General features: G+C 52.1%; 52 protein-coding genes and 2 pseudogenes (1 of these 54 cut by a window edge). 27 read left to right on the top strand and 27 right to left on the bottom strand.

The genetic code is table 11. The features are described from left to right. The 5 genes from ACR8BF_RS18730 to ACR8BF_RS18710 all read left to right on the top strand — a co-directional run. On the top strand, positions 1 to 576 hold the 3' portion of the coding sequence (locus ACR8BF_RS18730; RefSeq protein ID WP_192377950.1) for a DUF1868 domain-containing protein. Its footprint begins 129 nt before the window's first position; the window shows 576 of its 705 coding nt (coding positions 130–705); its start codon lies off the left edge, out of view; its stop codon occupies positions 574 to 576. A 127-nt stretch (positions 577 to 703) separates the two neighbouring features. Beyond that, entirely contained in the window at positions 704 to 1,075 is a 372-nt protein-coding gene (locus ACR8BF_RS18725; protein WP_434746104.1) for a hypothetical protein, read from the top strand. Between the two features lie 892 nt (positions 1,076 to 1,967). Further along, entirely contained in the window at positions 1,968 to 2,387 is a 420-nt protein-coding gene (locus ACR8BF_RS18720) for a hypothetical protein (protein WP_192377952.1), read from the top strand. A gap of 534 nt (positions 2,388 to 2,921) precedes the next feature. Continuing rightward, complete coding sequence (locus ACR8BF_RS18715; RefSeq protein ID WP_434746103.1) at positions 2,922 to 3,230, top strand: KTSC domain-containing protein; 309 nt, start codon at positions 2,922 to 2,924, stop codon at positions 3,228 to 3,230. Between the two features lie 249 nt (positions 3,231 to 3,479). Next, entirely contained in the window at positions 3,480 to 3,803 is a 324-nt protein-coding gene (locus ACR8BF_RS18710) for a hypothetical protein (RefSeq protein WP_192377954.1), read from the top strand. 466 nt (positions 3,804 to 4,269) lie between these two features. Here ACR8BF_RS18710 and ACR8BF_RS18705 read toward each other — a convergent pair whose 3' ends face one another. Continuing rightward, positions 4,270 to 5,064 carry an AraC family transcriptional regulator gene (locus ACR8BF_RS18705; RefSeq protein WP_434746102.1) on the bottom strand — a complete coding sequence of 265 codons (795 nt, stop codon included), beginning with the start codon at positions 5,062 to 5,064 and terminating at the stop codon, positions 4,270 to 4,272. An 87-nt stretch (positions 5,065 to 5,151) separates the two neighbouring features. Between ACR8BF_RS18705 and ACR8BF_RS18700 the strand changes: the two genes are divergently transcribed. Next, on the top strand, positions 5,152 to 6,342 hold the full coding sequence (locus tag ACR8BF_RS18700) for an MFS transporter (protein WP_434746101.1): 1,191 nt from the start codon (positions 5,152 to 5,154) through the stop codon (positions 6,340 to 6,342). A 95-nt stretch (positions 6,343 to 6,437) separates the two neighbouring features. Here ACR8BF_RS18700 and ACR8BF_RS18695 read toward each other — a convergent pair whose 3' ends face one another. Then, positions 6,438 to 7,355 (bottom strand): LysR substrate-binding domain-containing protein, encoded by a 918-nt coding sequence (locus ACR8BF_RS18695; protein ID WP_434746100.1) that lies wholly within the window; start codon positions 7,353 to 7,355, stop codon positions 6,438 to 6,440. Positions 7,356 to 7,485: 130 nt separating this feature from the next. Between ACR8BF_RS18695 and ACR8BF_RS18690 the strand changes: the two genes are divergently transcribed. Together ACR8BF_RS18690 and ACR8BF_RS18685 are read left to right on the top strand one after the other, a co-directional pair. Next, complete coding sequence (locus ACR8BF_RS18690; protein ID WP_434746099.1) at positions 7,486 to 8,883, top strand: amidohydrolase family protein; 1,398 nt, start codon at positions 7,486 to 7,488, stop codon at positions 8,881 to 8,883. 247 nt (positions 8,884 to 9,130) lie between these two features. Further along, on the top strand, positions 9,131 to 9,733 hold the full coding sequence (locus tag ACR8BF_RS18685; protein ID WP_434746098.1) for a LysE family translocator: 603 nt from the start codon (positions 9,131 to 9,133) through the stop codon (positions 9,731 to 9,733). A 183-nt stretch (positions 9,734 to 9,916) separates the two neighbouring features. Here the strand turns inward: ACR8BF_RS18685 and ACR8BF_RS18680 are convergent, their stop codons facing one another. Next, complete coding sequence (locus ACR8BF_RS18680) at positions 9,917 to 11,407, bottom strand: diguanylate cyclase (protein ID WP_434746097.1); 1,491 nt, start codon at positions 11,405 to 11,407, stop codon at positions 9,917 to 9,919. Between the two features lie 383 nt (positions 11,408 to 11,790). Continuing rightward, positions 11,791 to 13,335, bottom strand: coding sequence for a methyl-accepting chemotaxis protein (locus tag ACR8BF_RS18675; RefSeq protein ID WP_434746096.1), 1,545 nt, complete (start codon positions 13,333 to 13,335; stop codon positions 11,791 to 11,793). Between the two features lie 533 nt (positions 13,336 to 13,868). On the opposite strand from ACR8BF_RS18675, the gene ACR8BF_RS18670 reads away from it, so the two are divergent. After that, complete coding sequence (locus ACR8BF_RS18670; protein ID WP_434746095.1) at positions 13,869 to 15,554, top strand: GmrSD restriction endonuclease domain-containing protein; 1,686 nt, start codon at positions 13,869 to 13,871, stop codon at positions 15,552 to 15,554. 273 nt (positions 15,555 to 15,827) lie between these two features. Here the strand turns inward: ACR8BF_RS18670 and ACR8BF_RS18665 are convergent, their stop codons facing one another. Further along, positions 15,828 to 16,718 carry a hypothetical protein gene (locus tag ACR8BF_RS18665; protein WP_434746094.1) on the bottom strand — a complete coding sequence of 297 codons (891 nt, stop codon included), beginning with the start codon at positions 16,716 to 16,718 and terminating at the stop codon, positions 15,828 to 15,830. A 257-nt stretch (positions 16,719 to 16,975) separates the two neighbouring features. Then, on the bottom strand, positions 16,976 to 18,616 hold the full coding sequence (locus ACR8BF_RS18660) for a methyl-accepting chemotaxis protein (protein WP_434746093.1): 1,641 nt from the start codon (positions 18,614 to 18,616) through the stop codon (positions 16,976 to 16,978). Between the two features lie 637 nt (positions 18,617 to 19,253). Here ACR8BF_RS18660 and ACR8BF_RS18655 point away from each other — a divergent pair. After that, positions 19,254 to 19,550, top strand: a complete 297-nt coding sequence (locus ACR8BF_RS18655; RefSeq protein ID WP_179898175.1) for a chorismate mutase — start codon at positions 19,254 to 19,256, stop codon at positions 19,548 to 19,550. A gap of 204 nt (positions 19,551 to 19,754) precedes the next feature. On the opposite strand, the gene ACR8BF_RS18650 is transcribed toward ACR8BF_RS18655, so the two are convergent. From ACR8BF_RS18650 to ACR8BF_RS18635, 4 genes are read right to left on the bottom strand one after another with little or no spacing between them, the layout of a single operon-like run. After that, on the bottom strand, positions 19,755 to 20,606 hold the full coding sequence (locus tag ACR8BF_RS18650) for a metal ABC transporter permease (protein ID WP_434746092.1): 852 nt from the start codon (positions 20,604 to 20,606) through the stop codon (positions 19,755 to 19,757). Beyond that, positions 20,606 to 21,466, bottom strand: a complete 861-nt coding sequence (gene sitC / locus ACR8BF_RS18645; RefSeq protein WP_434746091.1) for an iron/manganese ABC transporter permease subunit SitC — start codon at positions 21,464 to 21,466, stop codon at positions 20,606 to 20,608. Before sitC ends, ACR8BF_RS18650 begins: the two co-directional genes overlap by 1 nt. A gap of 2 nt (positions 21,467 to 21,468) precedes the next feature. Next, the gene (locus ACR8BF_RS18640; protein WP_434746090.1) at positions 21,469 to 22,284 is read right to left on the bottom strand and encodes a manganese/iron ABC transporter ATP-binding protein; all 816 of its coding nucleotides are present in this window, start codon (positions 22,282 to 22,284) and stop codon (positions 21,469 to 21,471) included. Further along, positions 22,281 to 23,195, bottom strand: a complete 915-nt coding sequence (locus ACR8BF_RS18635) for a metal ABC transporter substrate-binding protein (protein ID WP_434746089.1) — start codon at positions 23,193 to 23,195, stop codon at positions 22,281 to 22,283. Before ACR8BF_RS18635 ends, ACR8BF_RS18640 begins: the two co-directional genes overlap by 4 nt. A gap of 457 nt (positions 23,196 to 23,652) precedes the next feature. Here ACR8BF_RS18635 and ACR8BF_RS18630 point away from each other — a divergent pair, with 457 nt between their 5' ends. From ACR8BF_RS18630 to ACR8BF_RS18615, 4 genes are all read left to right on the top strand, one after another. Further along, positions 23,653 to 23,946, top strand: a complete 294-nt coding sequence (locus tag ACR8BF_RS18630) for a hypothetical protein (RefSeq protein WP_179898171.1) — start codon at positions 23,653 to 23,655, stop codon at positions 23,944 to 23,946. A 270-nt stretch (positions 23,947 to 24,216) separates the two neighbouring features. Continuing rightward, a complete protein-coding gene (gene ycgZ, locus ACR8BF_RS18625) occupies positions 24,217 to 24,462 on the top strand; it encodes a regulatory protein YcgZ (protein ID WP_179898170.1) in 246 nt (81 codons plus the stop codon). Positions 24,463 to 24,633: 171 nt separating this feature from the next. Beyond that, positions 24,634 to 24,927 (top strand): hypothetical protein, encoded by a 294-nt coding sequence (locus tag ACR8BF_RS18620; protein ID WP_434746088.1) that lies wholly within the window; start codon positions 24,634 to 24,636, stop codon positions 24,925 to 24,927. A 161-nt stretch (positions 24,928 to 25,088) separates the two neighbouring features. Next, positions 25,089 to 25,343: a biofilm/acid-resistance regulator YmgB/AriR gene (locus tag ACR8BF_RS18615; RefSeq protein WP_179898168.1), complete on the top strand. Its 255-nt coding sequence runs from the start codon at positions 25,089 to 25,091 to the stop codon at positions 25,341 to 25,343. A 454-nt stretch (positions 25,344 to 25,797) separates the two neighbouring features. Here ACR8BF_RS18615 and ACR8BF_RS18610 read toward each other — a convergent pair whose 3' ends face one another. Beyond that, positions 25,798 to 25,992 carry a hypothetical protein gene (locus tag ACR8BF_RS18610; RefSeq protein ID WP_010246886.1) on the bottom strand — a complete coding sequence of 65 codons (195 nt, stop codon included), beginning with the start codon at positions 25,990 to 25,992 and terminating at the stop codon, positions 25,798 to 25,800. Positions 25,993 to 26,411: 419 nt separating this feature from the next. Here ACR8BF_RS18610 and ACR8BF_RS18605 point away from each other — a divergent pair, with 419 nt between their 5' ends. The 3 genes from ACR8BF_RS18605 (at position 26,412) to ACR8BF_RS18595 (ending at position 28,506) form a co-directional block, all read left to right on the top strand. After that, positions 26,412 to 27,428 carry a substrate-binding domain-containing protein gene (locus ACR8BF_RS18605; RefSeq protein ID WP_434746087.1) on the top strand — a complete coding sequence of 339 codons (1,017 nt, stop codon included), beginning with the start codon at positions 26,412 to 26,414 and terminating at the stop codon, positions 27,426 to 27,428. Between the two features lie 112 nt (positions 27,429 to 27,540). Next, entirely contained in the window at positions 27,541 to 27,936 is a 396-nt protein-coding gene (locus ACR8BF_RS18600) for a (R)-mandelonitrile lyase (protein ID WP_434746086.1), read from the top strand. A gap of 213 nt (positions 27,937 to 28,149) precedes the next feature. After that, positions 28,150 to 28,506 (top strand): hypothetical protein, encoded by a 357-nt coding sequence (locus ACR8BF_RS18595; RefSeq protein WP_434746085.1) that lies wholly within the window; start codon positions 28,150 to 28,152, stop codon positions 28,504 to 28,506. A 72-nt stretch (positions 28,507 to 28,578) separates the two neighbouring features. Here the strand turns inward: ACR8BF_RS18595 and ACR8BF_RS18590 are convergent, their stop codons facing one another. The 4 genes from ACR8BF_RS18590 to ACR8BF_RS18575 all read right to left on the bottom strand — a co-directional run bounded on the left by ACR8BF_RS18590 (position 28,579) and on the right by ACR8BF_RS18575 (position 31,803). Next, a complete protein-coding gene (locus tag ACR8BF_RS18590; RefSeq protein WP_434746084.1) occupies positions 28,579 to 29,319 on the bottom strand; it encodes a YoaK family protein in 741 nt (246 codons plus the stop codon). Positions 29,320 to 29,530: 211 nt separating this feature from the next. Next, on the bottom strand, positions 29,531 to 29,860 hold the full coding sequence (locus ACR8BF_RS18585; RefSeq protein WP_434746083.1) for a DHCW motif cupin fold protein: 330 nt from the start codon (positions 29,858 to 29,860) through the stop codon (positions 29,531 to 29,533). Between the two features lie 25 nt (positions 29,861 to 29,885). Beyond that, entirely contained in the window at positions 29,886 to 30,578 is a 693-nt protein-coding gene (locus ACR8BF_RS18580) for an aspartate/glutamate racemase family protein (protein WP_434746082.1), read from the bottom strand. A 67-nt stretch (positions 30,579 to 30,645) separates the two neighbouring features. Continuing rightward, entirely contained in the window at positions 30,646 to 31,803 is a 1,158-nt protein-coding gene (locus tag ACR8BF_RS18575; protein WP_434746219.1) for an MFS transporter, read from the bottom strand. A gap of 137 nt (positions 31,804 to 31,940) precedes the next feature. Here ACR8BF_RS18575 and ACR8BF_RS18570 point away from each other — a divergent pair, with 137 nt between their 5' ends. Next, positions 31,941 to 32,438 carry a MarR family winged helix-turn-helix transcriptional regulator gene (locus ACR8BF_RS18570; protein ID WP_179898161.1) on the top strand — a complete coding sequence of 166 codons (498 nt, stop codon included), beginning with the start codon at positions 31,941 to 31,943 and terminating at the stop codon, positions 32,436 to 32,438. A 5-nt stretch (positions 32,439 to 32,443) separates the two neighbouring features. Here the strand turns inward: ACR8BF_RS18570 and ACR8BF_RS18565 are convergent, their stop codons facing one another. Then, complete coding sequence (locus ACR8BF_RS18565) at positions 32,444 to 33,046, bottom strand: XRE family transcriptional regulator (protein WP_434746081.1); 603 nt, start codon at positions 33,044 to 33,046, stop codon at positions 32,444 to 32,446. 43 nt (positions 33,047 to 33,089) lie between these two features. On the opposite strand from ACR8BF_RS18565, the gene ACR8BF_RS18560 reads away from it, so the two are divergent. From ACR8BF_RS18560 to ACR8BF_RS18550, 3 genes are all read left to right on the top strand, one after another. Further along, complete coding sequence (locus ACR8BF_RS18560; protein ID WP_434746080.1) at positions 33,090 to 33,785, top strand: B3/B4 domain-containing protein; 696 nt, start codon at positions 33,090 to 33,092, stop codon at positions 33,783 to 33,785. 115 nt (positions 33,786 to 33,900) lie between these two features. Next, on the top strand, positions 33,901 to 34,221 hold the full coding sequence (locus ACR8BF_RS18555) for a hypothetical protein (protein WP_434746079.1): 321 nt from the start codon (positions 33,901 to 33,903) through the stop codon (positions 34,219 to 34,221). Between the two features lie 49 nt (positions 34,222 to 34,270). Continuing rightward, complete coding sequence (locus ACR8BF_RS18550) at positions 34,271 to 34,648, top strand: RidA family protein (protein ID WP_434746078.1); 378 nt, start codon at positions 34,271 to 34,273, stop codon at positions 34,646 to 34,648. A gap of 25 nt (positions 34,649 to 34,673) precedes the next feature. On the opposite strand, the gene ACR8BF_RS18545 is transcribed toward ACR8BF_RS18550, so the two are convergent. Genes ACR8BF_RS18545 through ACR8BF_RS18535 form a run of 3 tightly spaced genes read right to left on the bottom strand, consistent with a single transcriptional unit; the run spans position 34,674 to position 35,892 of the window. Continuing rightward, positions 34,674 to 35,201, bottom strand: coding sequence for a DUF4865 family protein (locus ACR8BF_RS18545; RefSeq protein ID WP_313698493.1), 528 nt, complete (start codon positions 35,199 to 35,201; stop codon positions 34,674 to 34,676). Beyond that, positions 35,198 to 35,587: a tautomerase family protein gene (locus ACR8BF_RS18540; RefSeq protein WP_313698491.1), complete on the bottom strand. Its 390-nt coding sequence runs from the start codon at positions 35,585 to 35,587 to the stop codon at positions 35,198 to 35,200. The genes ACR8BF_RS18545 and ACR8BF_RS18540 overlap by 4 nt, the downstream gene beginning before the upstream one ends. Continuing rightward, positions 35,587 to 35,892: a carboxymuconolactone decarboxylase family protein gene (locus ACR8BF_RS18535; protein ID WP_313698489.1), complete on the bottom strand. Its 306-nt coding sequence runs from the start codon at positions 35,890 to 35,892 to the stop codon at positions 35,587 to 35,589. The genes ACR8BF_RS18540 and ACR8BF_RS18535 overlap by 1 nt, the downstream gene beginning before the upstream one ends. A gap of 96 nt (positions 35,893 to 35,988) precedes the next feature. Between ACR8BF_RS18535 and ACR8BF_RS18530 the strand changes: the two genes are divergently transcribed. After that, positions 35,989 to 36,870 (top strand): LysR substrate-binding domain-containing protein, encoded by an 882-nt coding sequence (locus ACR8BF_RS18530; RefSeq protein WP_313698487.1) that lies wholly within the window; start codon positions 35,989 to 35,991, stop codon positions 36,868 to 36,870. A 328-nt stretch (positions 36,871 to 37,198) separates the two neighbouring features. Here ACR8BF_RS18530 and ACR8BF_RS18525 read toward each other — a convergent pair whose 3' ends face one another. Together ACR8BF_RS18525 and ACR8BF_RS18520 are read right to left on the bottom strand one after the other, a co-directional pair. Beyond that, positions 37,199 to 37,753, bottom strand: coding sequence for a GNAT family N-acetyltransferase (locus ACR8BF_RS18525; protein WP_313698485.1), 555 nt, complete (start codon positions 37,751 to 37,753; stop codon positions 37,199 to 37,201). A gap of 202 nt (positions 37,754 to 37,955) precedes the next feature. Further along, entirely contained in the window at positions 37,956 to 39,509 is a 1,554-nt protein-coding gene (locus ACR8BF_RS18520; RefSeq protein WP_434746077.1) for a methyl-accepting chemotaxis protein, read from the bottom strand. A 259-nt stretch (positions 39,510 to 39,768) separates the two neighbouring features. Here ACR8BF_RS18520 and ACR8BF_RS18515 point away from each other — a divergent pair, with 259 nt between their 5' ends. Continuing rightward, complete coding sequence (locus tag ACR8BF_RS18515; RefSeq protein WP_434746076.1) at positions 39,769 to 40,386, top strand: pyridoxamine 5'-phosphate oxidase family protein; 618 nt, start codon at positions 39,769 to 39,771, stop codon at positions 40,384 to 40,386. 316 nt (positions 40,387 to 40,702) lie between these two features. After that, positions 40,703 to 45,229: an ATP-dependent helicase gene (locus ACR8BF_RS18510; protein WP_434746218.1), complete on the top strand. Its 4,527-nt coding sequence runs from the start codon at positions 40,703 to 40,705 to the stop codon at positions 45,227 to 45,229. Here ACR8BF_RS18510 and ACR8BF_RS18505 read toward each other — a convergent pair. Next, a complete protein-coding gene (locus tag ACR8BF_RS18505; protein ID WP_434746075.1) occupies positions 45,194 to 46,141 on the bottom strand; it encodes a LysR family transcriptional regulator in 948 nt (315 codons plus the stop codon). The genes ACR8BF_RS18510 and ACR8BF_RS18505 overlap by 36 nt on opposite strands. 95 nt (positions 46,142 to 46,236) lie before the next feature. Between ACR8BF_RS18505 and ACR8BF_RS18500 the strand changes: the two genes are divergently transcribed. Beyond that, on the top strand, positions 46,237 to 47,091 hold the full coding sequence (locus ACR8BF_RS18500; protein ID WP_292986082.1) for an aldo/keto reductase family oxidoreductase: 855 nt from the start codon (positions 46,237 to 46,239) through the stop codon (positions 47,089 to 47,091). Between the two features lie 32 nt (positions 47,092 to 47,123). On the opposite strand, the gene ACR8BF_RS18495 is transcribed toward ACR8BF_RS18500, so the two are convergent. Further along, the gene (locus ACR8BF_RS18495; RefSeq protein WP_434746217.1) at positions 47,124 to 48,581 is read right to left on the bottom strand and encodes an alpha/beta fold hydrolase; all 1,458 of its coding nucleotides are present in this window, start codon (positions 48,579 to 48,581) and stop codon (positions 47,124 to 47,126) included. A gap of 497 nt (positions 48,582 to 49,078) precedes the next feature. Further along, on the bottom strand, positions 49,079 to 50,527 hold the full coding sequence (locus ACR8BF_RS18490; RefSeq protein WP_434746074.1) for a sugar porter family MFS transporter: 1,449 nt from the start codon (positions 50,525 to 50,527) through the stop codon (positions 49,079 to 49,081). Between the two features lie 523 nt (positions 50,528 to 51,050). On the opposite strand from ACR8BF_RS18490, the pseudogene ACR8BF_RS18485 reads away from it, so the two are divergent. Beyond that, positions 51,051 to 51,245 (top strand): annotated as a pseudogene (locus ACR8BF_RS18485) (MFS transporter); the annotation flags it as partial. A gap of 24 nt (positions 51,246 to 51,269) precedes the next feature. After that, a pseudogene (locus ACR8BF_RS18480) lies at positions 51,270 to 51,586 on the top strand (transketolase family protein); the annotation flags it as partial. Between the two features lie 1,142 nt (positions 51,587 to 52,728). Here ACR8BF_RS18480 and ACR8BF_RS18475 read toward each other — a convergent pair. From ACR8BF_RS18475 to ACR8BF_RS18465, 3 genes are all read right to left on the bottom strand, one after another. Next, a complete protein-coding gene (locus tag ACR8BF_RS18475; protein ID WP_434746073.1) occupies positions 52,729 to 53,700 on the bottom strand; it encodes a ParB family protein in 972 nt (323 codons plus the stop codon). Between the two features lie 7 nt (positions 53,701 to 53,707). Continuing rightward, positions 53,708 to 54,907, bottom strand: a complete 1,200-nt coding sequence (locus ACR8BF_RS18470; RefSeq protein ID WP_090965539.1) for an AAA family ATPase — start codon at positions 54,905 to 54,907, stop codon at positions 53,708 to 53,710. Positions 54,908 to 56,491: 1,584 nt separating this feature from the next. Then, positions 56,492 to 57,421, bottom strand: coding sequence for a RepB family plasmid replication initiator protein (locus ACR8BF_RS18465; RefSeq protein WP_003855845.1), 930 nt, complete (start codon positions 57,419 to 57,421; stop codon positions 56,492 to 56,494).

The raw sequence follows: 57,421 nt of genomic DNA, 5'->3' as shown, positions 1-57,421 counted from the left end.
TTTGATACAATACTTAATGTATACAGAGCACTGCCGGAAACCAGTTTTTTCAGAAAAATGACGGCCCTTCCATCCAGCAGTTACCACATTACGCTTTTTACCGGTGTAAACGAGTGCGATCGTCACTCAGGCCCATGGCCAGCCGGTATATCTCGTGAGCTGGCGCTGGAGGAGCTTAACAGATGTTTCCTGGATAAACTTAGTTTACGTCAGCCAGGCCTGTCTGAATCCTTTGATTTCATTGTGGACTCAGACGCACCATTGCCAGGAAAAAATGATAATTTTTTCATTCCACTACAACCGGCCGATCAGACCACATACAACCGTCTTCAGAAAATAAGAAGTGAGTTGTCAGAAATAACGGGTATTCATCGCGACGATCATTACTCCTATCAGTACCATATTACGCTGGGGTATCTTCTGGAGACGCTTGATGGAGCGGAAACACTGGAATACAGGTACAGAAGTATGGAGTGGAGAGAAATGATTGCGAAAGCTGGTAATATTACCATTCGGGAATTTGAGTTCTGTACATTACGGGACATGTATTCATTCCGCAGAATTTGCACAATCTAGTGCTTTTATGAATTCTCACAGGACAGCTTTAGGATGATCTGAAAAAGAGATACCCTATTGAAAAAATGAAGAAGTATCTTTCAATGTCGCTTTTACAAAATTAAGCTTTTCTGCGAAGGAGAAGTAAATGAGGTGGCTTTATTTAATCAGACCTGTCTTGATTTTGTCCGGCAGCGCAGGTTCTCCATCCTGTAATCTTATGCTTAATAAATCTGATCAGATTGCTTCAGATATTGCTGCATCATGGGTAGGGATATCGCAGGATGAACTGCTGATTGCATGGGGCACGCCGCGATATAGCCTGAATCGGATTGCCGGATGTAGCACACTGACTTACCTGTTTAACAGGCCTGTAAATAAATATGGTTTAACAGCGCGCAATCCTGTGCCGGATTTTGAAACCTGTGCTCATGTTTTTTTTGTCGAGCAGGGCATACTAACAAAATGGCTTTCGACAGGTGGCCTTTCTAACAAAAAGCAGAAAATTGAACTGCAGTAACACTGCCAGCATATGAATCAGCGATTCAGTTTTTACTTTGCCTATCTGTCGCTGTATTCCTGAAAAAAATTGGTCTTTAATTAAGGGGGTGCTCAACAATTTTTACATTGTACCGGCACAAAGCCACGCAGTTCCATAGAAAAATGCATGTAGAGATGTGGAGTAATAACGATACTCGGAAATTTTTTATTTTATTAGATTCAACCTGAGCAGCATTAAACCCTCTGGTTAAAGGGGTATCATGTTGAAAAGGAACTGAGGCTATTGAAATAAAATATATAAATTTATAAGTAATGCTTTTAGGGAAAACATATGCGGTGCATTTATTTAATAATTTCTGTATTAATACTGACTGGATGTGCAGGATCTCCACTCGGCAACCTGATTTTTAATAAACGTTATCAGACTAGTTCAGATATCGCTGCATCATGGGTCGGGTCGTCGGCAGATGAACTGGTAATGGCGTGGGGACCACCTCAAAACAGCCAGACTCTGAGTAACGGAAGCAGCATACTGGATTATCAGTATAACTGGATCGTAAATGGATACGATTCAAGTATGTGGAACTATATTCCTGAATATGCAAACTGTGATAAGCGATTTCTGGTTGAGCAAGGGGTAATAACAAGATGGTATTCATCAGGTGGCTGTCCAAAAAGACCTGAAGGGGCAAAATTGATTGATGGAAGTATACCGGTACCAAAACCAACTCTTTAGTAAGTCTTGTGCTTACCTGTATTTAGCATGGGGAAAGCTTACATAATCCGGCATTTACTGGGAGTAATATCAGTTAAAAACAGATTTTTCAGTATAAAAAAACCTTGACAAAAACTTCGGTGGGAATTTGTCATAAAAATCCAATAAACTCAGGAAATATCATAAGGTCAATATTATGAAGATTTATGTGGTAGCAATTGCATTTATGCTAATCGTTTCAGGATGCAGCTCCTTCAGCGGTGAGGATAAGTTTACCCGGAGTTATGTTTCAGCTCACATCACGCCTAATAAAACAACGGAATCTGAAGTTAAGGCTCTCTATGGCACACCTGACAGACAGACATCACATTCAGACGGTAGTTACGTATGGTCGTTTAATAAGGATGGTAATATGAGCTCGCTTTCAACAGCGCTTTCTTACATTCCCGGAACCTCAGCACTAAGCGGCGCAATGACTAGTGCGACTATAGCACAGAACACCAAGGATGATATAAGTTCTGTTTCTGATAAAGTAACCGGAAATTCAGAGCATCGTAGCGACTCTTTGACAATTTATTTTACCAAAAACAAAGTTGTTTCCGACTGGATTATGTAATTAATCCATGGGCGAGCTGAGAAAATAAAAATCATTCCTGATTAATTATTTTTCTAATATGTTGCTGTTAGGATATTTTCAATTAAAATATAAAAAACTCGCCTCAACAATCTGGAGTTAAAATCATGAAAAAAATTATCTGTATTTCAGCTTTTTCTTTTCTTTTAAGTGCGTGTACTACAATGTCTCCTGATCTCGCAATCCCGATACTACAGGCTGATACTTCCAAAATGTTAGGCCTGGGGTCTTCCGATGAGATAACTGTGACTAATGTCTCCATGTCTAAGCCTGACGCGCTCGGGTCTCAGGTGATATCGTACCGCGCAACTACTGATAAAGGGCGTATTTTAGACTGCGAAGCCCACGTTATTCCTGGCCTTCCGTTACAGGAGCCAACCGTAAGCACGCCTACGTGTAAACCGGTTAAGACCTATAACAAATAAAATCACTACTTTTAGATGCTTAAGTAAATACGCGGAGCGCCTCAGAATAAAGAACATGCGGTGTATAAGCTGTAAGTAAAAAGTATGCTGTATGCCACTGAATTTTACTCTGTACAGGCATTCTTTACGGGTGCCTCGCGCTTTTACTATCAAATATCCTCTTCATCTGGGACCTATCCGGAAGAACACCATGAACAGACATAAAGTTACTTCTACGCTTTTCACAAGCGCGGGATACGATGCAACTACGGGCGTGCTGGAGCTGGAGTACCGGAACGGCGGGCGCAGGCGCTGGCTTGCCGTACCGGCAAAGGTGTACCAGGCGTTTTGTGCGGCCGCAGACAGCGACACTTTTTTCAGAACCCGTATCAATGGTCATTACCTGTCTGATGCACGGTGACAACAACTTTGCCGATGGCTGCTTCGGCAAATGCTCAGTGCTGGCGCATCAGCTGCGCGTACTTATTTTGATAATGTCCCTTTCTGGCACAGAGCGGATTGGCTTCTGGCTGATGTCCACTATAAGTAACCACCAGACATTACATGTCGGAATTAGGCTTTGCAGGCTTAATTTATTGCTTTTCATTCGCGATGGGTAGTGTGTATGTTAATTCATTTAATTTATCTAACTTGTAGGAGTAAGTAGCTAATGTCTGATGTTGAAGCTGGAAATGGAACCCCGGGGATTTCTCTTAGAAAATCGATCGCAATCTATGCAATATTTTTGGTGATCATGTTGGCGCTAATTAGCTTTAGCTCTGGAACCACCTGGTTTCCGGGAATCATTGTTTTAATTGCTTACTTTGTTTTCGGTTTTTTGTTAAACCGCATAGTTCTGCGCAACCTTGTTGAGTGGCACCCGATGTACAATACTATCGGCAATGTATCATCGGCAAAGTTATCGACTTTTGTCTTATGGCCTATTTCTTATCTATTTCTCTTTATCAGGCTTACTATCAACAAAGTTCTTTAATTTAGTATTTACCATACCGCCTTCGGTTATGAACTTACGCCTAAGGCGGCAAATGGTGGATTACCACGACCTCGGAATCCATTTCTATATCAGGACAGTGTTTGCGCATCCCCTTCACAAGTTTGCCGTCCGGCCACTCCTCGCTTTTTCCAAGCCTGATCGCCTAATTAGAAAGTCGCATTTTTTTCGACGTGCGTAACCCAGACCACTATCTTGTCAGTTGCATCCAACATGTTCATGTAAATCATAGGATCCGGGACAATTTCACGTTCCCCCCGACGGATGATCTACTGCTTATTTCCGGAATGATGCTGTCAGTGACCTGCTTCCCGAAAACTAACATGCCATGATGCAAGCAATGTCCGCTTTTGGCACAAAGCGGACAAGCTAACGGAGCTGAGGTCCGCTTTGAGCGAAAAGCGGGTGCTGACGTTGGTTATAAATATTCGGTTTGTATTGTTTTGCATTAGTTTAGAGAGGAAAAATATTGCGTCGGCGATTTACCCAGCGCTTTTCTGAACATCGTAATAAACGCGCTGACCGAATCATATCCCAGCGTTCCGGCTACGCACTGCACGGACTGACCTTCAGCCAGATGGCTCAGGGCAATCATCAAATGCAATTGCTGACGCCAGCGACCAAAGCTCATTCCTGTCGCCTCTTTTATCAGCCTGGCCAGAGATCGTTCGCTGGTGACCAGATGAGCAGCCCACTGCTTTAACGTTCGCCTGTCACCCGGATCATTAAAAAATGTCTCAGCCATATTCCGTATTTTAGGATGATCGGACACGGGAAGATGAAGCGTTTCAACCGGCACATCCGGAATATGCTCCAGCAGCGCCGCTGCGAGCCTGGCGGTTTTACTGTCAGGAGAATAAGCCTGTCCCTGCTCTGCCAGATACAGAACAAGCTCACGAACCAAGGGAGTAATCGCCAGGGTACAGCAGATTTCCGGCATCGCCGCCGCGCCGGGTTCGATAAACAGAAAGCAGGTATCTGCATTCTTCGTGACCCGGCAACTATGGGGGATTTCACCCGGAACCCAGACAGCATGTCCCGGTGGAACAAGCCACAGCGCACCCTCAACCTCACAGCTCACTGCACCGCGCAAAGAGAGAATAAGCTGTCCCTTACGGTGAGCGTGCGGACTCTGACCTGCATACTCACCTGACGATGATACATGCAAAGCAAGTGCAGGCTGACAGAAAGCATCGGCATTAAATTCATCCGGTGAGGTCACCGGTTTTTTATTAGCTGGCATGATTTAGTTATATGTTGTCAGGTTATCTATATTCTGTAACTCATGCTTACTTTAAATTCTTTCTTTTTACCAGAGAAAGAAAAGTTTATGTCCCCTACTACGAACAAGTGGTCTTCAATCATACTTGTGACCGGCATCCTTTTTATAGCCATCAACCTGCGTGTTCCTTTTACCGCTATCGCACCCGTTTTAGATTCGATTCGCCATGATTTCAGGCTAAGTATTACTGCCGTTGGGCTGCTTAACTCGCTGCCTTTACTTGCCTTTGCCGCCATTTCACCCCTGAGCGCATCGATTTCCAGAAGGTACGGTCTGGAACGCACTCTTTTTGGTGCACTGGCCGTCATTTCAGCGGGCATCTTGCTTCGATCCACAGGCACTGTCTGGGCGCTATATAGCGGAACAATATTGATCGGTATCGGGATTGCCCTCGGCAATGTCCTGCTGCCTGGCCTTATCAAGCGTGACTTTTCTGGCAATGTGGCTTCTATGACGGGTGCATATTCCATCACCATGGGCGCGGCTGGTGCTATTGGTTCAGCCATTGTCATTCCTCTGACGCAGGGCTGGGGCTGGCACATCGCATTAGCTATGCTGAGTATTGCACCGCTGCTTGCGTTGCTATTATGGTTGCCACAGTTAAAGAAAAAGCACCAGCTGCCAGCAGCGGGTGGGAAAAAAGCGGCGACCATCGCGGTCTGGCACTCGCTTCTGGCATGGCAGGTCACCCTGTTTATGGGCCTGAATGCGATGCCGTTTTATATTGCTGTCGGCTGGCTGCCAGCCATGCTAACGGACAGTGGTCTCTCCTCAGCTCAGGCCGGTGAGGTACATGGCATCCTTCAGCTTACCACCGCCATTCCCGGCCTGATTCTGGCCGCCACGCTGCGTCGTCTTAACGATCAGAAATTAGCTGCTGCTGGCGTCAGCCTGTTAACCGCGTTGTCCTTTATCGGCATCCTGTGTTTGCCGAATCTGGCGATGCTTTGGGCTGCGCTTCTCGGCTTCGGCTCAGGTGCCAGTATGATGCTGGGCCTGACCTTCATCGGGCTGCGAACCAAAAACGCCGGTGATGCTGCCGCGCTGTCAGGCATGGCGCAGAGTGTCGGTTATCTGATGGCGGCGCTGGGGCCGCTGTTGCTGGGCAAAGTACAGGAGGTGTCCGGAGGCTGGACGGTGCCATTAATGATGACCGCAGCAATTGCAGTCGCAGGTGCCTGCACCGGAATGGCTGCCGGACGAAATGTTCACCTGGAACCGGTGCAGCAGCCGGGTTGAATTCGCTCACAAAGGCAGGGGAAACGACCGGCTCTTCTGCTGAGGATGCTGTTAATTGTCGTTATGAAGAGTCTTCCTGTTACCGGAGCCGTTTTTTACCGGGAAGACCGCTTCTCACCTGCGCCTTCGTGGAAAAGTCCGGCGACCCAGTCAGCAAAAGCGCGCACGGCGGGAGAGAGAAAACGCTGATGCGGATAGAGCATCGTCACCGGCACAGAGCGTGGCTGCCAGTCCGCCAGAACCTCGATCAGTTTGCCTTGCTGGAGACTCTCCGAAATCACATTTTCAGCAAGCTGCGCCAGCCCAAAACCCTCAAGACACAGTCTGATATAGAGTCCCGTTTCGTTAACGGCTGCATTCCCTTCTACCGGAACGGAGAACGCTTCGTTTCCTCGTGTAAAACGCAGTTCATTAGTGCGTCTTCCCGAACCGGAAAAGTAATGAATTGCCCGATGCTGTGACAATGCTTCCGGCGTCTCAGGGACACCGAACGCCCTGAGATAGTCTGGCGAGGCGCAGGTCACCCAGCGAAACCGGCCAAGCGGACGCGCAACCAGTGTGGAGTCAGTTAGTTCACCGGTTCGTATGACGCAATCCACGCCTTCCTGAACAAGATCGACCTGCCGATCGCTCACGCCAATCATCAGGTAAATATCCGGGTAGAGCCGGTAAAAGTCTTTCAGGTTGGGCATGACGATGAAATGGGCGATGCCACCAGGCATATCAACCCGCAGCCGCCCCTGAGGACGTTTGAGGGAATCAGTCAGGCTTGACTCACTATGTTCAATCAGCGACAGAATCTCCCGGCATTGCGCCAGATACTGCAATCCTTCAGGAGTCAGGCTGACACGCCTTGTTGTACGGTTCAGCAGACGCACCTGCAGGTATTTCTCCAGGTTTTTTATCGTGCTGGTAATGGTTGAAGAAGGCAGTGACAGTGTTTCTGCCGCGCGTACAAAACTCCCGGCTTCAGCAACCCGCGTAAAAACCTGCATAGCCTGAATCCTATCCATCGTCCTGTTCCTGAGTAAAAGCGGGTCTGATTATTCGCGAATTATGAATTATGAAAACGCTTTAAGCATCTTTTTCTGGTTAATAGCGGGGCGTATCGTTTCCCTCTTGTTCAGGAAAGAGGCAGGTTTAATGACCGGTTACATCAGAAATATTGTTAACAATCAGAATGTCACTTCACAAGCTACGTTGATTCGTGGCGCGACGATACTGAGCATGGACGGGAACGTCGGTAACATGGAGCGCGGCGATATTCTCATTAACGGCTCAACGATTACCACCGTGGGCCACAACCTTGATGTGCCGGGTGCGTATGTCATTGATGCCACCAACATGATCGCCATGCCGGGAATGGTCGATTCTCATCGTCACGCATGGGAAGGACAGCTGCGTCGCATTAACCCAAATGCCACCTGTCTGGACGACTACAGCAATGCCACGCACTTCTCCTTCGCTAAATATTACCGTCCTGCAGATATCTATGTTGGCAACCTGCTGACTGCGCTCGGCGCTATTGACGCGGGCATCACCACGATGATCGATAACTCGCACAATAGCCGAACCGCAGCACATTCCGATGCCGCCGTCGAAGCCCTGCTTGATACCGGCATTCGTGCCATTCATGCTTCCGGCGCACCGGTAGCTGGCGAGTGGGATAAAGCGCACTGGCCGGGAAACTGGCAGCGTCTGCAGGATAAGTATTTCACCGACAACCCTGAAAGCCTGGTCTCTCTCGCCGTTATGGCCCAGCTGGAGCCCGCGTTGTGGGCCGAGGCCCGCAGGCTGGGACTGTCGATTGTCACTGAGTTTTTTGGCGCTGAGATGGGGTATGAACTTGCGTCGCTGCATCAGCAGGGGCTGCTGGGGCCGGACAATATTTTCAATCACTGCACGGCGCTCCCCGACGAGGGATGGAAAATATTGCGGGAGGCCGGTGTCCGGGTGAACGTCTGCCCACGCTCAGATTCTCACTATGGCATCGAAAGCGGAATGTTCGCCCTTGAGGCCGCGCAGCGTCATGGCATCAATCCTGGCCTGAGCGTAGACAATGAAACGTCGTACAGCACCGATATGTTTATGGAAATGCGTGTCGCCTTTTATCTGCAGCGCGTGATGGGCATGCATCAGCAGCAGTGCTGCGATTCTGAACATGCGCTGAAAACGCTTCCGGCGGCGCGACTCCTTAAAGCCGCAACACTTGATGGCGCGGCCTGTGCAGGGCTGCAGGACAAAGTGGGCAGCCTGACGCCCGGGAAACAAGCCGACCTGGTGCTGATTAGCGCCAGTGATCTCAATCTTTATCCGTCCGGTAATGCCTTTGGCACGGTGGTTCATGCCGCCGAGCGCAGCAACATCGACACCGTCATGATCGGCGGACGCATCGTTAAACAGAACGGTAAAGTGCTGGGCGTAGACAGCACGCGACTGCGTGCGGCGATTGATGAGTCACGTGAGCACCTGTTTGCCGCCTCTGGTTACCAGCCCGACATTTTTGCTGACACCTTCCTGCCGCTGGAGCAGGCAGACTGACCGGGATGAAAAGCATGATCGATAACGTAATCGTTTTGCCGCAGGTCTGAGGATCACCCTGCAAACAACCCTGAGCAGCCAGCTGGCAATTTTTGGCACTACGCGGACTGACCTGGAAGCAAAGTCTGCTGTGAGCGAGAAGCGAACATTCTAATCATGGTGGCTATGTTTTGAGCATGATGAACTTCACATCCCTGATGCTCACGTACTGGTAATCAAAAACAGCGTCAATTACTATCCAAAACCTATGGATATGAATATTTTGGGCTTTATGCCAGCACTGCTCCCTGTTGCACTATCCCCCGGAGCCAGTTTCACACTTGTTATGAACAGTGCTCTTGAAGGGGGTCACAGAGGACTCTTCAGAACGCTTGCCGGGACAGCTCTGGGCATCTATACCCATGCGGTTCTCATAGGGCTTGGCATCACTGCTGTGCTCGTCTCTTCTCCAGAAACGTTTGCTTTTTTAAAAGTTTTCGGAACTGCTTATCTGCTGTGGTTAGGAGTGATGCTCATCCTGAGCGGTATAAAGGCTAATTCTGGCGGATTTGCGGATATAAAGCATTGTGTGACATTAAAACAGGCCTGGCTGGCTAATGTATTGAACCCTAAAGCCATCCTTTTTTATCTGACAGTTGTTTCACAGTTCGCAGGGATAAAGGGAGATGTTTTCAACTACCTAATGCTGGCATCAGTACATGTAATGGTTATGATCCTCTGGCTTTTCGCAGTCAGTCAGATGTTGATCTTTTCAGTAAAAAAAACTAATCCCCTGGTACTCAAAAAGTACGTCAATATTGCTGGCGGAATGTTGCTCATTGCTTTTTCTCTTCACAACCTGACTCAATAGATTATCAGCTTTAGCCATAATGTCCGCTTATGGCACAGAGCGGACATCGTCTTAAGCGGCCGTCAGCTCTGTGTCAGCAGCGCATATACCGGCGATAAATATGCGTACAGAATCAGCAGTAACTGACATGCTGTCACAATAAACGGCCACAAATATTCCTGACCCCGGGCAGGAAAAACTATTTTAACTCATGCCCTGAACGCGGTTGCGGCCGTTGCGTTTCGCCTCGTAAAGCGCCCTGTCAGCCTGCTGCTTCAGACGGTCAGCCTGGTCCGCCTGACCGTCAGAAATCAGGGCGCAGTAACCGGCGCTGAGGGTAACGACCCCTTCAGGAAGCCCGGAGCTTTCATGAACTATTCCGGCACTCATAACGGCCTCTGCCGCCCGCCGGGCCACTTTTTCTGCATCGGCTTTGCCGGTGAAAGGCAGAATAATGGCAAATTCCTCGCCGCCGTAGCGTGCCACCACGTCGCCAGTGCGGTGAGTGAGCCCCTTCAGAATGGCGCCCACCTTTAGCAGGCACGCATCGCCCCCCACGTGTCCGTAGGTGTCGTTGTAACGCTTGAAGAAATCAATATCAAACATAATCAGGGATACAGGTTCGCCTGACGTATACGAGCGCTGCACGGCCTTTTCCAGCATCACGTCAAACTGACGGCGGTTGGCCAGTCCGGTCAGTCCGTCAATCAGCGCCAGGGATTGCAGCGTGTGGTTGATGGTGGTCAGCTCGTCCCTGACCTGCGTAAGTTCAAGCTGGTTTCTGACGTTAGCCTTTACCTGCCTGAGCACAAACATTCCCATGCCGGTAATCATCACAAGCAACACCAGGTTCAGCACAACGTCGGCAGCGTTGGCGGACAGCCACGCCGTCCTGATGGCATCACGGTCATATCCCGCCGTAACTATCAGGGGATACTGTTCAAGGCGGGCGTAGCCATATACCCGCTCGACACCGTCCAGCGTGGAACGCCACGTTGCGCTGCCGCTGGCTGACGTTTTCAGGACCGTTGTGAAAAGCGGGCTGGAGGAAAGGCTGCGGTTAATGGCCGTTTCCGGCAGAGGCCGGATATACAACACGGAGGTGTCAGCCAGTATCAGCGCCAGGACGTCGCGTTCACCCAGCGTATAGTAGCTGTAGAACTGCCGGAAGTAGTCCACCTTTACCGTAGCCAGCGCGATGCCGGCGAACCGGCCCGCCTCATCATTCAGCCGCACTGATACGGGAATGACCAGGTCGCCCGTCGAGCGGCTGCGGATGACGCGGCCGACGTGCACGCCGGTCCCGGTGTGTGTGCGGTGCCAGGCAAAATACTCTCTGTCGGCATTGTTCCCTTTTGCAGGGGTGTAATTACCTGAGGTGGCTATCCACTTACCCTGCGCGTCATAAATAAACAGGCCGTGCAGCTGACGCAGCTTCCCCTGCTGCTCTTTCAGCAGAAGAGCAAAGGCGGGCGTTGCCGCATAGGGAAGTCCGTTAAGGGTGAGCTGCCTGACCGCGTCAGCCAGCGTAATGTCCACCTGAAGGAAGGCGTCTTCCGCCTGTTTTGCCAGCGAAACTGACAGGTTGCGGGCATCGTCCTCGCGTAACTTCTGATTGTGCTGCCAGGAGCTCCACAGCGTCCATATATTGACGCCCACGACGGCCAGTACGGTTATCAGCAGAAAAAAAGCCATGGTCCGGCCCAGCGAATTACGTCTGTAAGATGGCACTGAGCTGCCGGTTTTGTTATCCAAGGTATTCATACCCTCATAAAGCCTGATAATGAAACATAATTTATGAATGAACTTACCGCAAGAAGGGGCGTATAAACTCCGGAGGGTAATGCTGACCGGCCGGGATAAAACCGGCATTGCCCGGTGGCGCCCTTCCCTCCGGCGCGGTCAGGGCCGGTGAGATTCATTTCTTCCGTTAATGCATGCGCTGTGGGGTCATCCATGACCGCTTCTGGCCCGGCCCCTCTTCTGCTTCCTGTCAGCGGCGAGTGAGCATGAAATCGTGCGGCAAACGGACAGGCAGCCCCTGCCCGCGCCGGTATGATATGAGGGTTTATGTGTCCTCAGACGCGGAAGGTATCCACCATCCCCCGCAGAGCATGGACCTGCTCTGCCAGAGACTGGGAGGCAGTCGTTGACTCCTCTACCAGGGCGGCGTTGCTTTGGGTAACCCCGTCCATCTGGCCTACTGCCACCGTAACCTGAGAAATCCCCTGCATCTGTTCGTTCGAAGCCAGGGCGATCTCATCCATCGCCTCAGCCAGCTCGCTGACCTTTCCGGTCACGCTCATGATGTTTGCCGTGGTGCCGTCGGCTACCACAACGCCCGCCTCAACCAGCGTTACCGCATTCTCAATCAGCCCCTTGATGTCCCGGGCCGCCGTCGCGCTGCGCTGCGCGAGATTCCGCACCTCGCTGGCCACCACGGCAAACCCCCGACCCTGCTCCCCGGCGCGCGCCGCCTCAACGGCCGCGTTCAGCGCCAGGATGTTGGTCTGAAAGGCGATGCTTTCAATGGTTCCGGTAATATCCCGCACCTTCGAGGCACTCAGGGATATGTCGGCCATTGTTTTCGTCATCTTATGAACGTTTTCTTCGCCGTTCCGGACGAGCGCCGCGGTTTCACGGGCCGATCCCGCCGCGTGGGTGGCGCCTGCGGTATTACTCCTTACCGTCGCGGTCAGCTCCTCCATACTCGCAGCCGTTTCCTGCAGGGCTGCGGCCTGCTGCTCGGTACGGGCCGACAGCTCGTTATTGCCCTGGGCAATTTCGTCAGATGCCAGCGCGACGGACGCTGAGGCGTCCTTAATCTGAGACACCAGAGCGGCGAGCCGGGTCTGCATCAGGGCCAGGGATGCCAGCATGCTGGCGTTATCACCGGAACGTAACAGGACCTGAGTCGTCAGGTCGCCGCCAGCAATCGCCGCTGCCAGCGTTTGTGCCTGCGCGGGCTCGCCGCCAAGCTGGCGCATCAGTACCCGCACGGTTATAAAGCCGGTGCCGGCGGCCAGCAGGACCGATAACAGAACCAGCCCCCCAAGCAAAGCTCTGGCCAGGCTGATCCCTTCGCTGTTTTTTTCAACGGCATTACGGGCGTTCTGCATCTGAACGTCCGTCATGTTATTCAGCGCCTCCTGCAGCGCCCGCTGTGTCGGGCGGGAGACTTTCATCAGGTACGTAATTGTCTCTTCCTGCCGGTTCTGCAGGCCAAGCCGTCCCGCCTGTTCAAAGCCGGCCATGGCGGGCCCTTCTCTTTCAGTAATCTTGCGAAAGGCCTCACGACCCGCCGCAGTAGAATCGATTTGCATCAGCCGGGCGAGTGCTTCGCGGTTTTTAATGAACAGCTGCTTCTGCTTCTGCACGCGCTCCCACTCCGGCCTCATTTCATCCGGGTCGGTCAGCAGCGCCAGGTTGCGTACCGCGATGGAGATGTCCCGCACGCTGCCCCGCATATCAAGCGCAAGCTGGTACTTTTTCATTTTGACGTCCAGCATGTCGTTCATGCCGTCCCGGGCATGGTTCATGGCGTTGATGGCCACACCGGCGCAGACGGCCAGCAGCAGCACGATGAGGCCGAAGCCCCCGGCAATTCGGGTTGAGACTTTCATGTGGGCTCCCGGGCGAGATAGATTATTTCCTTCACTATCGGCACGGCAGAGAAAAAACATGAGCGCCACATAAAACAGAGCGATTCCTTTCCTTATCTCCTGCGTCCGTTTACCGGATAAAGGCATCAGGAGAGGAGAGGTCAATGAACATGCGGAGCAGCGGTCGTAATGGACTATGGGGTTGTCCTGAACGTTACAGGCGAAACAATGTTGATGGGAGAGTACAAAAAACAGTGCGCAGAGGAAGTTGTGATGGTTTCGTGCTCTGAGAAGGTCAGCGCCTGTGAGGAAGCGGATGCGCGCATAAGGTCCGCTATGAGCGAAAAGCGGACATTAGGTTGAAATGAAATCAAATCCGTATGCCGGAATCTCTCTTAAAGCTAATGGTTTGTTTAAGAGGGATCTTACTAAATATTTAGTATGATCCCACTTAACCTAAATTTAATTATCTCACTGCCGATAATCCTACTTAATGTGCTTAAGCATGCCAATTTCAGGTATGCACCAATGATCTAATGACAAGGAAGAATACGATGCCAAATAAATCAATAAAGGCGATAGTTCAGGAAATCAACAACGATGAAGCTGATGGTGGCGGGCTTTGGCTTCCAAATATTCAGAGACAGTTTGTATGGAATACAGATCAAATTTACCGCCTTTTTGACTCAGTGATGCGCCAATACCCTCTGTCTTCAATGCTTTTCTGGAAAACCCGCGAAGCGATAAAACACCGTAAATTTATACAGAACTTCAATGGTGGTAAGGTTGATTTAAAGGATCATTATCATCATGGTAAAACGAAGGCAAAATGGCTCGTGCTCGATGGCCAGCAGCGTTTGCAGAGCTTCTATCTGGCATTGAAAGGGAGTATCGACGGTCAGATATTACATTTCGATTTACTGAGTGGTGAGCCAACGAGCAAAGAAGAACTACGTTATCGCTTTGAGTTTAAGGAGATGTCTAGTACCGGTTGGCCGTGGATGGCAATGTCCGACATTATCTACACCAAGAAATTGCCTGAGCAGATCCTCAGCCAGCGCCTCAAGGAAGAAGGACTGGAGCTGGGTGGTGGAGAACGTGAGCTGGCAACAATTAACCTTAGCAGAGCGCGTATGGAGTTCAGCAATGATAGCGCTTTGCTTTATCATGTGATTGACAGCAGTGACGATGAAGGCGACCTTACGTTTGACGATGTGGTTGAAGTTTTTATTCGCGCTAACTCAGGCGGTACGCGTTTAAGTAAGTCAGACCTGATGTTTACACTGCTTTCCACAGAATGGTCTGAAGCGGATGTGATCTTTGAGGATTTTCTCGAGCAAATTAACGATAACAATCGCTTCAACTTCTCTCGTGATTTTCTCATCAAGCTGAGTACTACTATTCTGGGTTACGGCGCTAAGTACGATGTGGATAAATTACGTGACGATGAAGTCCGCAGAAAAATCAGTGAGAACTGGCCAGAAATAGCCAAAGCGCTGCTCTTTGTAAAAGGTGAGATCGTCAGCAAAACCTATATCCGTACCGGAAAAGCCCTTACATCCTATAATGCGCTTATCCCGTTGGTATATCTGCAGTATCATTTCCCTAAGAAACTCGAGAAATCACAAGCCTTAAAAAAGTATCTGACACCTGCGCTTCTCAATGCCGTATTTTCCGGTCAGCCTGATGGCATCATTGATAAACTGGTAAAGTTGATTGATGAGCAACAAGATTTTGACGTTAAAAAAATTCGTGCTGCGATTGTGTCGTCCAACCGGAGCTTGCATTTAACTGAGGAACTTCTCTTCGACTGGTGCGGCTATGGTAGCGGACATATCCATCTTCTGTTCAACATGTGGTATGGAGGAGAGTATAAATCCTCAGGATTCCAGCACGAACCACAAATTGACCATATCTTCGCACGTAGCATTCTGAAAGCTCAGAAGGAACTTAACGAAGAAACCGGTCGCCAAAACCGAACCTACGAGAACTGGGAAATTGACCAGTTAGCAAACTGTATGCTTTTGCCTGCGCATCAGAATGGCTCAGGTGATAAAGGTGCACAACCGCTGGATCAATGGCTGAGAAATCAATCAGCTGATTTTTTAGAGTTACATTGCATTCCCTCTTCACCGAAAACACTCTGGAAAATTGAAAATTACAGACGCTTTATCGAAAAGCGCAAGCAACTGATCCAAGAACGTATAGCTGAAATTGGCCTGCTGGAAGCTGAGGAGTAAATACCCTGAAATATACGGGCATGAATGTACTGGAATTAAATAGCCCAAATTTGCTGGGTGCTACTATGGAAGGTAATATCCCAGCATTTCCCTATGCGTCGGTGCCATCTTTTGACCAGATATCTGTTAATTACTCATTGTGACGTACTCAATGTACGCTTTTGGCACGAAGCGGGCGCTTGTTGCAGGTCCGCTATGAATGAGGAGCAGAAGTTTAAAAAATCCTCACCGATGATGAAAGCTAAATTATTGATAAGTAGAAGTACTTTTGCATTATACCGGTACAAGAACGTTATTCACATACTTATAGCCTGTAATTTCTTGCTCAACTCCTTCATTGATATGTTTAGTAGAAGACTCATAACCATTATACCACTGACGTATATAATCATAGTAATCGTCAATATATAATTGATTGAGCTCAAAATATTCGGGTCCCTGAATTCTTCCTATAGCGTTTGCGTAAACATCTGATGTAATAGCTTTTGCCCTTAGCATATGATGTAAAATATTGTGGCAAGTCACCCAGGAGGGCCTACCAGAATTATCACTAAGCATTGTAACAACCCGGAGGTATTTACCAGATATAACCTTGTCAACAATTTCTTCTTTGAAACGATCTTTAATGCTTTTTACTTGTATTTTTGCAGATACCTGTTGATTATAAATTAAAGCGGGCTCCATTATGTCGAGTAATGGATTTTTTCTTAGAAAAATAATGTCAGCATTGCTTTGAGGTTCATAATAACCTAAGTGATTGATCTTCGTTGATAAAAGCCCAGTACCCACGGCTTTATATTCTTCAAAAGCCTTAGTAGACCAGCCTTCTGATCTTTCCGTCGCCCACTGATACGCTCTTAAACGTGGAGTCCTTTTTAAATTGAACTCATCAACCAAATACGCTTCAAAAACAAAACCAGCAAAGGATGAAAGGCTTTGTTTGGATATAAATTTGTAACCATTATTAGTAAGCTGTAAATGGCCCGTCTCAAGACCATCGGAAACTATTCTATTTTTATATTGCTCATGTAAAATTCTCTTTTTTAATTCATCTGGAATGTTCGGTGAATGATGGTTTATAAATTCACTAGGAAAATAAGATACAATAGAAATCATATCGGTTTTGTTAAGTTCTTCGATTGTTATTGAAATATTGTTGCTCACTGACACCCTCACTTCACAGATTATTGATGACCTAAAATTTAAGATTAGTAGAGTAGCGACATATTAAATTTAATATTAATACAAAAGGTTAAAAAAAACACTTACTTTAAGGTCATAATATATAGTTTATGAGAAAATACCCTTCTGAAGTAAATTTCTCGTAAGAAATTAACTTCTGCTCTTGGCACAAAGCGGACATTCTTAGGAGTCAATACGGAAAAGGAGAGAGGCTGCGCCCTGCAGGACGCAGCCAGATATCAGAAGGTCGTCCAGTTTCCGTCTGTATCAGCAGGCGCTTCTTTCTTCACTTTGGCTGGTGAAGATACTACTGCATGCCGGGTGGCTGCAGGATGTGAGACTGCAGCAAGCGTGAACACTGACACCGATTGCAGCAGCAGTGATGCCTGTTCGCGCAGGCTCTGTGAGGCTGACGACGATTCTTCGACCAGCGACGCGTTCTGCTGTGTCACACCATCCATCTCCGTTACGGCAATGCCAACCTGCTCGATACCGCGAGCCTGTTCGGCACTTGCAGCGGTAATTTCCTCAACGGTGTCACTTAACTGACCGACTGATGACACTATATCCGCCATCGTAGTCACAGACCGGCTCGCCAGGGTGCTGCCTGCACTTACGCTTGCCGAGTTTGCCTCAATCAGCTGACGGATCTCACCGGCCGCCGTAGCGCTGCGGCTGGCCAGCGTGCGCACCTCACCGGCGACGACGGCAAAGCCACGTCCCTGTTCGCCTGCACGCGCCGCCTCTACCGCCGCATTAAGGGCCAGTATGTTGGTCTGGAAAGCAATGCTGTCAATCACTGATGTGATATCGGCAATCCGGCCTGAGCTTTCGCCGATAGATTTCATGGTTCCGGAAATGTCGGAAGTCACCTCGCTGCCCTGACGGGCGACCTCCCTCACGTTAACGGCAAGCTGTGCCGCCTGACGGGCATTGTCGGCATTATTTTTGACTGTGACGCTGAGCTCGCTCATGGTAGCAGCGGTCTGCTCCAGTGCACTGGCCTGCTCCTCGGTGCGCTGAGACAGGTCTGTGTTCCCCTGCGCAATCTGCAGGCTGGCTGCGGCAACGCTTTCGGCGTTCCGGCGGACTGTGCTGACCGTTTGCGCCAGCGATTCCTGCATCTCAGCAACTGCGGTGAGCAGCATGCCGGTTTCATCCCGTCCGCTGACAGGGACGGCCTGACTCAGGTCTCCGCGGGCGATGCGTTGTGCGGCGGCAAGCGTGATGCTCAGTGGATGGGTAATACTGCGGGTTATGAGCCAGGCAGCGGCCGCTGCAAGCAGAACGGCGACAGCACTCAGTGAGGTCAGCAGAATGGTGGCCTCATTTCGCTCATTTTCGGCAGCACTACGCGCAGTTTGCATCTGTTGTTCCTGAAAAGACACCAGGTCTGCAATAGCTTTCAGATAGTCAACCTGGGTCTGGTAGCGCGGACCAAGAAGAAGTTGCGTGGCCTCGTCCCGCTTACCTTCCATTCCCAGCGCGATAACGTCATCAGAAAAAGCAAGATACTGACTGCCGGTGCTCCTGATTTGCGCAATGAGTTCCCGGCTTTTGGGTGCCTTCAGCAGAACGTCAACCTGATCAACCGTAGCGGTAATTTTATCATGTACCCTGTCATAATCTTCTTTAAAGATGGCTTTCCGGTCAGGTGCATCCGCCAGTACAACGTTACGGACCAGCCGGCTAAGGTCAGTTGAATAGTAACGCAGATTGGTTGCAGCCGAGGCCTTCTGATAGCGGCTGCCTGCAAGCGTATCCGCCGTCTCTCCCAGAGACTGAATGCGGGTAAATCCGGTAAACGCAACGATCACCAGAAGAAGAAGGATGAAGACAAACGCAGCGCCAAGCCGCGTGCCGATTCTGATGTTGTTCATAAGGTTCCTGGCTGAAATAACGTTTATTTAATAAAGCGTTACATGTGGATTAACGCTTATCTTGTCTTTTATTTTTTTGTAGGGCCATTCAGAGGCAGTTGTGGGCTATTGCTGTATGCGGCTTGCGCAAAAAGTCGGACTGCAGGGAATGCATATCGATGCATTTACCTGTTCATACTGTGATGATTTTTTGAAGATTAAAACCGGTGTTTCTCCGGCAGGTCTGGTGACAGAAATAAAAAATCCCGGCACAGGGGAAGCAAAGCCGGGAACCACTTCTAAAAGGACAAACGCTGTCAGTGACAGAGGCAATCATACCGACAGGTATAGCTTTTATCGGTTCGCTTATCAGAAACTTTATTTCTAGTGAAAATTACGCCTGAGTGAGCGTATGCCTCCCCATTGGTAAAGGATGAGTGCTTCTGCCGGTTTCGTGATATGTAACTCTATTGATGTTCGCTTTGAGCGAGGAGCAGTCATTCGTTCTATCTCTTTTATCGCACTCTCAATAACCACATATTCTTGATTGAATTCTTTCGTTTATCGTTCTTTCAGACAGACTTTAGAAATTTAAAACTGTTTTGAATCGAAGATTTATGTAACCTATCACACTCATGTACTAGTCAGGTGGATTGCAATGAATTTTTCGTCAATTGAGGATGTTAGGAACCGTATCGATCAGATTGACAGTGAACTGGTTAAAATGATCGCGCAACGCAGCCAGTGTGTTAAAGCTGCAGCAGCTTTCAAAAGTGACCATTCAGCCGTGCGTGCTCCAGACCGCGTCCAGCAGGTAATCGATAAGGTAAGTAAACAGGCGACTGAAGCAGGACTTCCCACAGTGATTATCGAAAAGGTCTACCGGGCTATGATCGGTGCGTTTATCGATTATGAACTCGATCAACACAACCAACTGCGACAAGAAAACCGCTGAAATTGTGCGTCAAGTTATAATAAAAGAGCTAATGAATGTCCGCTTCTGGCACAAAGTGGACATCAGCACTGCATCCAGCGTTAAGCGAATTTCACTTTTAAAATCAATGAAATGCACGAAAACAAAGAGCATAGGTAAGCCCACCTGCCCTGTGGTCTGCGATTTCATCGACTCCAGCTCACCGCTTTCATATTGGTCATCACCTCACCCAGACCTGCCGCTTTCGCGAAGTTTAAGACGCTCCAGCCGACGGGTTTTCCGTCCCGAAATTACCATTGCAACAACAAATACCATTGCAAAAAGTACAACGATGGTCGGCGCAGGCGCGCTGTCGATAAAGAACGAGAGATAAACTCCACTTAACGACACCAGCACCGATACCAGGACCGCCACCAGCAGCGCATGTGAAAAACGTCGGGTAAGCAGCACCGCGATAGCGCCAGGCGCAATTAGCAGAGAAATTGACAGGATAATCCCCACCGCTTTCAGGGTCGCGACAATCGTCAGCGAAACCATGCAGAGCAGACCGTAATGCAGCAAACGTGCGGGTAAGCCAGAGACCTGCGCCTGCTGCGGATCAAAACTGAACAACATAAAATCGCGCCACTTCACCGCAATCACTAACACAATTAACGCTGCGATTAAGGATGTCTGAATAATGTCCGCGCCGGTAATGCCCAGCATGTCGCCAAACAGAATGTGATCGAGGTGCACTTCAGGTTTCACGGCGATATAGAGGATCAGCCCCACCGCGAACATGCCGGAGAATACGATGCCCAGTACGGTGTCCTGTTTAATACGGCTGTTGTCCTGCAAAAAGCCACTGGCAACTGCGCAGAAGAGTCCCGCAACAAACGCACCCACCGCAAGCGGCAGTCCCACCATCCAGGCGAGCACAATGCCAGGGAATACCGCATGGCTCATGGCATCGCCCATCAGCGCCCAGCCTTTCAGCACCAGAAATACCGACAGCAGCGCACAGGGGATCGCCACTACCAGCGCGATCAGTAACGCGCTGTTCATAAACGCAAACTGGAAAGGTTCAAGGATCCACATCAGCCAGGCTCCTTTTCGGGTTGCTGACGGCCACGACGCCGGTTAGCAAGCAGGCCATGTTTCGGCGCAAAAACAAACGCCAGCAGGAACAGCAACGTCTGCGCCACCACGATGATTCCGCCCGTTGCGCCATCCAGGTAATAACTTACCCACGCACCGAGAAAACTGGTGATGCTGCCAATGGCGACAGCAATCATGAGCAGACGTGGAAAGCGGTCGGTGAGCAGCCAGGCCGTCGCGCCGGGCGTCACCACCAGACAGATCACCAGAAACGCGCCGACGGTTTGCAGCGCCGCCACGGTTGAGACCGCCAGCAGAGTAAAGAACAGAATTTTCAGGCGTTCAGGCCGCAGACCGATGGCGCGTGCATGATTTTCATCAAAAAAGGTGACCATCAGATCTTTCCACTTAAACAGCAGAATGATGATCGACAGCCCGCCAATCAGAGCCAGCTGGAGAATATCGGCGGGTGCGATCGCCAGAATATTGCCGAGCACGATGGTCTGAATGTTCACTGCAGTCGGATTGAGCGACACCATAAACAGACCGAGACCAAAGAAAGAGGAGAAGATCAGGCCGATAATCGCATCTTCTTTTAAGCGCGTGCGCTGATTCAGCAATAGCATACTGCCCGCCGCCAGCCCACCCGAGAGAAACGCCCCCAGCGCAAATGGCAGACCCAGCATGTAAGCGCCCGCTACGCCCGGTACGATAGAGTGTGAAAGCGCATCACCAATCAGCGACCAGCCTTTGAGCATCAGATAACAGGAGAGAAACGCGCAGAGTCCTCCCACCATGGCGGAGACCCACATCGCGTTGAGCATATAGTGATAACCAAAGGGTTCCAGTAGCAGTTCCATGATCAGTTCCCGTCTTCAGGTGCGGTGCGTGGGGCAATAAAAGGCCGCTCATCGTCGGTGATAATTTGATCGTCCAGCCCTTTCACCATCACATGCCGCAATACACCGCTGAACGCACGCTCAAGATTGGCGGCGGTAAAAGTGGTCCGGGTCGGACCGCTTGCCAGAACGGTGCCTTTTACCATCACCGTGTAATCGCAGAACGCTGTGACCGATCCCAGATTATGGGTAGAGACCAGCATAGTTTTGCCTTCGTCGCGCAACTCATCCAGGAGGCTGATGATTCTGGCCTCGGTCTGCACATCTACGCCGGTAAATGGCTCATCAAGCAGGATAATGCTGCCCTGCTGAGCAATGGCGCGCGCCAGAAATACCCTTTTCTTCTGCCCGCCAGAGAGTTCACCGATCTGGCGATGCCGATAATCCAGCATATCGACCCGCGCCAGCGCCTCACTGACAATCTGCTGGTCGTGCGGTTTAGGTCGGCGCAGCAAGCCCATGTGACCGTAGCGGCCCATCATCACCACATCCTCCACCAGCACCGGAAACGACCAGTCGACCTCTTCCGACTGCGGGACATAAGCTACAAGGCTTTTCCGCAGCGCCTGCCGTGTCGGCATGCCCAACACAGAGATGCTGCCGCTGGCGAGCCGGACAAATCCCATTAGCGCTTTGAATAACGTGGACTTGCCAGATCCATTAACGCCCACCAGTGCTGCAATGGATCCGCCTGGCACGCTAAAACTGGCGTCATGCAGCGCAGTGTGACCGTTGCGATAGGTCACGGTGACATCGGAAACCACGATGGTATCTGTCATTGCGCTTTCTCTCCCGCTTTAATGCCCTGCACCAGCGTCTCTGTGGTAACTCTGAGCAAATCAAGATAGGTCGGCACAGGTCCCTGCGCATTGCTTAAGGAGTCGACGTAAAGTACACCACCGTAATGCGCCCCAGTTTCCCGTGCAACCTGACGGGCTGGCTTGTCCGATACTGTACTTTCACTGAACACTGCCGGGATAGCCTGTTTCTTCACCTGGTCGATGACTTTTCTCACCTGCTGCGGTGTGCCCTGCTGGTCAGCATTGATCGGCCACAGGTAGAGCTCTTTCATGCCCAGGTCACGAGCCAGATAAGAGAAGGCCCCTTCGCTGGTCACCATCCAGCGTTTATTTTCCGGAATGCCGGCAATCTGCTGACGTAACGGATCCAATGCAGCGGTAATTTTTTGCTTATAAACGGCGGCGTTCTGACGATAGGTATCCGCATGAACCGGGTCATATTTCACCAGCGCATCGCGAATGTTATCGACATAGATCAGCGCATTGTCAGGAGACATCCAGGCGTGCGGGTTCGGTTTTCCATTATAAGGCCCCTCTCCTATGCCCATGGGTTTGATCCCTGCGGAGACCAGGACTTCCGGCACCCCGTCCAGATGCTGATAAAAACGCTGAAACCAGCGTTCGAGATTCAGCCCGTTTGCCATGATTAATTGCGCGCCCTGCGCCCGTTTGATATCGCCGGGTGTCGGTTGATATTCGTGTATTTCAGCACCGGGTTTGGTAATGGATATGACCTCTGCTGCATCGCCCGCTACGTTCTTTGCCATGTCAGCAATCACGGTAAAGGTCGTCACTATCTTAAATTTTTCTGCTGCATAGCTGCTGGCTGTCATCAGGGTTGTCAGTAGCGCACTCAGTAAGAGAGTGGTGATTTTAGTTATCGGGACCATCGGGCGATCTCCAGGGGTGATTAAAAAGAGAACATAAATAGCATATGCTAATTTTTATAGCACAGGCTATAAACTTGCGATAGCGCAGGCTTGTGAAGTTTCTTCAGCAAGGAAGTTCGGGTGTGAAGTTTCGTAAATACGGATTCTTAGCTATTGATGTGTAATGATTTAAATTTAACAGCGGAGCGCTTGTTGAAAAGGTGCCACAGGGTGAAGAGCGGATTTTCCCAGCCCTCTTATCCCGGTTGGGTGAGCTGGAGGGCAGAAACAGGATTAAAAAACAGACCCGCCACAATTTTCCATTTACGGCGTGGAATTTGTCACCAGACTCCACATGCGTCAGTCGCACAGAAGTTCGACAATTAAAATAATCTTATTGATAGGCTGAATTGATTAAGCATTGTGAATTTTTTTGCTACAGTTAATGTTACTTACCGCAATCACCCAGGAGGATATTTTGTATTTTTCCAGCGACGAAAAAGCGAATGTCATCATTGGCGAAGCCGCAATGAACCTGTTTAATGCTGGTCAGGAAGTTAATGTTGAACTGCTGATTAAAGAGCTACAGGTTATGGCTGAGTCTGAAGTAAATGAGCATCGCCTTGAGCAGATGCAGCATGCGCGTCAATGGCTGATGGGATTCAAAACGATCAGTTCGCGTACAACCGCCCCGGCAAACTGGCTTTCCAGTACTCTGGGCAAAGAGCCTGCCGCTCCCGTCTCTGCTGATGATATTTTTTTCAAACACTGACGCAGTAGATAACCCCCTGCTGGCCTTAATATTCAGGCTAGAGTGCTGGCGGGGTGTTAACGGTACAAGAATATGGTACAATTTTTTCCTCGCTCCAAAATCCTCGTAACATCCTGTTTTACAAGCTATAGCATTTTTTGCACAAAAATAATTCTTCCAAAAATCCAAAATCTTGTACAACTTTTTGGAAAGATGTATAACTTGCGCGCTTAGTGATGTATAACTTGCGCAGCCAGAGTGCATACATTTAAACCACCTGAGGACAACAACATGCGTCAGAACGGACAAACCCCGGAACCTATCAGCGATATTGCCCGTTACTTCAATCAGGCCAACTCACCTTCGCAACAGGAGACGCTGGGTTCGGTTGTGGTCGAAATTCTGCGCGCAGGTCATAGCCTTAGTCGTAAAACGATTTGCAGTAAACTCCTGAGTCGTCTCGAACTTGCCGCTACACCTGAAGAAGAGAGCCATCTGCAGGAATTAATCGCGATGCTCTTTCGCCGCGAGGATTGATTCTACTTACAGTCGCAGGTGTTAATCAGTACGCTGTTTCAGCCTTTATCCAGGAAGATTTACCGTAGTAAAAAGCCCAGTACTGCTTCCCGTATAAGGTGTGCTAAGTCGCACCCGCTCAGGTATACGGATCCGCAGCATGGCCATTGATTCGCAATCAGAGAAGCCAGTATGTACAGAAGTGAAGATGAGAAACTGACAGATGTCATGATCGGTGAAGCCGTTCTGACATTGCTCAAGTCAGACAAACCCGTTTCCAGTAATGCCTTAATCGCACAGCTCGAACAGATGGCCGCTGATGCTGATGACAACGCGAAAGTGTCTGTTATTCGCAAAGCCATCACTGAAGTCCGAAATGGCATGGTAGCCGCACGCAAACGCGTGCAGGCTGACGGTACTGAACGTGATAAAAACACTCATCGTATGAACAGTGATGGTCCGCCTGACGGTTCGAAAAAACACTGATTAAGCGCAATGCGTGCCTGATATACGCGGCTACCTTTAAGCGAAGCGGCAGATCCACATAGAATTATTTAAAACGGCCTGGGCAAAACGAAAACAGCATCAACGCTCGTTTTGACTTCAACCATTGCATCTGACTCATTTTCCTCAGAGAAAGAAAAATCATGCAACATTCTTCATCAGATATTTCAATCATTGACTATTTTCGCAGTGCAGGCGATCAGCTTGCGCCGGAAACCGAACTGCTGGGTGCAGTGATTCGTGACATTGTTGCTGATCAGGGGCGTGTAACCAATAAATCCATCATCCTGTATCTGATCGCGGAACTGGAATGCACCTCAGATGTGGTCAGGCTGGATGTGTTGCGCAAAACGCTGGAAATCGTGGTTGGCCGTACGCCAGACGATACCGGCATCTGACATCTCATCCTGCGTTATTGCGCTTAACGCAGGATACTCTGCCCGCCTCGCCCCTTTTTAAACTGCCGTGACTTTAGCGATAAACTCTGCAGGCCACCTAAAAAATCGGATTAGAAAATTCTCCTGCCCCTACAGGAGCTGGAAGATATTTTATTCTGGCGATAATGCTTTTATACAAACCTTTCAGGTGATAATCATTCAGGCTTAATAATTGTGACTGTTGAAATCGGGCATTTCTTAATCTGAAAGCCGCGACTGACAATCAACAATACGCAGAAGGTTCTGACTGAATTTTTATTCAGATTTTAAACTGACGTGCTGAATAAAAAAGAAACAACAGACTGACAGAAAAGCCCTTTTCAAGCTGCCACCCTTATTCAATCCTTCTGTTCCTGCCGATATAAAAAGGTTGCCTGGCAGACTGTGCGTGTACTCAACAGTCGTCCTGTCAACCTTAATGCATCTTGCGGGTAAAAAAGCTTATCGCTTCCTGACACAGTGCTTTCAGCCTGCTATCACGGGTTTCTTCGCTCAGGCGAAACAAGGCGTCCGTAATATCGTGAAAATGAACCGGCTCTCCCGCCTTGATCAAATCACTGACTACCGCACCAACCAGCGCGCGGATTTCATTATCGTTGTCGTACTTCACACGACCTCCCGACGGTGTATGCATATACAGTCTATCATCAGCAGGAGGTAAAAAACAAAAAAGCCGTCATGACAGAAATATAAGCGAAGCGGCAAAGAGATTATTAATTATACAGACCCGGAATATTATCTGGCTTTATTTTTTCCTGACATTGCCCTGAACCTGTAAATGGCTAAAACGAGGTTATAACCGCTGCAATCTATTTCATGCCTAATCTGACGGTAATCTGATTTCAATATCCTGAAGCAGAAACCTGGCTAAATGTATTTATTACAGTCTTTCGAATACCGTTTATCCTGATTACCTGCACGCAGGCTTCCCGGTCTGACAGGTTCTGACCTGTCGTTGTCAAATGATCATCAGACAATAGCCAGCACTATGATAAAACTATCTTCATTCACTGGTATCACGAGTAGCACATGGCTAAATTCACCCTGAAACAGATCGCAGCCCAGTCTGGGCTCAGCCTGGCGACCATTGACCGCGCCCTGCATCAGCGCGGCAACGTGCCTGCCCGGACACAGCATCGAATCCAGCAGGCGATAGCGGATCTGGAACTGATGCAAAAAGCAGGGCTCGCGAGAGGAAGAACGATCTATTTCGACGTGATCATGCATACACCTGACCGCTTTCAGCCACTGATACGTGAGGCGCTCAGCAGTCAGATCGCCAGCTTCACCGCCTTTAAACTTCAGCTGCGTTTCCATTTCGGGGCGAATCTTACGGCGGAATCAATTAAGGCGCTGTTGAACAAAAAAGCGTGTCACAGTCACGGCGTCATTCTTAAGGCGGCCTGTTCCGAAGAGCTGAACCTCACCCTTGAATCGCTGCTGAAACACCGTGTTCCGGTGGTGACCATGATGAGCGATTTGCCTGGCAGCGCGCGACTGCGCTATATCGGCATGGATAATTTTGATGCCGGTAAAGTGGCGGCGTTTCTGATGTCAAAATGGCTGCGGATTAGCCCATCTCATATTGTGGCGGTAACCGGCTGCCGGGATTTTATAGGCGAACAGGAGAGGATCCAGGGGTTTCAGCGAGCGATGCAACAGTTTGCGCCCCAGCATAAGGTAAGCGTTGTCGCAGGCGGGTATGGCATTGATGACAGGATGCATCATTCGGTGATGCAGTTTTTGCAGAATCATCCGGACGCAGACGCGATTTACACTGTCGGGGGCGGCAATCCCGGAATACTGCGTGCGTTTGCAGAACAAAAGCGCCAGGTGAATGCCTGTATCGGTCACGATCTCGATCAGGAGAATTGTGCCCTGCTTCAGGCCGGTAAAATTGATGCGCTGATTGAGCATAATATACAGCTTGATGCGCTGTATGCCTTCAGAACGCTACTGGAGTTTCATGGATTTCTGCCAGCGTCAGCACCGCCTGCGCCTTACTCTAAAATCAATATCATTACCCGATATAACATGACGGCCTGAAACGCGTTCTTATTAATAAACCCTGCTTATAGCCCTATACGCACCGCGCTGGCTAATCACCCGCCGATCCACAGGTTACACTTTAACTCACCCTTAACAGCAGGAGTCAGTTATGAAAATTATCGCCAGCGGATCCCAACCTTCACGCAAAGGGCCCACCGAATATTTTACCGGCACAGTCCGGATTGATGCGCCATTTCAGGCATCCGAACCTGCCCGCGTGGGCGGTGCGACGGTGACCTTTGAACCGGGCGCACGCACCGCATGGCATACTCATCCCCTGGGGCAAACCCTGATTGTCACGCAGCGACAGGGCTGGATTCAGTGTGAAGGTGAAGCCATTCAGGTGATGAATACCGGGGATATCGTCTGGATCCCGGAAAATGTGAAGCACTGGCATGGCGCAACGCCGGATAACGCCATGACACACATTGCTATCGCTGAGTCACTGAATGGCTCGCCGGTTGACTGGCTGGAGCACGTCAGCGATCAGCAATATCAGCGCTAAAGGGCAGCGGGCATTTTGCCCGCCCCCCTCTTTCAGTAAAACATTAAGTGCGCGCTCATTGCTCAGCCTGAGTGCCTGACGTAAGCGACCAGGGCGCGTAAATATCCCCAGACAAAATTTAACCCTTTTATTGCCGTTCAGTTTAAACAAATTTGTTAGCATTAAAGCTAAATGCTTCGGTTTACTGCATCCGAATTTCGACAGGAAAAATCGGTGACTTATAAATCTTTTATCTTAGTTTTAATGGCATTAACGCTTTTATCCGGATTTCTGGTCGTGCCAGGGCTGAGCAGACTTAAACACAATTCTGAAATTGACTATCTGACCGATCATCCTGATACGGCCTTTAAAATTTTTAGCCAGTGTAAAACTGAAGTGTCCGACGTGAACCGTTGTTATAACGCTTACAGCACAGCTGTCAATCTTGCGAACACAACGGATTGCTCATCAGCAGGCATTGATCAACAGTTCCGATTCAAAACGCTGATTGAGAGTAGCTCAGCCCGTACAGTGGCTGATGAGATAAAAATAGTTTGCCCGAATGCACGTATCAACATTCCGCTAACATGATGCTCATCATGTCGTCATAGCACACGATAACGGCTCAGCCCCAGGGAGAAAGCCGCCCCGGGACTGGCTTGATCAGTAGAGACTTCTTCGGGTGCGTTGCACGGTGACGGCGATGGCCGTCAGCGCCACCAGCATAAGAAACACACCCAGGCCAACCATCGCGTTGAAGCCATAGGCTTTAAACAGCAGCAGACCGGCTATACAGCCGCTCAGGAAGGAGAATACTGTCGTCAGATGGGTGTGCAGCACTTTCTGGAAAAAACGGCGATCGTCGGTTTCCATATGCACTGCGTGCGACGTGTGGGCAAAGATCCAGGAACCCAGCGCAATGCCAGCATCGGTCAGCGTACCGGTAATGTGTGTGGATCTGACGCGGCCATTGGAGAGCTGCGTTGAGGTCGCATTGTGAATCCCCATTAAAAAGCCCAGCATCACCAGCACTTCCCCATTAAAGCTTGGCCGATAGAACACGATCTCAAAGATCGATGCCGCCGTGAGCGCCGCCCCTTCCGCCATAATGATCAGACAGAAAATGGTGCGCAACTTATGTCTGATCCCGACAACCACAGCCAGCCGCGCAACGGTACAGCCCAGCACAAAGGCAATAATCAGTGCCATTAAAAACAACATGGTGTGAAGGTCGCTGGTGGTCACTTCCTGGGAGATCTGCGAGGTGTTACCCGTCATATGCGACGGGAAAAACCCAAACGCGCCCAGCGCCATAGCATTCAGGATGCCGGCGGTAGTGGCCAGCACCAGCGCCAGCAGTCGGTCTTCGGTATGCGAACGAACTTTCTTCTTTTTTATCAGCACAGGCTTCCCCACATCAGGTGAATACAAAACGGTCTTATAAGGCTTCAAGCATACAACCTGATGAGAATTATTCCTGTCAGAACCAGATAACTCTGATGAAATAAGCCATTAATTTTGCTGATTTTTATAAAGCAGATTCAGTTTACTTTTAAAAGTGTCAACGACGCGATGATTCACCAGCAGATGACCACAAAAGAGGCGGATAGCAAACTCAGTCAACGATAAAGAGCTGCGCGCCGGTGGGGGTAAACGAACGATGCGGTTCAGCATCGTCCGCCACCTGATAACTGACGCCCGGTGTCAGTACGAAACGGCGTCCATCGGCCAGTTCAGTGTGAAGCTCGCCCGCCATGCAGAGCAAAATATGGCCCTTTATGCACCAGTGATCGGCCACATAGCCGGGCGAATAGTCGACCATGCGAACCCGGATATCGTTAAATTCTACGGTTCGCCACGTCGCCTTTCCCTGGTCGCCTGGATGAACGGTCTCTTCAACCTGATCCCATTGCGTCAGGCCAAACGGCAGATTGTCTATTTTCATGCGATTCCCTTATTGAGGATAAACATTAAGACAGAGCCTGGAGCACCGCCTCTTCCGCGTGGATTTGCGTGGTATCAAACAGCGGCACGCTGGCATCCGTAGCATCCACCAGCAGTGTAATTTCAGTGCAGCCCAGAATAATGGCCTCGGCGCCCTGCGCCACCAGCTTCTGCATGATCTCCCTGTAACGACGTCGCGAGGCAGGATTGATTTCGCCCAGGCAAAGTTCCTGGTAAATCACCTCATGCACCAACAGACGGTCCGCTTCATCTGGCGTGATGACCTCAAGGCCAAAGTGCTGCTGAAGTCGCCCGCGATAAAAATCCTGTTCCATGGTGAATCGCGTTGCCAGTAACCCGATTTTACAGACGCCAGCCCGCTGAATGCGGCGTCCGGTGGCGTCGGCGATATGCAGGAGCGGGATGTCTGTAGCGGCGCTGATTTGCGCGGCCACTTTATGCATGGTGTTGGTACAGAGCACAATAAACTGCGCGCCAGCCCGCTCCAGATTACATGCCGCTTCAGCCAGGATCTCGCCCGCCTGCTGCCACTCGCCCGCTGCCTGAAGGTGTTCGATGCGCTGAAAATCGACGCTGTAGAGCACCAGCTCCGCCGAGTGCAGTCCACCCAGTTGCTGTTTAACCTGCTGATTGAGAATGCGGTAATAGAGCGCGGTAGACTCCCACGACATGCCGCCTAACAGACCAATGACTTTCACACTGCGCTCCGGGTTCAGGGGGTTCACTTCAGCATGCCAGATCGGCCATGTTCAGCAACGGCTTTATTCAGGCTGCCCTGATTTCAGGTCTGAAGCGCCAGGCCATCACCATCAGCAGCACTACGCCAGCGCTCATAATCAGCCAGGCCTGGTTCAGTGACGCACCGCTGTCACGCACCCAGCCCGCCACCAGCGGCATCAGCGCCGCAATCAGGTATCCCCCACCCTGCACCCTGGACAGCAAAATCACCGCTTCTCTTGCGCTTCGCGCATGGTCCAGCGTCACAATCAGCGACAGCGGAAAGAGTGCGCCGATGCCTGTACCCAGCAACAGCGCAGAGAAAACCGGCATCGTGTCCGGATAAAATACCAGACTCAGCAGCCCCGCCAGCAACAGGGCCAGCACGCCAAGCAGCAGTGGGCGACGATCGGGAAAACGATGTAATGTCGCCGAGACGATGAATCCTGCTACCACTTCGGTTAAGGTCAGCGCCGCGAGCAGATAGCCGCTGTGGCGCGCACTCCAGCCCAGCTGAATATAGAATGGCGGCAGCCAGGCCAGCACCAGCGTGTAGGCCCCGGTGCCAATGCCGAAAAACAGTGTAAGCAGCACAGTCCGCGGCACAGTCAGTGTTGTCGCATCCGGGGCCACATTAATCGGCGATGTCCGTCTGACCGAGGTCAGCCAGATCAGCAACGTCAACAGCGCTAACCCGCCGGAGATCGTCAGTGTGGTTTGAAGGCCCAGCCATGAGAATAGCGGTTCGGCACTGGCAGCGGTCAGTGCCGCGCCCGCCATAATGCCGGTGCTGAACAGTGCCATCAGCGTCGCCGCGGCTTCAGCAAAGCGTTGCCGGATCAGGGCGGGCATCAGCGCCTGTATCACGCCAATCCCTACGCCTCCCGCCAGCGCAGTTAGCATCAGCTGAGCGGAGGTCAGGTTAACACCGCGCCACAGGCAGGCAGCCGCCAGACAGAGCAACCCGACGGCGATGCCTGTTACCGGCCCGATACGGGCGATGAGCCACGGGCCGGAGAGTGCCGCCAGGCCCATCATCGCTACCGGCAGCGTAGTCAGCAGGCTGAACGCGGTGGCTGACAGCCCGGCGTGCTGTTGCAACACCGGAAACAACGGGCCGATAATAGCCAGCATCGGACGCAGGTTCAGCCCGATCAGGAAAGCGATTGCGGCAAACAAAGTGGGGAATAACAGTTTATTTTTCATCATCGATGCCCTGACAGAGGATTGACGATGACAGCAGCGAGCTGCCACCATTTATCTTAACGTTAAGATAAATTTCGCCCACTGTTAAGAGGGTGAGCACAACCCAACAAAATAACCCCAGCATCTACAGGTGATTTATGCATGACCATATTGATTTTGTTGTCAGTCAGTGGGACAACGCGATGCCCAATCTTGATGCCTCTTCCATGCGAATCTTCGGCAGAGTGCTGCGTCTGATGAAACATCTGGCGAAAGCGCGCAGTCAGGCACTGGCGTCGTTTGGCTTTCAGGAGGGGGAATTTGATGTGCTGGCGACGCTGCGACGGGCGGGCTCACCCTATCGCCTGTCGCCCACTCAGCTCTACCAGGCGCTACTGGTGACCTCTGGCGCGATGACTAATCGCCTGAACCGGCTTGAGCAGCAGCAACTGATTGAACGTGTTGCCGCACCGGATGACAAGCGCAGTATGCTGGTAGGGCTGACGCCTCACGGGCAGCAACAGATTGAGGACGCACTCCGTGTTCATACCGCAACGCAGGAGGCGGTGCTGGCGCCGCTGGCCGCGTCAGAACGCGCCGAGCTGGAGAGGCTGCTGAAAACACTGCTGCTGGCGTTTCCCGGCGAAGCAGGATAGCACCGTCAGCGCTGGAGTTCGGCCACCGTCATGGTGAAGATAACTGGCTGATCATCAGCACTGGCATAGGCATGCGGTATATCGGTACGCGCAACAGCAGCACAGCCCTGCTGCACCACCAGGGACTGCTCACCCACTGTTAGTGCCAGCGTGCCCTGCTCAACGTGCAGCAGTTCGAGCGTGCCCGAAGAATGGCCGGTTGAACTGAACACTTCGCCCGCAAACATCTGCCAGCGCCATAGCTCGATCATATCCGGCCCGCGTGTACCGGCCAGCATCTTCGCACTACCGCCCTGCTCGCCCTGCCACAATACCGGCATATCGCTGGTCTCTATCAGCCAGGCGTCAGGCGCATGCGAAACGTTGACGATATCCGCGACCGAGACGCCCAGCGCGGAGGCCACTTTACAGAGGATGGCAATGCTGGGATTGGCCACGCCCTTTTCAATTTCGACCAGCATCCCTTTGCTGACGCCTGCGCGGCGGGATAATTCGTCCAGCGAGAGCTTCTGGCTTTTACGCCAGTTTTTTATGCTGTCTGAAACAGCCTGATTAACACTGGCAACATCGGCGCCTGCATCGGTCGTTATATTGACTTTTTTGGTCATCGGTCATTACTATGAAATAAATTAGTCACTGAGAGAGTATCTGATGTTAACTGTTCATCCGTCAATCGATCCCGCCGTTTTCGCGCTCGCCCCAGGCTTTCGTGCCATGAGTATTGTAGTGGAGGCTGCACCGCTCACCCGACCGGAGGTCGCCAGCGAAGCACTGAAAAGCGCCTGCCAGCAGGTGTTAAATGATGATGTGGTCTGGGCAGACGCGCATCTTGTCGCGTGGGCTGAGGTATTCAAAGCCTTTGGTGCCAAAGCAAAACGAACGCCCTGTTCTGCTGAAGCATTACGCAAGCGCGTGCTGCGGGATGGCGCATTGCCTGCTATCGATCCGGTTGTCGATCTCTATAACGCCATCAGCATTCGTTACGCCCTGCCGGTCGGCGGTGAAAATATCGCTGCTTATGCTGGCGCGCCGCGTCTGGTGATTGCTGACGGCAGTGAACGTTTCGATACCGTCAAAGAGGGCGAGGTGGTTTACGAGTCACCGGAACCGGGTGAAGTGATCTGGCGTGACGATGAGGGCGTAACCTGCCGCCGCTGGAACTGGCGTCAGGGTGTACGAACCCGACTGGATGCCAGCGCACGTCAGATGTGGTTCATTCTGGAAAGCCTGCCCGCGATGCCGCTCTCCGCACTGCAGCAGGCCAGCGACGATCTGGTCACAGGCTTGCAGCAGATGATGCCAGGTGTGCAGGTCAATGCGACGCTGATTGAAGCGCCAGTAAGTTGAACATTGCCTTAACACCGGTTAAACAGGGTTAACGATGACCTGAATGTGTGGCAGGATACGCGCCCTGCGTCTGGCCATATCCGGCTGACTTAACGCCACACTACCGGTGACTCCAATGGCTAAAGTAAAATACATCTTTCCCCTGTTGCTGATCCTTGCTCTGGCTGCCTGGTGGTTTATCCCTCACGACAGTGAAGAAGATAAGGCGTATTACGTTGCGGTTTTCTGCGCGATAGATCACGACAGTGCGCAACCGCTCGACCGGCAGATGCAAAACGTTATTGAAGGCGGCAACTCTGACTATGCACTGCAAAAAATTGCTTATAAACCCTCGCTGAGCCGCAGTGTCATTAGCCGCTGGCAGCAACTGACGACTGATGAGCAACAACGCGCCGCGCAGGATAATGTTATCTGCCAGCAACTGCTGAGGCGCTGAAAGATGGCGGGGAGTATTATCTGATCATTCAAAGAGTGAAGGAGAAAGTATGACCCTGCCAGAACGTAAGAATTATCCACAACTGGGCGAAGTCAAAGCGCCGTATGTTCACGCCGTTAAACATGGCGCAACGCTTTATGTCTCCGGGCTGACCGCCTTCGGGACTGCGGCTCAGCAGGGCGATATTGCTGAACAGGCAGTGGCTATTTTTGAACAACTTAAAGCTGTTGCTGCTGCTGAGCATACGTCCCTCGCCGCGCTGCTGAAAGTCACAATATTTATCACCTCTTTTACGGAGATCGCCGCGCTGCGGGAAGTGCTTTATCGCCATTATGGTGAGCATCTGCCTGCCAGCTCGCTGGTTCAGGTCAGCGGCCTGTTCTCCACAGATCTGCGCATCGAGATTGAAGCCATTTTTGCCCTTTAAGGCGCAAACCGCGATCTCTCAGCAGCTACAGCTGTAAATCTGCAGCCGCTGCACCCCGCGCCAGATAACCGATGCGATAAACTTCCTGCTCGCCGGAAGGTCGATGCTGAGACGCGTCAATGTTTATTCCCTGCCAGCGGGTCACATCCCAGGCGCGTAAACCTGCGGTTTCCGGCAGTGCCGTCAGATCGGAATGCGCTGGAATTGTCCAGCGCTTCAGCGTCATAAAGCGGGCTTCAGCCAGATTAGCGATGTGGGTTTGCCCCTCCAGCGTCAGCCAGCTTTCGATGCCCGGCCAGCCAAAATCCCTGACCAGTGTCGCGAAGCCAGGACTTTGCAGGAAACGCTGCATGCCACTCGCCTCCCGCCAGAAATAGACCGGCGCATAACGGTTTTCATTCAGTCCGCCATCGTCAAGGCAGGCACAGAGATACGCTTTGGCCACCAGACCCGGAAAGCCATCCAGCCGGGCACCGTTTAGCCTGATGCGCTGTTCAATGATGCCCATATCGTAGTCAGCAGGCAGAGTAAAACGATAGTGCATGATAATCATAACGCCTCCCGTGCCAGCATCTGGCCGCCGCTAAAGCTCCACTCTTCGGTGCTGTTGAACTGAATAATGATCATCACGTCGTCAGGATCGATTGCCATCTCAGCCTGAAGTGCCACACAGAGTGCATGATAAAACCGCTGCTTCTGTTGCCGGGATCGCGGTCGGCCTGCCGTCACCTGAAACAGCACGAAATTATCGCTGCGCCCACCGCTGAGATAGTGGCGGTCAAATACCCGCTGAGAAGCAGGAAGCATTTCAATCACCTGAAAACAATCGTGCTCAGGTACGTCAAATTCTTCCACCAGCGCCTGCTGAAGCAGCATGGAGATCTGATGCAGGGCCGCCTCGTTGTAGCGCTGACGCAACGTTATTCGGGTGAAGGGCATCAGTGGTTATCCTCCAGAAAGCCCAGCGCGGTGACAGCGGCCGGCCAGCCTGCGTAAAACGCCAGATGGGTGAAGCTTTCCACCCGCTCATCCTGCGTCAGCCCATTCTTACGGGCAAAATCAATGTGCCACGACAGCTGCTGGACGCGCCCCAAAGCGGTTAAGGTTGCCAGCGTTAGCAGGCTGCGTTCGCGCGGTGACAGCCCGTCGCGCTGCCAGATATCGCCAAACAGCACCTGCTGAGTGAGTTCGGCCAGTTTTGGCGCGCGCTGCGCCAGTGTTTCCCGATCCAGTGAATTTTTCATTGCACACTCCTGAGTAGTCAGTGAGAGTGTCACTCAGGCCTTTAGTCCTGAAAATCAAATTAATCAGCATGAACCATCCATCTTTACAGGACGATAATGACTAAGTTACCGGAGTCACTCGATATAGATGCACTGCGCAGTTTCGTGGCGGGCATTGATGCGGGCAGCTTTGCGCTGGCTGCACAGCATCTTTGCCGGTCGACCTCAGCCGTCAGTGCGCAGCTTAAAAAACTTGAGCAGCAGTGCGGTACGGCGCTGGTGATGAAAAAAGGGCGGCATCTGCAACTGACCCGCAGCGGCGAACAACTGATGAGTTACGCCAGACGTCTGCTGTCACTGAACGATGAGGCGTTACGGGCCGTGAAAGGCGAAGCGTTGCAGGGTGAAATACGCATCGGGATGCAGGAGGATTTTGGCGAGGCGTTGATGCCTGCCATTCTCGGTGCGTTTAACCGTCAGCATCCGGATGTGATGCTGACCGCACGCGTCGACCGAAACCTGCCGCTGCTGACGGCGCTGGCACGTCATGAGCTGGATTTGGCGTTGCTGTGGCAGGCAGAACAACAGGCAAGCACACAGTTGATTGGTCAGTGTCCGTTGGTCTGGATTCAACATCCTGCGTTTAATCTGGCGGGGTATCTGCAGCGCGGCGAAGCGCTGCCGCTGGTGGCGTTTGATCCGCCCTGTGTAATGCGAACACGCGCTACGCTGGCACTGGATGAGGCAGGCATTCCATGGCGGATAGTGTTTACCAGCCACAGTCTTAGCGGGATTTGGGCAGCAGTACAGGCCGGGCTGGGGATGACTCTGCGCACCCGCGCGGGAATGCCGGATACGCTGGTAACGGAATCACAGCGGCTGCCACAACCCGGCTATCTGGGTATCGCGCTGGCCCGCTCAGATCAGGGCGATGACCCGGCGCGGGCGCTGTTGCAGCACCTGATCTCAGAAGCCGCCCTGCCCTTTATTGCGCGCTGATCTAAATGCCCGCTGACGCAGCAAAGAACAGGCGAGAAGGTGTGCTATCCGGCAAATAATATTAAGGCTGAAGTTTACTCAGGACGGACTTAACTGGCTCGGCGGTGAGATGTGACGAACGGTTATCTGATGCGCCGATCCATAAAAGACTCACTGCCATGACTGCTGAAATAAAAATTGTACGAATATCCATAAATCCTCCCCGGAACAAGATGGATAAAGTAATTCAGGCAGCGGCGAGTTAATCGCGGGATAAGAGACGCTTTAAAGGGTCTGAGTGAAAAAAAGTGGCGCAGATTTCGCCACGTCTGAGTGACAGGTGTAAAGATCAGAGGGATGCGTTCACGGCATTACCCGCCGCAAGCCATTCGCCTCGGCTAAGGGTAAACATCAGGTTGGGAGGAAACCCCTCTGGATCATCGACCTTTTTCAAAAAGGTTAAGCCTGCTTTTTCTAATACACGGCGCGAAGCCAGGTGGTTCTCGCGTGTCACCCCCGTGATGACACTCAGTCCGGCCTCCTCAAATCCGTAACGAATCGCTCTGCGGGAAAGCTCGGTGGCATACCCTTTTCCCCAGGCCGCTGGCTCAAAACGGTAACCGAGATTGTTAGTCTGACGGCCGTCGAACCGGCTTCGGAAGACGCCACCAAAGCCGATGATTTTTTCAGGATGCGCTTTCTCACATATCGTCCAGTCGCCAAAACCCTGATCTTTGTAGAGCTGCAGCGTACGCTCAAGGGACTGAACAGCATATTCCCTGTCTGGCCACGGACCGCGCGGGTTAAATTTATGTGTGTCGGGGTCGCTATAGATTCTGAAGAGGTCGTCGAGATCCTCACGCAGGGTATATCTGTAGAGCAATCGCTCTGATTCCCAAATCATCCTTTGCTCCTTTAGGGTACCAATCCGATACTTCTTTATAGCAGCAGCCTCTTCTGACACCAACTTTTCCGGCTCTTCAACCGTTGGCTAACCACGGAAAGTGTGCCGCATCTCATACAGGCCCGCTGAATCATGGCGGTACCCCATCAGAAAAAACGGACGCGCTATCTGCTCGCGTCCGTTCCTTTCTTACACCTGGCAGTTAAGCTGCACTGTGAACACGAAACGAATCAACCATGCCACGTAACGCATGTGCCTGTTCAGATAGCGACTGTGAAGCCGATGAAGACTCTTCCACCAGCGCGGCGTTATTTTGCGTCACCCCATCCATCTGGCTGACGGCAACACTGACCTGCGAAATGCCCTGCATCTGCTCGGACGAGGAAAGGGAAATATTGTCCATCGCTTCAGCCAGTTCACTCACCATACCCACAATCTTCAGAATGCTCTGGCCAGTGCCGGCGGCCACCGAGACGCCTTGCTCTACCTGGCCGACCGTCTGCTCAATCAGCGATTTGATATCCCGTGCTGCGGTCGCGCTTCGCTGCGCAAGCGAACGAACTTCACCTGCGACGACGGCAAATCCACGTCCATCTTCTCCGGCCCTTGCGGCTTCAACGGCCGCATTGAGCGCCAGAATGTTGGTCTGGAAGGCGATGCCCTCGATCACACTGGTGATATCGCGAATTTTTGCCGCACTGAGCGAGATACCATTCATGGTTTCGGACATCTGATGGACATCATTTTCCCCGCTGCGTGCCAGTGAGGCGGTTTCACGTGCCGAACCGGCCGTCTGCTGTGCACCCAGCGTATTACTCTTCACCGTGGCGGTAAGTTGTTCCATACTGGCAGCCGTTTCCTGCAGCGCCGCCGCCTGCTCTTCAGTGCGTGAAGACAACTCGGTGTTACCACGGGAAATCTCATCCGCCGCCAGCGCCACAGAGCCTGCAGATTCTTTGATTCGTGAAACCAGTTCGCGTAGGTTGGTCTGCATACTATCCAGTGAGGCCAGCAGGCTCCGGGTATCGCCGCGTCGCAATGCCACCGTAGTCGTCAGATCGCCAGAGGCGATGGCTGCAGCAAGCCGCTGCGCCTGAGCGGGTTCTCCTCCCAGTTGACGCATGAGCGTGCGCACAGTAAACAGACAAGTCGCCAGAGCCAGCAGGATTGAAATGCCCGCCAGAATCATCAGCGTGAAGCCGGTACGCGCTGAAGAATCACTGCTCATCACCACCGCTCTCTGCCCCTCCTCACTCTGGATTGTTGAAAGGGTATTAAGGGCATCAAGCAGAGTACGCTGTGCAGCTCGCGTCACGGTCAGCAGGTAGGTTGTGGCTTCCTGAGGACGATTAGCAAGGCCGAGACGACCGGCCTCTTCCAGCGAGTCGAGCGTGGACTTTTCTACCGACAATCCTTTATTAAATGCCTCGCGGGCGGCGGGCGTGGCATCGTCCATCATGCGGGCCAGCTTCTCACGGTTGGTGATGTAAAGCGTCTTCTGTGTCTGCAACCGTTTCCACTCCGGCTCCATCGCTTTGGTATCGGTCAGTAACGCCATATTGCGCACTGCAATGCCCATATCACGCAGGCTGCCACGCATATCAAGCACCATCTGATAGCGTTTCATCTGCACATTAACCACATCGTTCATGCCATTTCGGGCATTATTAAGGGCGTGTAATGCAATACCGCTACAGAGAATAAATAGCAGAATGAGCAGGCCAAAGCCGGCATACAGTCGAGTTGAAATTTTCAATGGCGAGTCTCACTGGTGGATGTAATCAGGTTGTAATGTCTTTCTGCTATCGGCATAGAGCGGACAAAATGTAGTCATGACAGGTAATAAACTTTTTCGGCAATGGCGTCAGGACATTCATGCGAGGCCATTATCACAACGGGGGACGTATCGGTTCTGAACCCGCAGGTAATGGTGGTAGAGTTTCGCTAAAACTGGCGTAACAGATTTGTGGCGTTTCCACGTCCCGGAATCCGATCGATGAAAGGAAAGTGCAATAATGGCTGAACAGCGCAGCATCATCACCGAACTGACTGAACTTGAGCGTCTTTATGGCACGGTTGGCCAGCCCTCTATCGCTAAGGTGACCGACCACATTCATTCCACCTATCGTCCATTTATCGCCGCCTCGCCTTTTGTCGCGCTGGCAACGTCGGGGCCGGAGGGACTGGATGTTTCACCGCGCGGCGACCCGGCAGGTTTTATCAACATTGAAGATGACAAAACCCTGTTGTTACCCGACAGACGCGGCAACAACCGCATCGACAGCCTGCGCAATATTTTGCATGACAATCGCGTCGCGCTGCTTTTTCTCATTCCCGGTATTGGCGAGACGTTACGCATCAATGGTAAAGCAGAAATAGACACTGACCCGTTGCTGCTCCAGCGCTTCGCCGTCAATAATCAATTACCCAGGACCGTACTGCGTATTACCGTCGACAGTGTGTTTTTCCAGTGCAGTCGGGCCATTATTCGCGCTAAATTATGGGATCCTGCTGAACAAATCGCGCGAAACAGGCTGCCCAGTCCCGGAACGATACTCAAAGATCTTTCTGACATTGATGGCGAAGCGTATGACGCTGCCCTGCCCGAACGCATAAAAAATACGCTTTACTGATATCCGCATCCAGCAGGTAAGCGCGGTGTGGCCTCCCACACCGCGCTTACCCGAAACCTGATATGCCATCAGCAGCGCCGTTACGTCTGACTTGAAATGCGGTTCTGTTCTGATTCATCTGATTGCACACTTCTCATACTGACGGGTTGAACGACACCGGTTGCGGCAATGGCAGGCGCTCCAGCTCTATTGGTCAGAGCTGCTAGCGTAAGACTGATACCGACTGCGATGTTCACTCAGATCCACAAACGGCGGTTTTCACTTACACTCAACGGATAAATTCCAGGCGCAGTGGCTGCGCGTTGCCGTGAGAATGATGTCGAAATCCCAATCTGATGTGATCTTAGCGCGGTTTTCACCCGCTACCCGACGCTGGTTTTCTGCGGCCTTTGCTGCACCGACGCCGGTACAAAAAGCGGCCTGGCAGGCCATTGCCGGCGGAGAGCACGCGCTGGTGATCGCGCCTACCGGTTCCGGGAAAACACTGGCAGCCTTTCTCACCGCCATCGACACGCTTTTTCAGGTCAGAACCGACGAGCCCGCTCCCACGCGTGAAACCACCACCCGTATTCTCTATATTTCGCCGGTCAAAGCGTTAGCTGCCGACGTTCAGCGCAACCTGAATCTCCCGCTGGCAGGCGTTTACGCCGAGCGGCAGGCGCTGAATGCGCCCGCGATCACGCTGAATATCGGCATGCGATCAGGCGATACCCCTGCCGCTGAGCGTGCCCGTCTATTGCGACGCCCGCCCGATATCCTGATCACCACACCCGAATCGCTGTTTCTGATGCTGACGTCGAAAGCGCGCACGACACTGCAGGGCGTGACCACGGTGATTGTCGATGAGGTGCATGCGGTAGCGGGATCAAAACGCGGTTCGCAGCTGGCGCTAAGTCTGGAGCGACTGGATGCATTACTGCCGCAACCTGCCCAGCGCATCGGGCTGTCCGCTACAGTACGACCGGTTGAGCGGGTAGCAGCTTTCCTTGGCGGCTGTCAGCCGGTTCAGGTGGTTAATCCGGCCGCCAGTCGCACGCTGCACCTGACGATTGAAGTACCGGTTGAGGATATGACCGATATTGCCAGCGCCGATGACCCGATGGATGACGCCACCTCTGCCAGCGGATCAATCTGGCCGCATATCGAAGCGCGCATTCTGCAGCAGGTCATGGCCCATCGCGCTACGCTGGTATTTGTGAATTCGCGTGGTCTGGCGGAGAAACTAACCGCGCGGCTCAATGCACGTTTCATAGCGCTCCAGACAAACGCTGACGATCAGCATGAAGGGCGTAATGCCACCGACGATCTTATTGCCCGCTCGCATCACGGTTCCGTCTCGAAAGAACAGCGCGGCGAGATTGAGGCCGCCCTGAAGCAGGGCAGTCTGCGCTGCGTGGTGGCGACTTCAAGCCTGGAACTGGGCATTGATATGGGGCCGGTGGATCTGGTGATTCAGGTGGGAGCACCGCTGTCAGTCGCCAGTGCCCTGCAGCGTGTGGGGCGCGCCGGGCATCAGGTCGGCGGCACCTCCACCGGCATCCTGTTTCCCCGCACCCGACGCGATTTGCTGGATTCAGCGGTGATCCTGAAGTCAATGCGCGAGGGTCAGCTTGATGCGCTGGCTCCCCCGCGAAATCCGCTCGATATTCTGGCGCAGCAGACGCTGGCCGCCGTGGCAATGGATACCCTGCAGGCTGATGAGTGGTACGCGCAGGTCTGCCGGGCCGATCCATTCCGCAGCCTGTCGCGTCGTCTGTTTGATGCCACGCTCGATATGCTGGCGGGTAAATTTCCGTCGGACGCCTTTGCTCAGCTGCGGCCGCAGCTGGTGTGGGATCGTCAGAGTGGGCTGCTGACAGCGAGACCCGGCGCACAACATCTGGCCGTGACCAGCGGTGGCACCATTCCCGATCGCGGCATGTTCAGCGTCATTCTGCCGGAAGGTGAAGAGCAGGCGGGATCACGTCGGGTCGGTGAACTGGACGAAGAAATGGTCTATGAGTCGCGGGTCAACGACATCATCACCCTGGGCGCAACATCGTGGCGGATTCAGCAGATCACCCACGATCAGGTGCTGGTGGTACCCGCGCCCGGCCGTCCGGCCCGTCTGCCCTTCTGGCGCGGAGAAGGCGTTGGCCGTTCAGCGGATTCAGGTGCCAGCCTCGGGATGTTTCTGCGTCAGCTTAACGCGGCGTCACCAGACGATGCGCAGCAACAGCTGCAGGCGCTGGGAATGAATTTCAGCGCCGTCACCAATCTGCTGGCTTTACTGGCTGAACAACGCGCCGCAACCGGTGTGCTGCCGGATGATCGCACGTTGCTGATTGAACATTGCCGTGATGAAATCGGCGACTGGCGAGTGATCCTGCACTCGCCGTGGGGCAAGCGGGTCAATGCGCCCTGGGCGCTGGCGATTGCCGCCCGCATCCAGCAACGTATGGGGTTTGATGCGTCTGTTGCGGCCAGCGATGACGGCATCGTGGCCCGCTTTCCTGCCAGCGAGGGGCTGTTACCTGGCGCTGAACTGTTCATGTTCGACGCCGACCAGCTCACCCAGGAAGTCACTGAGAGCATCGGTCAGTCGGCGCTGTTTGCCGCCCGCTTCCGGGAATGTGCATCTCGCGCGCTGCTGCTACCGAGACGTAATCCGGGTAAGCGCTCGCCGCTCTGGCAGCAACGACTGCGTGCCGGCCAGTTGCTGGAAGTCGCACGTCAGTTTGACGATTTCCCAATCCTGATCGAAACCGCACGCGAATGTCTGCAGGATGTCTACGACCTGCCTGCGCTACACCATTTGATGAAACAGGTGACACAGGGCAGCGTAAAAATGGTTGAGGTGACGACCGAACAACCCTCCCCTTTCGCCGCGCCGCTCCTGTTTGGTTACGTCGCCGAGTTTATCTACGCCAGCGATGCACCTCAGGCAGAACGGCGCGCCTCATTGCTGACGCTCGACACTAACCTGTTGGGTGAACTGCTCGGCCAGACCCACAGGCGTGATTTACTGGCACCTGACGTTGTTGAACAGGTTGAGAAAGAACTGCAGCGCCTCGATGACCGCTATCAGGCACAGCATACAGAAGGCATTATCGACGTACTGCGCGACCTCGGTCCGCTCTCCGTTGCAGGTATTGCGGCACGGTTCAGCGGCAACGACTCGCAGATCGCAGAAGCAGTCGCGCAGTTCGCTGTCGCCCGGCGAATCATTCCGGTTACTCTCGCGGGTGAAGATCGCTGGTCAGTGATTGAAGACGCGGCCCGCCTGCGCGATGGGCTGGCCGTCGTGTTACCTGACGATCTGCCCGCGACCTTTCTGGCGCCGCAGGCCGATCCACTGCGCGATCTGATTAACCGTTTTGCCCGTACCCACACGCTGTTTACCGCCCGACAACTGGCCATGCATTTTGGTGCAGGTATCGCTGTGGTGAATGCAGTGCTGCTTTCTTTGCATCAGCAGGGCAGCCTGCTGAATATGGGCGCGGCAACGGGTGAATCGGAAATGGCATGGGTCTCCTCCGAAATATTTAAACGGCTGCGCTTACGTTCACTGCAATCAGCACGCGAAGCAACCCGCCCTGTTCCACCCGCCGCCTGGGTCAGCCTGCTGCTGGAGCGTCACGGTCTGCTTCGCCCTCAGCGTGAGGAATTGTTGGGTACAAACGGGCTGTTGCGGGTGATCGAGCAACTGGCGGGTGTGCCTTTACCGGCCTCGCTATGGGAGTCGCCAATCCTGCGTGCCAGGATAGCCGACTATCAGCCCGCGATGCTCGACGAGTTGTTAACCCGTGGCGAGGTGATCTGGTGCGGTCACAAAATGCTGGGGCAGAATGATGGTCTGATCTCGCTGCACCTCGCTGAATATGCCGCTGAAACACTGCCGGTGATTGATACCACCCAACCTCTGACGTCTGTACAGCAGGCGACTATTGACGTTTTGAGCCGCGGTGGCTCGTGGTTTGTTCATGAGATCATGGCGCAGATGGAAGAAGAGACTCAGCCCACAGAGATCTATGACGCCCTGTGGCAGCTGGTCTGGCAGGGCTATGTCAGCTCCGACAGCTGGATTGCGGTACGGGGGTTGCTGACCACGCCGGGCGTGACCCGTTCGCGTCCGGCGCCTGCATTGCGTACCCGCTTTGGTCAGCGCTTCACACCAGGCGCTCTGCCCGCGCGCCGTCCGGCGGTCAACACGCTGGCGGGGCGCTGGTCACGGGTTATCAGAACGGAGATTGCGCCTGCCCGGATGGCTCTGTCGCTGGTGGAAAATTTACTCGACCGTTATGGGGTGATCACACGTGGCTGTGCAATATCGGAACAAATCCCTGGCGGATTTCCCGCGCTGCAGCCGGTGTTACGTGGCATGGAAGATGCCGGTCGGCTACTGCGCGGGCGTTTTGTGGCCGGTGCAGGTGGTGCGCAGTTTGCTGACAATCTGACTATTGAACGGCTGCGGATGCTGGCAGATAACCCGCAAATCACAACCGAGGCTGTGTCACTGACCGCGATTGACCCGGCGAATCCCTTTGGCGCAATGCTGAGCTGGCCGTCCCACGCCAGCGGCATTCGCCTGACCCGGCGGCAGGGCGCACGGATCGTGATCGCAGGCGGCGCACTGATGCTTTATCTGACGCCATCAGGCAAGGAGTTGCTGACCTTCAGCGACGATCCTGCACGGCTTGAGGCGGCCGTGGCGGCTTTGGGCGTGGCGCTGAAACGGGATAAGTCCGCCAGCTTTACGCTGGAGACGGTGGATGGGGAACCGGTCACGCAGTCACCGCTGCTTAACACGCTGCGACATGCCGGATTTTCACGGGTTCCGCAGGGGTTCAGCTGGTATAGCTGAGTTTTTTGCACGCTCGTTTGTTTCGCGTACAAAGTCGATAAAGGCCTGAAGCGGTGCCGGAATCAGACGTCGATCGTTGTAGTAAAGCCATGGACCGGAAAAAGTCAGCCACCAGGATTGCAGCAGCGGTTCCAGCCTGCCGCTGTCCAGGGCTGGGCGGAGCCACTCATCAAACAGATAGATCACGCCGGTCCCGGCGATGGCCGCCTCCACCGCCAGATCCATTGCACCACCGACGGTGACCACCAGCGGCCCGCTGGTTTCAACACTGATCTCTTCACCCTCCCGACTAAAGGTCCAGTCTGCCATGATGCCACTGGCATAACGGCCACGCAGGCAGCGGTGATGGATCAAATCGCGTGGGTGTTCGGGTCGGCCATATTCAGCCAGGTAAGCCGGAGAAGCCGCCAGCGCGAACCGCTGCTGACGCGGGCCAATCGGTATCGCCACCATATCCTGCTCAAGCCGCTCATCGTAGCGAATCCCGGCGTCACAGCCGTCACGAAAAACGTCCTGCACATTGCTTTCCGCAACGATTTCCAGCCGGATATCGGGATAACGCCGCAGGAACTCCGGTACCAGAGCAGGCAGCACCAGCCGCGTGGCGCTGACCGGGACATTCAGCCGCAGCGTGCCGCCTGGCGTGTTGCGGTAACTATTCAACGCATCCAGCGCAGCGTTAACTTCATTCATTGCGGGCAGAAGACGCTCTATCAGCGCCCTGCCCGCTTCGGTTAACACCACGGTGCGTGTGGTGCGATGAAACAGTCGAATCCCCAGTTGCTGCTCCGCCCGTCGTACCGCATCGCTCAGCCGCGAAGCATTGCTGCCCGTGACGCGCGCCGCTTCCCTGAATCCTCCCGCTTTTGCCACCACGACTACGGCATCCAGCAGCGCCATATCAATCGCCATTGTGCATTACCCCGTACAGTCTGTCCTGATTTCACCGGATAGTTGCACAGCTAAATCACCGTTACAATTGATCTACATTCACGCAGGAGGTTTCCATGTCAGATATCACCATGACTTTTATGTTAGGCGATCGTGAAGTTAACCGTCTCGGCTATGGCGCGATGCAACTGGCCGGGCCGGGCGTGTTTGGCCCGGTCAAAGATGAAGCCCGGGCAATAGAGGTTTTGCGCAACGCCATTGCGGCAGGCGTCAATCATATCGACACCAGCGACTTTTACGGCCCGCACGAAACCAACCACTTAATAAAAAAAGCACTTCATCCCTATCCGCAGGATCTCTGCATTGTCACCAAAGTAGGCGCCCGCCGCGACGCCAAAGGCGGCTGGCAGGCGGCGATGGAACCGGAAGCGCTGACACAGGCGGTAGAAGATAACCTGCGCAACCTGGGTCTTGACGTGATTGAGGTGGTGAACCTCCGCAGCATGTTGCATCCGGCTAAACCTAAAGAGGGCTCGCTGGCACCACAGCTTGAGGCGCTGCTGGAACTCCAGACACGCGGGCTGATTCGTCACATTGGCCTGAGCAACGTCACTGCTACGCAAATCGCAGAAGCCCGGGCGATGACGCCGATTGTCTGCGTGCAGAATATGTATAACCTTGCGCATCGACAGGATGATGAGCTGGTGGATCAGCTGGCGCAACAGGGTATCGCTTACGTCCCTTTTTTCCCGCTGGGCGGTTTCTCTCCTCTGCAGTCGGATCGGCTTAATGACGTGGCTGCGTCCCTGAATGCCACCCCGATGCAGGTTGCACTCGCCTGGCTGCTGCGGCGCTCGCCCAATATTCTATTGATCCCCGGCACCTCTTCTCCGGAACATCTTAAGGAGAACCTCGCCAGCGCCAGTCTGCAACTGTCAGATGAAGTGATGGAAAAATTGAATACCCTGTAACATCAGGCCCTACAATGCGGGCCTGGTACGATTCAGTAACTGTTCAGGCAAGCCGCCAGGTGCGGCTTGTCACTGCAACCAATATGGTGATCGATTCGTTTTATCATATAAGGGTAAAACGGGTTGGATGTCGCACGCATAATTGAGTCCAGCCCGACAATCAGCACCGCACTCTCGCCACGCAGTGACAACGTCCCAAAACTGATACCAAACTCATTTTTCTTCGCGGGCGCACTGCCATATAACCCATCCTCAGCCGGGAATGGAATAGCAACGTGTGACAGCGAGTAGAGATCCGCCGGATAGTCGATTGCCAGCGGCTGAATCCGCTCCTGAATCTCACCCGCAGGCACGCTTTTCGTCACCATTTTGAGCGTAGTGGCGGAAGCATTGGTGATGACCGTCGAGGCATAATTGCGACGTGCAGCGGGCAACAGCTGATTAACCGCCGTATAAGAGGAGTAACGAAATAGCGGACTGACGCTGACCGCCTGATTGATATCGAACAGCACCAGTTCACTGCCGTTCTGCGGCAGAAAGTTATACAACGAGCGTATTACCGAGGGTGTACTGACAGTGGAATCCATCACCGACTGGAAAGTCAGTACTGGCGGGAAGCCGGACAGCTGCTGATTACGTGCATACTGCTGGATCTCTTTCTGCAGCGCCTGTGTCAGTAAATAGGTCTGCCGGGCAGCGTGAACGGGAAAAGAGTTATATTTAAACGGATTAAACTCCGGCACGATATTCAGCCACGCGGTTTTTGAGAAAGCAGGAAAAACAGAGGGCAGCCCGGCGATACCGGCGAAGCGGGCAAAACTCGTCACACCGATCATCGGCGATAGCAGAATCAGCTGCTGAGGACGACGCAGGGAATGATCGCCCAGACTGTCGAGCGCATATTTTACCGCCAGCGCCCCACCGTTCGAGAACCCTACCAGATGGAGTGGCGTCTGCGTGCCTGCCAGACGGGTCGCTTCCCGCACCGCCAGACGTGTGGCGGCCATCCAGTCCTGCCAGTCAACATCGGTCAGCCCCGCAGGCACCGTGCCGTGACCCGGTAACCTGATCGCCACCGCCACATAGCCCTGCTGTCGATAAGCTTCTGCCACATGACGGAGGCTGTAAGGACTGTCCGTCAGACCATGTAGCAGCACAACGGCACCACGCGGCGTGCCCATCGGGCGCAGAATATAGGAACGGTTCCAGTCCTGTGTGAAATGGGCAGGATAGATCACGCTACCCAAATAGTATCGGTTGAGTGGCGTTTTATCTTCGGCTTCAGGTTTGTCACTGATCTGCTGCTTCATCTCGTCAAACAGCTGATTTTCGGCATTCAGGTAATCGGCATAACCTGCTTTGTCGAGTTGCTCCACGATCAGTTCATGGGGGATCCAGGTGTGCCAGCGGTGTAACGCCGGCCCGCGCTCTGCTTCATAGATTCGGAAAATCAGTAGCAGGAGTAACAGCACCAGGACCCCTATCACCAGCCGTCAGAGTCTGCGTTTAACGGTTTTCCACTTACGGGTCATACGTCCTTTCCTGAAAAATTAAAATGCATAGCGAAACCACGCGAAGTCATACCTGAAGCGGGCGTGCCAGCAGATAAACGGCAGGCAGAGGCCGGTGGGCTGAGGACTGTTCCAGGTCTGCGCAATATGGTCAGTAAATACATTCTACCAGTAAGAGATGGGCGTGAATTCAGCATGCAGTGGCGCAGCAGTCATCATTGCAGCAACAACTGCCGTCGTGGTTGATATTTTCATGCTCCATCCCGAGCAGCGTGTAGGGCAAATTTCAGGTGGGTTTTTGGCGATTTCAGCCTGAAATCGCCAAAGCTGGATAATAAAAGAACAGGAAGTTTGCTGATTACAGTGAATGTTTTTCTGGTTAATTCAGGTATGAGACTGTGAAGGCGGGGCCTGGTGCGAAGAGGCAAAGAAGTAAAACCGGATTCAGCCGGTGGGCCGAATCCGGTGGGAATTTATCAGGCTTCAGCCTCTGTCGGCTTTTCGCCAAATTTCTCTTTCATGTGTGACTCAATCTCTTCCAGGCTCTTGCCTCGCGTTTCTGGCACCATCGCCATCACGAAGATCAGCGACCCAACGTTAATCGCGGCAAAGATGAAGAAGGTAGTGCTACCGGCATATTCCATGACCGGCGGGAAGCCAAACGCCACTACAGCGTTAAATATCCACTGTAGCGAAACCGCGCCACCGGTTAATACGCCACGCAACTGCATCGGGAACAGCTCTGACATCATCAGCCAGTAGACCGGCGAGATGCACATCTGCATGCAGAACAGGAACAGCAGAATACAGGCCAGGGCGAGATAACTCTGCATCACGCTGGAGCTCATAAAGGTCAGCACGCTGCCCAGCATGATCTGCGCGGTGATCACCAGACATAACCCGGTGATAAGCATGGTGCGACGCGGGAAGCGGCTGATTGCCCAGATTCCGACAAAGGTCGCGAGAACTGAAACCACACCGTTACCGATGGTGGCAGCAATTGAAGCGCTGGTACCCAGGCCAGTCGACTTCAGGATGATCGGCGTGTAGTACATAAAGCCGTTAACGCCGGTAAACTGCGCGACAAAGCCCAGCCCGACGCCAATCACCATCAGGCGGATTACCCACTTCTCACGAATCAGGGTTTTCGCATCCGGCCCGCGCTCTGCGGCTCTCGCCTGCTTCTTCATCTGCGCCATCTCATGACGCACTTCGCGCGGCGTTTCGCGCAGATACTTCAGGATCTTTTTCGCCTCTTTCAGACGCCCTTCCGCCACCAGCCAGTGAGGGGACGCAGGAACGAAGAATGTGCCGAGGAACAGCAGGAATCCCGGCACCATCGCAATCGCCAGCATGTAACGCCACAGATGCTCGTCATGCAGCAGATAGCTCAGCAGCGTACTGGCGACATAAGCGATAAGCTGTCCGGTAACGATCATCAGCTCGTTGCGGCTGACCAGTGGCGCGCGCAGGCGCGGTCCGGCAATCTCGGCGATAAAGACCGGTACAGTGGATGAGCCACCACCGACAGCAATTCCCAACAGGAAGCGCATGGCCACCATGACGTTGACGGAGGGTGCCAGCGCAGTACCCAGAGAACCCAGCACAAAAATGACCGCCAGACTGCGCAGTGTAATGCGGCGGCCAAAACGGTCAGAGAAGAAACCACTCAGGAAGGAACCAATAGCGGCACCGAACACCAGCGAAGAGGCGACCAGCCCTTCAGTGAAAGAGTTCAGTCCAAGTCCACCCTGATCGGGTGGTGAGGTCATATAAGGTAACGCACCTGAGATAATCCCGGTGTCATAGCCAAAAGCCAGCGCGCCCATGGTGGCGACAAGCACCACTAAAAAGATGCGCTGGCGTACCGTATCCGCAGGCGCGTGATCGCCCGTTTCACCAGAGTCTGGTGTATTCGTACTCATAATATTCCTGCCATTAATAAGTTAAACATCCGTTTGATTAAATTTCATACGGAATAGAAATGGAACATATTTACCGATTGGGAAGAGAAGTGTAGACGGTATTTTAAAGTTAGCTTTAGCATTGCGATTTTTATGGCAGGAATAATCAACCGAAGAAATAAACCAGCGTAATAGTGACAACGATAAATTTATTTGAACATTAAATTCCGCTTTGATTTCTTTCTGGATCCAGTTCAGAAAATGGGCAATGCGCGGCAAGACCTGATGGCGCGCACTGACGGGCAGAGTTGTCTGCTCTGACAGGACACTGACCCGTTTCCCACTGCGCAGATAGTCCTGAGCCAGAATTCACTTACAGATATAAGACCGGGACCTGAGATCGCCGCTTAAGGACTCATATAAAGGCGCTCAAAATGAAATATCCACTCTTTATCCGGCTGGGGTCATTGCTGGGATGCAAACCACTGCGGCCAGGCCAGTATTATTTGCATTATGCATTCTATGTGCCGGGCAACCTGATCCTGCATTTGTCGCCGATCGTCATCTCTGGCTGCCGGGACTGATCTGCTTCTGTGTGGTCATGGGCCAGTATGCACTGACCTTCTGGTTACTCACGCTGCTACGAAACTCAGGCATCAGTGAACCACTGCATAACGGCCTGCTGACCAGTCTGGCTTATCTGTGTGTCATTATCCTTATGCTGCTGGCCAGGCACAGTTTTGAAGCATCACTTTTATCAAAAGGATTGGCGGAACAGCGACTCATGAGCGCTGCAGCAGAAATGGCGCGCGAAGGCTTTATGCCTTTTGTCACCCCTATGCCGTGTTTGCTTCCCGCCGCGCCTATGATTTTATCTGCATGGCTAGCGCCGAAGAAAATCATAATGTCAAAACTACCTGCGCACTGCCGGGTCTGACGACATGTTATGTATCAGGTCATCAGGCGACTCACGATCTGGCTATCATCCAGTGCATGCCGAACCTGACAAACATCGATCCCTGCAGTGCTCTGGAGATTAGCCTGGTGATCACGGCTATCGCGGAACGCCAGGGTTCAGTTTAACTGCGTCTGCTGCGCGGTAAGGTCCGGCTGGTGCCGGATAAATATGCACCCCCTCGCCTAAACCGATTGCTCTGCCGGATGCATTTCTTGCCGCAGGGGATTTGCCGACACTGCATCACCACTATGGCATCTTAACCGATGACCTGGTCAGGCAAATCACATTATGGCTTGAGACATGGCTCCTGGCAAAACCGGGCAGAGCCTGGTTTTCTTCTTCATTCACACAATCCGGCCTGAAAAATCGTTCATAAGTACATGCATTCGCTTCCAGACGTTTTGTCTACTGATTGCAGTGGTCGGCACTTTCTCCTTTTAGCTGACGCTCTCAATGCCACAAAACCAGCACGCTGGAAGCGGCTTTCTATTACAAGGTCCTGAGAGCGTTCTCCATCAAAGCTTCACGCTGTCTAAGCCACCTGCATAAAATAATTTCTATCCTGAGAAAAAAGTTATCCACTTTTTCTGTGGATAAGTGAGGGATATTTTCTGAGTATCTTCTTGCACACTCTATTCACGGCCTGAATGTCGGTGAGTTGTGCTTCTTTTCTGATCGTATTTATTCCCCCCTGAAGAAAAAACGGGGGGCTTAAACATCTTAAATCGTGGCGATTTCAGCCTGAAATTTCTTTTTAATTACATTATTAAACAGTAATTTAGATATGAAATTTCGTTGGCGTACGTGTTTTCCATGACAGGGTGTTCATAGGGCGCTGCAGCCTGTCTGAAGCATGCACGCAGTTAGTGCAGGTTATCCAGAAGGGACTGGTCACTTATAAACCAGCGGCAAAAAATTTTACCTTGCATTATTGCGGCGGCTAAATGGTGGCTTGCAGCTAAGCGAAGTGTCAGCGATGGCATCAGATGAACCGTGCGACTTATTGTCATCAGCACGTAAGCGGTTTAAAGACTGCTTCAGCATCTGGCGACAAGGATTCGCTGAAGGGCGATTTCATCGTTCTTTTATCACCAAATAGCCGATATAATCGTTATTAATCATAAAGTTATTATAAATTAACCCCATAAGAGGCTGGCGATTTCACCCTGAAATTCGGCCCCATGCTACCGCGTATGTAATTCCTGGCTGAAAAAAGAGAAAAAAAAGCCAGCGTTCATCGCTGGCTGATTTGAATAGGGACAAATTAACGGTTGAGGTATTTTTTAAGGGTCTCCGCAATGACTTTATCCAGCTCTTCCTGCAGCTCTTTCGACTGCCGGTTGAATTCATAACTGAACATACGTCCGCGCACCTTTTTACGGGCAAAGCGATCTTTATCGGCAAAAGACCAAAGCGCAGTGGCCTGCGTTTTGTCTTTCTCCGGTACCTTCATCAGCGTCTGGCTACCCTGCCGAATCAGTCGCAGAATATGATTCTTAAGCTCGTCCTCTGCCAGACCTTCACGGGCACAGACCACATCAATTTCACGGGATATGGATTGGATTAGCGCTTCAACGCTTTGCCCAGACTCATTCAACTTGTCAGCAGCCTGCAATAGCGCTTTGTAATCGGGATAGGTCAGTTCTGCGTGATTAGGAAAGAGGGAGATTAACTCTGCTGGCACGCTGGCGGCCTGCAGGGCACGCGTCACTTTTGCCTGGGATAACCCCTGGTTCTCAGCGATCTCTTTCTGCGACAGTCCGCCCTCTTTCAGCATTAACAGGCGCATGCCCACTTCACGCAGGTTATGCTCACGCGCCGTCTGAATATCCTGCGCCAGTCTGCGGGCTTCATCAGGTGTGATGGAGGCGTCGGTAATCAGCACGTCCAGCCCGGTTTTACAGTAGAGCGCGGCGGCACGGCGGCGTGAGCCGTCGAGGATCTCGATGCGGTCATCACGCATAACGCCAATGGCCGGAAAAAACTGCTGCAGCTTGATGGTGCGAATAATGTCCCGCAGTGAGTCAGGTGTCAGACCTGCCTGGTCACGTCCATTGGTTTCCATCGTGACAAAAGTTTTGCTTTCAACCTCACTGGCAGCAATACGTTCAAAACGAAACAAGGCGCGCTTGCCCGTTGCCAGAACGAAGGTCTGGTTGTGTTGGCTGTCAGTCGTATCATTTTCAAGTGGAGTCTGGCTGAAGGTTCTGCCAATCGTGATTCTTTTTGCGCTCATACAAACCTCAGTTCAGGCGAATAAATTCGATACGGTCAAAGACGGCTTTCGCAAAGTCCTCTGCGGCGGATCGTGCATTCTTTAACGCTTCGCTGCTGCCAACGTAGGTGGAAGGATTGGCGGAGATAACCGTATCAAAGGATTCGCCGCAACGTTCGAAACCATCAAGGCGGGGAAGGGCTGCATCCAGCATGTCACCGCCAAAAATCTCTTTAGCCAGGCTATGGCAGAGCTTGTGGTCAGCTTTATTAGAGAGCTTGGACATAAAGCCGATGTTGCCCTGCAGACGACACGTTGCGCCAGAGTCTTCAATAATCGCAATGAGTTCGGGCAGGCGTGTCAGGTATTTTAGCGTCGAGTGAAAATCGACCTGAGCTGGTGGCACTGGCGTCATCAGCAGGTCAGAAGCGGCAATCGCATTCTTCAGAAAAGCATCCAGATGCGGGCCGCTGTCAATGAAAATGAAGTCGTAGTCTTTTTTCAGTTTGGCAATGACGTTGTCGTACAGCACAGCATGGACATTCTGTTGTGGCAGGTGCTCAGCGCAGAGCTGATCCCAGCTTGAGGCGATAAACGCATCATCAATCGAGGCGGGCAGTACATCCACACCCGGAATGATTGATGGAACGATAAATTCGTTTACCAGCTCATCACGGGAGACATTCTGCAGCATGGCCTGCGCTGCCGTTGCTTCCACCAGCCCGACTGAGCGCTCGTGATTCAAAAACATGGTTGCTGAAGACTGCGGGTCGAGGTCAATAACCAGAACACGTAAATCTTCAAACAGGAGATGAGGATGGGCACGCAGCGCATGTGCAAGTGAAACGGTTGAAACCGTTTTGGAGACGCCGCCCTTAAGATTACCGACAAAAATGGTATAGGCATCGCTGTGACGATCGCGATATTTCGGCACGCCACGATGATGATAAATATCGATAATATTCTGAATCGACATGGCATATTTAACAGATGAACCCGCGGCGCGTTTATCAAACTGATAGCCACTCTCCTCCATCTCATTGACTGCGTAATCCACACTGGCTCGTGTCAGTTTCGGCAATTTAGCTAACGCCGCCTTGGCATAGACCTGATAGTAAGTATTTTCGTGCAGTTCCTGCTTTTGCGCCTGAATCTGGTCAGTGAGGCTTAACAGCATGCGTTCTGAACGCTGTGCAACCTTCATCACCTGCTTGTCATCGTTAGCCATAGTTGCTCCAAACATGTAGGATTTATGACTTTATACATAAATCCTGCACATGAGGCAATAATTTATCCTCTCAACATGATCTGCGTTTCTATGTAATCACATGGGTTTTGATGAGGTTCATCACATTATTCACTGTAAACGGAAAATTAAGGCAGAAAATTTGCGATTAACATTCACTGTAATCAGCAGATCATTCACTGTGGTCAGTTGACCGGTTTAAAAACGATCAGACAAATGGGATACAGATAGAGAGCAGGGGAGACGGACTCAGGAGGCTACGTTGACAGAAACAATCGTTCACTGTAATCAGCAAAGTCAGACTGGTATCTGGTGATTTTACGGGAAGGATCTCAGCGTTAAAGATAGTCGGATTAATGGGTATTCAGGCAAGCGCCACAGGGCGCAGCGCTGATTGCTACCTCTTTCTGCTTTAAACATTCACTATAATCAGTAGTGCTTCTCAGATCAGGACACGTTGAAGCAACGTTCACTGTAATCAGTAGTCATGTTTATAGGGTGTCATGATAAGGAAGCGGGTCGGGTTAAAGGTTCACTATAGTCAGTAATGATATGCGGATTAACACTGATCCGTTCAGGAAAGCATCGGGAACAGAGGAGAAAATAGACTACGGTCTGTTAAATACAGGGCCTGATGCTTAGTGCATTATCGCGCATCCATAAACGTTCACTGTAATCAGTAAAACCAGGCGGGTGATAATGTTCACTGTAGTCAGTAAATGAGGAATGAATCCACAAACATTCACTGGAGTCAGTAGAATAATCAGGCTCTGTTCTGCGCCACAGTGAGTCCGAGTTGTCGCTATCAGACAATGACCGTTCAGCTGATTCAGACTCTGACAAGCCTGATGCAAGCAGCAAGACACAGGCACAGGCACATCAGGATTAGCCTTTGCATATCCGCCATGTTCTCACCGGCTTCGCTCTAACGTTCACTGTAATCAGTATCAGACACCTTTCATTGCGCCACATCGAAGTAAACATTCACTGTAGTCAGCAGAGCGTTCACTGTAATCAGTAAGGCATCTCCTCGGGACAGAGCATCACAGCGCAACGTTCACTGTAATCAGTAATCGATATGGCTGACCTTTGAGACGTCGGAATGAAGAGGGTATGTCGATGTGAGCCAGCAAACGTTCACTGTAATCAGTAACAGTGTCACACGCGCCAGCTCTCAGACAGCTAACCGCATTGATCTCTGAACAGGGCAGAGCACTGACATTCACTATAATCAGCAGTGTTCACTGTATCCAGCAGAAGACGCCATCGTGAAACGCAATATGTACATTCACTGTAATCAGCAAACCACATCAGACTGAGCACCAGCAATTATGTATGTAAGTACACACTTACTGGATAGACCTTATAGCAGGTGAAAGAATATCTGCAGGTGAAGGACAAAGACTTTAACACAGCGCTACAGTCACTGATTACAGTGAACGTTACTGATTGCAGTGAATGTCTGAGAAGTACTTATTACAGTGAATGGGCTTAAGACCGCAATGTCACTTTTTCAGTAAAGTGACACTGCAACGCAGGATTGCTGACTACAGTGAACGCGGGGAGTTAATCCTCGAACTCGATCTCATCCAGCGAATCGATGCTCTCCAGATTACCGATACCATCGAGCTTAGGCGTACGACTGTGGATGATGAAAAAGACTGAGCGTCCACGCTTCACTTCTGAGTAATCCAGATAACCGATCTCTTTCAGCTGCTCCATCGCGCGCCGTACCACATGGTTCTGCGTGGTGGTCTTGGAGCCGAGATTGAGGCGCATACGCAGGCGAGCCAGCGAGATAGGCGCCGGATTGGTCGGCAGGCTCTCCAGGAAGGTGTAGAGCGCCTGTGCAGACTCTTTACGCTTGAGGCGTGAGATTGCACGAAGCTGGAGCAGCACCTTATGATCGAAGTTGTAGAGTTCGAAAAGCTTAGGGTCGGCCTGAATGCGGACAATATCTTTTTCGCGGTCGTAATAGGCAGACTGAACCAGGTGAGTATGATACGCCTTGCCGTTGCCTTCAAAGGAGAGGGTATTAGTCGCAATACGGCGCAGAGAAGCATCCAGGCGCTTACGCAGTGCGGCAGAAGAGTTGGCAGAGGGAATGCCACACATCTTCACAAAGTCGATAAACGGCAGGGTGACCGTATCGCCTTTAGTCGGATAACGGGAAAACGACTGAATAATGCCCGCCCAGGTTTTGAAATCGTTATCCATATCCAGCCGCGCGCCGGTAATGGTAATCTTTTCGTAGCCCTCCGCTTTTACCAGCGTCAGGTTCTTCAGCTCTTTCGTCGCATCTGTTGAGGCCATTGCACCGGATTTACCCCGTGCAGTCGATTTCAGGGTCGGCACAAAGAGTCCGAGACGCATTAATGCGACGGGCTGAACGGTATTATTCTTGTTGGGATGAAGCTGAATAACTTCACCACTGTTTTTTGTCACTGACAGAAAAGGTTCTAGTAACGCTTTGTTTTCGTTGTCTTTATCTGCCAT

It is taken from the genome of Candidatus Pantoea rara, assembly GCF_051136265.1.
In the GTDB taxonomy this organism is placed as follows: domain Bacteria; phylum Pseudomonadota; class Gammaproteobacteria; order Enterobacterales; family Enterobacteriaceae; genus Pantoea; species Pantoea rara.
Note: the sequence above shows the minus strand (reverse complement) of the source record. Positions and strands in the feature narration are given on the sequence as shown.

Coding starts and splice junctions, on each gene's coding strand:
- ACR8BF_RS18725 (WP_434746104.1), top strand. CDS start 704: ATGAGGTGGCTTTATTTAATCAGACCTGTCTTGATTTTGTCCGGCAGC.
- ACR8BF_RS18720 (WP_192377952.1), top strand. CDS start 1,968: ATGAAGATTTATGTGGTAGCAATTGCATTTATGCTAATCGTTTCAGGA.
- ACR8BF_RS18715 (WP_434746103.1), top strand. CDS start 2,922: ATGCCACTGAATTTTACTCTGTACAGGCATTCTTTACGGGTGCCTCGC.
- ACR8BF_RS18710 (WP_192377954.1), top strand. CDS start 3,480: ATGTCTGATGTTGAAGCTGGAAATGGAACCCCGGGGATTTCTCTTAGA.
- ACR8BF_RS18705 (WP_434746102.1), bottom strand. CDS start 5,064: ATGCCAGCTAATAAAAAACCGGTGACCTCACCGGATGAATTTAATGCC.
- ACR8BF_RS18700 (WP_434746101.1), top strand. CDS start 5,152: ATGTCCCCTACTACGAACAAGTGGTCTTCAATCATACTTGTGACCGGC.
- ACR8BF_RS18695 (WP_434746100.1), bottom strand. CDS start 7,355: ATGGATAGGATTCAGGCTATGCAGGTTTTTACGCGGGTTGCTGAAGCC.
- ACR8BF_RS18690 (WP_434746099.1), top strand. CDS start 7,486: ATGACCGGTTACATCAGAAATATTGTTAACAATCAGAATGTCACTTCA.
- ACR8BF_RS18685 (WP_434746098.1), top strand. CDS start 9,131: ATGGATATGAATATTTTGGGCTTTATGCCAGCACTGCTCCCTGTTGCA.
- ACR8BF_RS18680 (WP_434746097.1), bottom strand. CDS start 11,407: ATGGCTTTTTTTCTGCTGATAACCGTACTGGCCGTCGTGGGCGTCAAT.
- ACR8BF_RS18675 (WP_434746096.1), bottom strand. CDS start 13,335: ATGAAAGTCTCAACCCGAATTGCCGGGGGCTTCGGCCTCATCGTGCTG.
- ACR8BF_RS18670 (WP_434746095.1), top strand. CDS start 13,869: ATGCCAAATAAATCAATAAAGGCGATAGTTCAGGAAATCAACAACGAT.
- ACR8BF_RS18660 (WP_434746093.1), bottom strand. CDS start 18,616: ATGAACAACATCAGAATCGGCACGCGGCTTGGCGCTGCGTTTGTCTTC.
- ACR8BF_RS18655 (WP_179898175.1), top strand. CDS start 19,254: ATGAATTTTTCGTCAATTGAGGATGTTAGGAACCGTATCGATCAGATT.
- ACR8BF_RS18650 (WP_434746092.1), bottom strand. CDS start 20,606: ATGTGGATCCTTGAACCTTTCCAGTTTGCGTTTATGAACAGCGCGTTA.
- sitC (WP_434746091.1), bottom strand. CDS start 21,466: ATGGAACTGCTACTGGAACCCTTTGGTTATCACTATATGCTCAACGCG.
- ACR8BF_RS18640 (WP_434746090.1), bottom strand. CDS start 22,284: ATGACAGATACCATCGTGGTTTCCGATGTCACCGTGACCTATCGCAAC.
- ACR8BF_RS18635 (WP_434746089.1), bottom strand. CDS start 23,195: ATGGTCCCGATAACTAAAATCACCACTCTCTTACTGAGTGCGCTACTG.
- ycgZ (WP_179898170.1), top strand. CDS start 24,217: ATGCGTCAGAACGGACAAACCCCGGAACCTATCAGCGATATTGCCCGT.
- ACR8BF_RS18620 (WP_434746088.1), top strand. CDS start 24,634: ATGTACAGAAGTGAAGATGAGAAACTGACAGATGTCATGATCGGTGAA.
- ACR8BF_RS18615 (WP_179898168.1), top strand. CDS start 25,089: ATGCAACATTCTTCATCAGATATTTCAATCATTGACTATTTTCGCAGT.
- ACR8BF_RS18605 (WP_434746087.1), top strand. CDS start 26,412: ATGGCTAAATTCACCCTGAAACAGATCGCAGCCCAGTCTGGGCTCAGC.
- ACR8BF_RS18600 (WP_434746086.1), top strand. CDS start 27,541: ATGAAAATTATCGCCAGCGGATCCCAACCTTCACGCAAAGGGCCCACC.
- ACR8BF_RS18585 (WP_434746083.1), bottom strand. CDS start 29,860: ATGAAAATAGACAATCTGCCGTTTGGCCTGACGCAATGGGATCAGGTT.
- ACR8BF_RS18575 (WP_434746219.1), bottom strand. CDS start 31,803: ATGAAAAATAAACTGTTATTCCCCACTTTGTTTGCCGCAATCGCTTTC.
- ACR8BF_RS18570 (WP_179898161.1), top strand. CDS start 31,941: ATGCATGACCATATTGATTTTGTTGTCAGTCAGTGGGACAACGCGATG.
- ACR8BF_RS18565 (WP_434746081.1), bottom strand. CDS start 33,046: ATGACCAAAAAAGTCAATATAACGACCGATGCAGGCGCCGATGTTGCC.
- ACR8BF_RS18560 (WP_434746080.1), top strand. CDS start 33,090: ATGTTAACTGTTCATCCGTCAATCGATCCCGCCGTTTTCGCGCTCGCC.
- ACR8BF_RS18555 (WP_434746079.1), top strand. CDS start 33,901: ATGGCTAAAGTAAAATACATCTTTCCCCTGTTGCTGATCCTTGCTCTG.
- ACR8BF_RS18550 (WP_434746078.1), top strand. CDS start 34,271: ATGACCCTGCCAGAACGTAAGAATTATCCACAACTGGGCGAAGTCAAA.
- ACR8BF_RS18545 (WP_313698493.1), bottom strand. CDS start 35,201: ATGATTATCATGCACTATCGTTTTACTCTGCCTGCTGACTACGATATG.
- ACR8BF_RS18540 (WP_313698491.1), bottom strand. CDS start 35,587: ATGCCCTTCACCCGAATAACGTTGCGTCAGCGCTACAACGAGGCGGCC.
- ACR8BF_RS18535 (WP_313698489.1), bottom strand. CDS start 35,892: ATGAAAAATTCACTGGATCGGGAAACACTGGCGCAGCGCGCGCCAAAA.
- ACR8BF_RS18530 (WP_313698487.1), top strand. CDS start 35,989: ATGACTAAGTTACCGGAGTCACTCGATATAGATGCACTGCGCAGTTTC.
- ACR8BF_RS18525 (WP_313698485.1), bottom strand. CDS start 37,753: ATGATTTGGGAATCAGAGCGATTGCTCTACAGATATACCCTGCGTGAG.
- ACR8BF_RS18515 (WP_434746076.1), top strand. CDS start 39,769: ATGGCTGAACAGCGCAGCATCATCACCGAACTGACTGAACTTGAGCGT.
- ACR8BF_RS18510 (WP_434746218.1), top strand. CDS start 40,703: ATGTCGAAATCCCAATCTGATGTGATCTTAGCGCGGTTTTCACCCGCT.
- ACR8BF_RS18505 (WP_434746075.1), bottom strand. CDS start 46,141: ATGGCGATTGATATGGCGCTGCTGGATGCCGTAGTCGTGGTGGCAAAA.
- ACR8BF_RS18500 (WP_292986082.1), top strand. CDS start 46,237: ATGTCAGATATCACCATGACTTTTATGTTAGGCGATCGTGAAGTTAAC.
- ACR8BF_RS18490 (WP_434746074.1), bottom strand. CDS start 50,527: ATGAGTACGAATACACCAGACTCTGGTGAAACGGGCGATCACGCGCCT.
- ACR8BF_RS18475 (WP_434746073.1), bottom strand. CDS start 53,700: ATGAGCGCAAAAAGAATCACGATTGGCAGAACCTTCAGCCAGACTCCA.
- ACR8BF_RS18470 (WP_090965539.1), bottom strand. CDS start 54,907: ATGGCTAACGATGACAAGCAGGTGATGAAGGTTGCACAGCGTTCAGAA.
- ACR8BF_RS18465 (WP_003855845.1), bottom strand. CDS start 57,421: ATGGCAGATAAAGACAACGAAAACAAAGCGTTACTAGAACCTTTTCTG.